The sequence below is a fragment of the Verrucomicrobiota bacterium genome, from assembly GCA_016871495.1.
Taxonomy (GTDB): Bacteria; Verrucomicrobiota; Verrucomicrobiia; order Limisphaerales; family VHDF01; genus VHDF01.
Genome location: VHDF01000022.1, coordinates 1 through 57,671, shown reverse-complemented (window position 1 = coordinate 57,671; position 57,671 = coordinate 1). Strand labels below are relative to the sequence as shown.

The 57,671-nt window shown below is 61.5% G+C and carries 40 protein-coding genes, 1 tRNA gene and 3 pseudogenes; 25 read left to right on the top strand and 19 right to left on the bottom strand.

The annotated features are described in order from the left end of the window. Positions 1 to 66 precede the first annotated feature (66 nt). Positions 67 to 150, top strand: a pseudogene (locus FJ404_07200) (type II toxin-antitoxin system HicB family antitoxin). A gap of 41 nt (positions 151 to 191) precedes the next feature. On the opposite strand, the gene FJ404_07195 reads toward FJ404_07200, so the two are convergent. The 5 genes from FJ404_07195 to FJ404_07175 are packed head-to-tail and all read right to left on the bottom strand — an operon-like array spanning position 192 to position 5,354. Next, positions 192 to 1,694: an efflux transporter outer membrane subunit gene (locus FJ404_07195; protein ID MBM3822654.1), complete on the bottom strand. Its 1,503-nt coding sequence runs from the start codon at positions 1,692 to 1,694 to the stop codon at positions 192 to 194. Continuing rightward, entirely contained in the window at positions 1,691 to 2,704 is a 1,014-nt protein-coding gene (locus tag FJ404_07190) for a biotin/lipoyl-binding protein (GenBank protein ID MBM3822653.1), read from the bottom strand. The genes FJ404_07195 and FJ404_07190 overlap by 4 nt, the downstream gene beginning before the upstream one ends. Next, on the bottom strand, positions 2,701 to 3,435 hold the full coding sequence (locus FJ404_07185; protein ID MBM3822652.1) for an ABC transporter ATP-binding protein: 735 nt from the start codon (positions 3,433 to 3,435) through the stop codon (positions 2,701 to 2,703). Before FJ404_07185 ends, FJ404_07190 begins: the two co-directional genes overlap by 4 nt. A gap of 13 nt (positions 3,436 to 3,448) precedes the next feature. Next, complete coding sequence (locus tag FJ404_07180) at positions 3,449 to 4,588, bottom strand: FtsX-like permease family protein (GenBank protein ID MBM3822651.1); 1,140 nt, start codon at positions 4,586 to 4,588, stop codon at positions 3,449 to 3,451. A 43-nt stretch (positions 4,589 to 4,631) separates the two neighbouring features. Then, positions 4,632 to 5,354 carry a TetR/AcrR family transcriptional regulator gene (locus FJ404_07175; protein MBM3822650.1) on the bottom strand — a complete coding sequence of 241 codons (723 nt, stop codon included), beginning with the start codon at positions 5,352 to 5,354 and terminating at the stop codon, positions 4,632 to 4,634. A gap of 132 nt (positions 5,355 to 5,486) precedes the next feature. On the opposite strand from FJ404_07175, the gene aspS reads away from it, so the two are divergent. The 4 genes from aspS (at position 5,487) to FJ404_07155 (ending at position 13,171) form a co-directional block, all read left to right on the top strand. After that, the gene (gene aspS / locus FJ404_07170; protein MBM3822649.1) at positions 5,487 to 7,286 is read left to right on the top strand and encodes an aspartate--tRNA ligase; all 1,800 of its coding nucleotides are present in this window, start codon (positions 5,487 to 5,489) and stop codon (positions 7,284 to 7,286) included. Between the two features lie 857 nt (positions 7,287 to 8,143). Next, entirely contained in the window at positions 8,144 to 8,353 is a 210-nt protein-coding gene (locus tag FJ404_07165) for a hypothetical protein (protein MBM3822648.1), read from the top strand. A gap of 165 nt (positions 8,354 to 8,518) precedes the next feature. Continuing rightward, positions 8,519 to 11,989 (top strand): PAS domain S-box protein, encoded by a 3,471-nt coding sequence (locus tag FJ404_07160; GenBank protein MBM3822647.1) that lies wholly within the window; start codon positions 8,519 to 8,521, stop codon positions 11,987 to 11,989. Between the two features lie 9 nt (positions 11,990 to 11,998). Then, positions 11,999 to 13,171 carry a ribonuclease D gene (locus tag FJ404_07155; protein MBM3822646.1) on the top strand — a complete coding sequence of 391 codons (1,173 nt, stop codon included), beginning with the start codon at positions 11,999 to 12,001 and terminating at the stop codon, positions 13,169 to 13,171. Here the strand turns inward: FJ404_07155 and FJ404_07150 are convergent. Beyond that, a complete protein-coding gene (locus tag FJ404_07150) occupies positions 13,083 to 14,315 on the bottom strand; it encodes a class I SAM-dependent rRNA methyltransferase (protein MBM3822645.1) in 1,233 nt (410 codons plus the stop codon). The two genes, FJ404_07155 and FJ404_07150, sit on opposite strands and share 89 nt — an antisense overlap. An 870-nt stretch (positions 14,316 to 15,185) precedes the next feature. Here FJ404_07150 and FJ404_07145 point away from each other — a divergent pair. From FJ404_07145 to FJ404_07135, 3 genes are all read left to right on the top strand, one after another. Then, the gene (locus tag FJ404_07145) at positions 15,186 to 17,087 is read left to right on the top strand and encodes an ABC transporter ATP-binding protein (protein ID MBM3822644.1); all 1,902 of its coding nucleotides are present in this window, start codon (positions 15,186 to 15,188) and stop codon (positions 17,085 to 17,087) included. Positions 17,088 to 17,325: 238 nt separating this feature from the next. Then, the gene (locus FJ404_07140) at positions 17,326 to 19,518 is read left to right on the top strand and encodes a hypothetical protein (GenBank protein MBM3822643.1); all 2,193 of its coding nucleotides are present in this window, start codon (positions 17,326 to 17,328) and stop codon (positions 19,516 to 19,518) included. A gap of 5 nt (positions 19,519 to 19,523) precedes the next feature. Then, on the top strand, positions 19,524 to 20,531 hold the full coding sequence (locus tag FJ404_07135; protein MBM3822642.1) for a hypothetical protein: 1,008 nt from the start codon (positions 19,524 to 19,526) through the stop codon (positions 20,529 to 20,531). Between the two features lie 398 nt (positions 20,532 to 20,929). Here the strand turns inward: FJ404_07135 and FJ404_07130 are convergent. After that, positions 20,930 to 24,388: pseudogene (locus FJ404_07130) on the bottom strand (hypothetical protein). Between FJ404_07130 and FJ404_07125 the strand changes: the two are divergent. The 7 genes and pseudogenes from FJ404_07125 to hypE all read left to right on the top strand — a co-directional run bounded on the left by FJ404_07125 (position 24,387) and on the right by hypE (position 30,952). After that, positions 24,387 to 25,082, top strand: a complete 696-nt coding sequence (locus tag FJ404_07125; protein MBM3822641.1) for a hypothetical protein — start codon at positions 24,387 to 24,389, stop codon at positions 25,080 to 25,082. The pseudogene FJ404_07130 and the gene FJ404_07125 sit on opposite strands and share 2 nt — an antisense overlap. Then, entirely contained in the window at positions 25,079 to 26,062 is a 984-nt protein-coding gene (locus tag FJ404_07120; protein MBM3822640.1) for a magnesium transporter, read from the top strand. Before FJ404_07125 ends, FJ404_07120 begins: the two co-directional genes overlap by 4 nt. Positions 26,063 to 26,336: 274 nt before the next feature. Next, positions 26,337 to 26,510, top strand: coding sequence for a hydrogenase maturation nickel metallochaperone HypA (locus FJ404_07115; protein MBM3822639.1), 174 nt, complete (start codon positions 26,337 to 26,339; stop codon positions 26,508 to 26,510). Next, positions 26,510 to 28,541, top strand: a pseudogene (gene hypF / locus FJ404_07110) (carbamoyltransferase HypF). The gene FJ404_07115 and the pseudogene hypF overlap by 1 nt, the downstream one beginning before the upstream one ends. Then, entirely contained in the window at positions 28,532 to 28,801 is a 270-nt protein-coding gene (locus tag FJ404_07105; GenBank protein MBM3822638.1) for a HypC/HybG/HupF family hydrogenase formation chaperone, read from the top strand. The pseudogene hypF and the gene FJ404_07105 overlap by 10 nt, the downstream one beginning before the upstream one ends. Continuing rightward, positions 28,798 to 29,898 (top strand): hydrogenase formation protein HypD, encoded by a 1,101-nt coding sequence (gene hypD, locus FJ404_07100; protein MBM3822637.1) that lies wholly within the window; start codon positions 28,798 to 28,800, stop codon positions 29,896 to 29,898. Before FJ404_07105 ends, hypD begins: the two co-directional genes overlap by 4 nt. Positions 29,899 to 29,902: 4 nt before the next feature. Next, positions 29,903 to 30,952: a hydrogenase expression/formation protein HypE gene (hypE, locus tag FJ404_07095; GenBank protein MBM3822636.1), complete on the top strand. Its 1,050-nt coding sequence runs from the start codon at positions 29,903 to 29,905 to the stop codon at positions 30,950 to 30,952. Between the two features lie 39 nt (positions 30,953 to 30,991). Here hypE and FJ404_07090 read toward each other — a convergent pair whose 3' ends face one another. From FJ404_07090 to phoU, 9 genes are all read right to left on the bottom strand, one after another. Continuing rightward, entirely contained in the window at positions 30,992 to 32,074 is a 1,083-nt protein-coding gene (locus FJ404_07090) for an alkaline phosphatase family protein (GenBank protein ID MBM3822635.1), read from the bottom strand. Positions 32,075 to 32,166: 92 nt separating this feature from the next. Beyond that, positions 32,167 to 33,471 carry an aminotransferase class V-fold PLP-dependent enzyme gene (locus FJ404_07085; protein MBM3822634.1) on the bottom strand — a complete coding sequence of 435 codons (1,305 nt, stop codon included), beginning with the start codon at positions 33,469 to 33,471 and terminating at the stop codon, positions 32,167 to 32,169. Beyond that, the gene (locus FJ404_07080; protein ID MBM3822633.1) at positions 33,468 to 33,902 is read right to left on the bottom strand and encodes a RidA family protein; all 435 of its coding nucleotides are present in this window, start codon (positions 33,900 to 33,902) and stop codon (positions 33,468 to 33,470) included. The genes FJ404_07085 and FJ404_07080 overlap by 4 nt, the downstream gene beginning before the upstream one ends. 428 nt (positions 33,903 to 34,330) lie before the next feature. Next, positions 34,331 to 35,104, bottom strand: coding sequence for a phosphate ABC transporter ATP-binding protein (locus FJ404_07075; protein MBM3822632.1), 774 nt, complete (start codon positions 35,102 to 35,104; stop codon positions 34,331 to 34,333). A 97-nt stretch (positions 35,105 to 35,201) separates the two neighbouring features. Further along, complete coding sequence (locus tag FJ404_07070) at positions 35,202 to 35,969, bottom strand: ATP-binding cassette domain-containing protein (GenBank protein MBM3822631.1); 768 nt, start codon at positions 35,967 to 35,969, stop codon at positions 35,202 to 35,204. Positions 35,970 to 35,974: 5 nt separating this feature from the next. Beyond that, a complete protein-coding gene (gene pstA / locus FJ404_07065) occupies positions 35,975 to 36,871 on the bottom strand; it encodes a phosphate ABC transporter permease PstA (GenBank protein ID MBM3822630.1) in 897 nt (298 codons plus the stop codon). Positions 36,872 to 36,997: 126 nt separating this feature from the next. Beyond that, positions 36,998 to 37,909 (bottom strand): phosphate ABC transporter permease subunit PstC, encoded by a 912-nt coding sequence (gene pstC / locus FJ404_07060; protein MBM3822629.1) that lies wholly within the window; start codon positions 37,907 to 37,909, stop codon positions 36,998 to 37,000. A gap of 103 nt (positions 37,910 to 38,012) precedes the next feature. Next, positions 38,013 to 38,942: a phosphate ABC transporter substrate-binding protein gene (locus tag FJ404_07055; protein MBM3822628.1), complete on the bottom strand. Its 930-nt coding sequence runs from the start codon at positions 38,940 to 38,942 to the stop codon at positions 38,013 to 38,015. Between the two features lie 12 nt (positions 38,943 to 38,954). Next, complete coding sequence (phoU, locus tag FJ404_07050; GenBank protein MBM3822627.1) at positions 38,955 to 40,130, bottom strand: phosphate signaling complex protein PhoU; 1,176 nt, start codon at positions 40,128 to 40,130, stop codon at positions 38,955 to 38,957. 953 nt (positions 40,131 to 41,083) lie between these two features. Between phoU and FJ404_07045 the strand changes: the two genes are divergently transcribed. Beyond that, positions 41,084 to 41,159: transfer RNA gene (locus FJ404_07045), tRNA-Arg, on the top strand. A 7-nt stretch (positions 41,160 to 41,166) separates the two neighbouring features. On the opposite strand, the gene FJ404_07040 is transcribed toward FJ404_07045, so the two are convergent. Then, positions 41,167 to 42,561 (bottom strand): RtcB family protein, encoded by a 1,395-nt coding sequence (locus FJ404_07040; GenBank protein MBM3822626.1) that lies wholly within the window; start codon positions 42,559 to 42,561, stop codon positions 41,167 to 41,169. 3 nt (positions 42,562 to 42,564) lie between these two features. Beyond that, complete coding sequence (locus tag FJ404_07035) at positions 42,565 to 43,410, bottom strand: type II secretion system protein (GenBank protein MBM3822625.1); 846 nt, start codon at positions 43,408 to 43,410, stop codon at positions 42,565 to 42,567. 434 nt (positions 43,411 to 43,844) lie between these two features. On the opposite strand from FJ404_07035, the gene efp reads away from it, so the two are divergent. Beyond that, positions 43,845 to 44,402: an elongation factor P gene (gene efp / locus FJ404_07030; protein ID MBM3822624.1), complete on the top strand. Its 558-nt coding sequence runs from the start codon at positions 43,845 to 43,847 to the stop codon at positions 44,400 to 44,402. 432 nt (positions 44,403 to 44,834) lie between these two features. Here the strand turns inward: efp and FJ404_07025 are convergent, their stop codons facing one another. Beyond that, a complete protein-coding gene (locus tag FJ404_07025; GenBank protein ID MBM3822623.1) occupies positions 44,835 to 45,218 on the bottom strand; it encodes a hypothetical protein in 384 nt (127 codons plus the stop codon). 128 nt (positions 45,219 to 45,346) lie between these two features. On the opposite strand from FJ404_07025, the gene FJ404_07020 reads away from it, so the two are divergent. From FJ404_07020 to FJ404_06985, 8 genes are all read left to right on the top strand, one after another. Continuing rightward, positions 45,347 to 47,206: a metallophosphoesterase family protein gene (locus FJ404_07020; GenBank protein ID MBM3822622.1), complete on the top strand. Its 1,860-nt coding sequence runs from the start codon at positions 45,347 to 45,349 to the stop codon at positions 47,204 to 47,206. Between the two features lie 32 nt (positions 47,207 to 47,238). Further along, complete coding sequence (locus FJ404_07015) at positions 47,239 to 50,385, top strand: DUF1553 domain-containing protein (protein ID MBM3822621.1); 3,147 nt, start codon at positions 47,239 to 47,241, stop codon at positions 50,383 to 50,385. 13 nt (positions 50,386 to 50,398) lie between these two features. After that, positions 50,399 to 51,847, top strand: coding sequence for a DUF1501 domain-containing protein (locus FJ404_07010; protein ID MBM3822620.1), 1,449 nt, complete (start codon positions 50,399 to 50,401; stop codon positions 51,845 to 51,847). A gap of 505 nt (positions 51,848 to 52,352) precedes the next feature. Next, positions 52,353 to 53,237, top strand: a complete 885-nt coding sequence (locus FJ404_07005) for a type II secretion system protein (protein MBM3822619.1) — start codon at positions 52,353 to 52,355, stop codon at positions 53,235 to 53,237. Positions 53,238 to 53,656: 419 nt separating this feature from the next. After that, positions 53,657 to 55,201 carry a sialate O-acetylesterase gene (locus tag FJ404_07000; GenBank protein MBM3822618.1) on the top strand — a complete coding sequence of 515 codons (1,545 nt, stop codon included), beginning with the start codon at positions 53,657 to 53,659 and terminating at the stop codon, positions 55,199 to 55,201. A gap of 11 nt (positions 55,202 to 55,212) precedes the next feature. Beyond that, on the top strand, positions 55,213 to 56,331 hold the full coding sequence (locus FJ404_06995; GenBank protein ID MBM3822617.1) for a sialidase: 1,119 nt from the start codon (positions 55,213 to 55,215) through the stop codon (positions 56,329 to 56,331). A gap of 7 nt (positions 56,332 to 56,338) precedes the next feature. Further along, positions 56,339 to 57,004 carry a glutathione S-transferase gene (locus FJ404_06990; protein MBM3822616.1) on the top strand — a complete coding sequence of 222 codons (666 nt, stop codon included), beginning with the start codon at positions 56,339 to 56,341 and terminating at the stop codon, positions 57,002 to 57,004. Further along, positions 57,001 to 57,671 (top strand): PhoH family protein (locus tag FJ404_06985; protein MBM3822615.1); only part of this gene is annotated, 671 nt, incomplete at its 3' end. The genes FJ404_06990 and FJ404_06985, both read left to right, overlap by 4 nt.

Here is a 57,671-nt window from a genome sequence, read left to right as displayed (position 1 = left end):
CGAGGAGACTGGAGCTGAAATCGCGTCACCCCGCATCCAGCGGACTTCTGACCTCCAATCCCGGCGCTGGCTTTACGGGTGATGGCAGATCGACTGGAGCATGGAGAGCCTATTCCAGAGTTGGTTGACGTGTTCTCAGTCGCCGCATGAGCCCGTGGGGTTCGAAGAAGGCGCGGTTGGTTTTGGCGGCTCTACTGGGGATCGGATGGCAAATCAAGCGGCAGTCCGTTGGATCCTTTGGCTCCATGCGATGCCGCGGTGGAAACAGGACTCCAGCCTCCGCCAAGCGCCTTGTATAATCGAATCAAGTGCTTGGCCAAAGTTTGATCGCTTTCCACTACTCCAGCCTGGGCTTCCAAGTCCACTCGCTGCGCTTCCAAGACGTCCTGAAAACCCGTGACACCGGCCTCGTAACGATCCGAAGCCAGCCGTGAGGCCAGGGCTGCCGCTTTCCCGGCTTCCCGCAGCATGTGGTTTCTTTCCTGCTCGCGACCGAATCCCACCAATGCCGTCTCCACGTCTTCCAAAGCCTTGGCGATCGCCTGTTCATAACGAATCCAGGCCTGGCCTCTCCGAGCGTCCTGGATTTCCACATGACGCCGGATCCTCCCTGCGTGGAGAATCGGCCAGCGAATCGAGGGTCCCAAAGACCAAAACCGGCTCCCTCCGTCCAAAAAATCCGAGGCTTCCACACTCTCGAGTCCGGCGGCACCGGTCAGGTAAAACCGTGGAAACCATTCCGTCCGCGCCAATCCCGCTCGGGCGGTGGCGGCGGCCAGCTCCCGCTCCGCCTTCCGCACGTCGGGCCTGCGCTGCAAAAGTTCGGAAGGCAATCCGATCGGAACCCTCAATTCAGTTTGAGCAAGAGTGGGGCTCAACGGTTCTGAGGGCTCCGTCGCTGAGGCCGGCCGGCCCTCCAGGACCGCCAAACGGTGCCAAGCTCGCCGGGCTTGCTCTTCGAGTTCAGGGATTCGGGCCTGGGTGGAATGCCATTGCGCTTGAGCCCGTGCCTCGTCCAACTCAGTTCCCACCCCGGCCCGGCGCCGATCCGAGGCGAGCGCGAGCGTCGATTCATGAACCCGGGCGTGATCCCGGGCCAGCTTCGACAAGCGAGTCGCGGCACCATAATCAACCCACGCCAGCCCCGTTTCCGCCAGCACCTGAATCTGGACGTCGCGTCGATGTTCCTCGGCCACCTCCCAATCCGCGCTCGCCGCTTCGGCACCCCAACGAACCGCTCCGAAGACATCAATCTCCCAACTCGCATCCACTCCCGCGTGAAACAGATTGTTCTCGAGCGGTTGCCCCGCCTGGCGGATTTGCCTGCCGTTGAGCGACTCCCCGCTCAATCGTGAGCGGCCGGTCTGCGCCGCGCCATCCAGTTTGGGATGAAGCGGAGTCCGCGCCAATCCCGCCGCCGCTCTCGCCTCCTCCCAACGCGCGCCCGCCAAACGCAGATCGTGGTTGGCCTCCAGCACCCGCGCCATTCGTGCGTCCAACTCGGCGTCGCGAAACACCTTCCACCACTCCAACCCTTGGTCCGGAGCCCGCGCCTCCTCCGCCAAGGCGCTCCCGCTCTCGATGAAACGAGCCGGCAAGTTTGATGCGGGCCTGACATCCATCTCGCCCACCCGGCAACCCGCCGCGAGCGCAAGCACGGAAACGATCATCACCCAAGTCGCGGGTTGCTTCATAAACTCGTTGCGGCGCGGGAAGAGTTCGCGGATCCCGGAATGGGATCGGCTTCGATGAAGACATCCATCTGTTGACCGACAATCAAAGAGGAAGTCGGCGCGTCCACCCGGTAAATCACCTGGAGCACCCGAGTGTCCACGCGCTCTGAACTGGATCCCGTGAGCGAGCGTTTCGGCACCACCAGCGGTTCGAATCGGATGAAGGCGGCTGGAAAACTCAAGGCCGCATTGCCGCGCACCTGCGCCACCGCCCGCGCGCCTGGCTTAACCCGCCAGGCCTCGTGCTCGTCCACGTCGGCGCGAACGTGCAGAACGGAGACATCACCCAAAACCAGCCACGGATCGGCGGCCGGGCCGGCGGGCGCAAACTCCCCCGCCCTGATGCGCAACTGAAGCACACGTCCAGCCCTGGGAGCGGTCACGGTACTTCGTTCCAATTCCACCCGAACCTTGTTCAGCGCCACCATCACCAAACCCTCCGCGGCCCGCGCCCAACCGACCTCCGCTTCCGCCGCTTCACGCTCGGCTTCCATCACCTCCATCGCACCCTTTCGCCTCGACAGCTCCTCCGCGCTGAGGCTCCGGGAATCCTTCAGGGCGTTCGCGAACTGCCAGTGCCGCTTGGCATCCTCATAGCCTGAGTCCGCCTTCCGGACCCGGGCCAGCGCTGAAAGCACCGCCGCCCGCTTCAACGCGAGATCACTCTCACGCTCGGCCAACTCGGCTTTCAGCGTGCGGGTGTCAAGTTTGACCAGCGCCTGGCCTTTCGCCACTTCATCCCCGGTTTGCACCAAGACCTCCTCCACCACCCCGGGCAAATGGGAGGCCAAGGAGATGTTTTCCGAGACAGGCTCGACGATCCCCACGGCGGCGACTCGGTGCGTAAACTCCGCTCGCGGCGGCGGAGAAGACGGTTCGGCAGCGAGCTTGGCGGGCTGGGTTCGGACCACAGAAAACGTGGCGAGAGCCAGGATGGCCGCGGCGAAGAGCGGCAGCAGGAAGTGCTTCATAGAGAGAAGGAGTTGGAAACAGAGGGCAGACCGCCTTCGACGCTGGTGATGCGACCGTCGTCCATATGCGCGATGGTGTGGGCGAAATGAAAGACGCGGTTGTCATGCGTCACCACGATAACGGCCCGGCCTGGAACGACGGCTGACCCGACGAGCAATTCCATGACCCTTTCTCCCGTGACATGATCCAAGGCAGCGGTGGGCTCGTCGCAAACGATCAGCCGGGGTTCATGCACAAGCGCCCGCGCCAGCGCGACACGCTGCTGCTGGCCTCCGGACAGTTTGGACGGCATGGATGACGCCCGATTCTCGAGTCCCAGGCGGGAAAGCATGGCCCGGGCGCGATCCACGGCCTCGCGGCGTGGCACTCCGGCAGCGAGCAGGGGGACGGCCGCATTTTCGGCGGCGGTCAACGCGGGAAGGAGGTTGTATTGCTGGAAGACAAAGCCCAGGGACTGGCGGCGAAAGACGATGCGTTCGTGCGCGGAACGATTCGCGATGTTCTCGCCGAACAACTCGACATGGCCGCCGCTCGCTTCGAGCAGGCCCGTGATGACGGAGATCAAGGTGGTCTTCCCGCATCCGCTCGGGCCCACCAGAAAGGTCAACTGCCCCGCTTGGGCCTCAAAGTTCACTCCGCGCAGAGCCTCGATGCGGGCGTCTCCGTCGCCAAAGAATTTCTTCAGATCGAAACAACGAACGGCGCGGGTGTTGGAATCCTGAAGGTGCATTCGGAAAGCGGTTTCAGCCTCGAAACACCACGGCAGGTTCGAGCACCCACACCCTTCTCAAACTCAAGAGGCTCGCCGCGAGGACGACCAGGAGCATCAACACGCCCACTCCCACCACGTTTTGCCACATGAGGATGATGCCTCGCGTCGGAAGTTGCCGGCTGAAGAACTCAAAGAACAACGCGGCCATTCCGGTGCCCAGCGCAAAGCCGATGAATCCCACCATGGCCGCCTGGAGCATGATCATGCCGGCCAAACGCCGGTCGGAAACGCCGATCGCTTTAAGGGCTCCAAACTGCCTCAAATGCTCCACCGTGAAGAGGTAGAAGGTCTGGCCGGACACCACCAGTCCAACAATGACCGCGATCGAAATGGTGATGCCGAAATTGACCGGGATTCCAGTGTGCTTCATGTAATAAAGGATGCAGTCCCAGCTGAATTCATGGGACGTGCGGGCGCGCAAACCCGTGCGCTCCTCAAGGCGGCGAGCCAGTGTTTCAGCCGAAAGTCCCGGCACCGGGCGTCCGACGACGAAGGACATCTGTTGGCGCTCCCGCCCCTGGAACTGCACCGCAACACTGTAGCGGGCGTGCAATACCGGAAAATTCACGAAAGGAGGCTTGGCCTCCGAAATCCCAACAATGCGGGCCTGGTGGTCGTTCATCTCCAACCTTCGGCCAAGCTCCAGCGGCTCGCCTGGAAACAGCAACGCGTAGCCCGCTCGATCGATCACCACCGCGTCGGGCTCGTTGAGACGCTCCCAGCTCCCGAGCACCATGGTCCGCGGCACCCCGATCAAGGTGGCATCGTCCAAACCCATGACCACGGTCTGGGAGAAACGTCCGGAGGCGGTGCGCGCCACCGGATTGCTCTTGAACAGGCGGACGGCAAACTCCACTCCCTCGACTCCGCGAACGCGCAAGAGATCCGTCTCTTTCAAGGGCTTGGTCTCCTCGAAATACTGCGTGGCCGGATCCATCACCCAGACACTCGCCTCGGGCACATCCTTGATCTGGCTGGCCGTCCGGCTCAGGATGCCGGCGAAGATGCTCGTCTGGTTCTCGAGCAGGAAGGTGCTGAAGGCGATGGCGAAAATCAGCCCCAGATACTTGGCGCGATCGCCCGTGAGCATGCGCAGGGCGACAAAATTCATACCCGCACGACCCCAACGAATTCTTGACCACAAGTCATATTTTTCACGCTCGAAACCATGATGCCTCCGGAAACACTTGAGCCTTGATGCGGCGGTCGGTGGAGGCGTAATCCCAATCCTTCAGCAGCGGTTTCCACCCCCAGCCGTCGCAGACCAAATCCTGGTTCCGCCGCACGGCAGCGATCGGATCCTTGATCGAGCAGATCATTTGAATGTCCGGCTCCATCGCCGCGATATGACTCCCCATGGTCACCGAGATCAGGCTGAAGGTCACCTCCTGCGGCGAGGCGCGGGGAGGCAAATCCTCCAGACGGACGGCTTCGTTGACGATGCTGCTGACGATTTGAAACAGGCGTCCCGCCTGGACGGCGTGCAATCGCTTCCGACCCTCCGAGGCCCGGCCCCAAAAACTGTTCGAGCGCAGCATCAGTTCGACGTGAAAAAAATCCCGGTGCGCCACCGCGAACTGGCAGCATGCGAAACCGATGGCCCGCATGCGCTCGCGTGTGCGGCCCGTGAACGTGGAGGCCTTCTCAAACAAATCCGCCCGCTCGCGCAAGGCCCGCGTCGCCACCGCCAGCACCAGGTCCTCCTTCGTTTCAAAATGGAGGTAAATCGTCCCTTTCGAATACTCGATCTGGCCCGCCAGCTCATCCAGGTTCAGATCCTGAAAACCATCCCGCGCCAGGAGCCGGCTGGCCTGCTCCACCATCAAGTCCTCCCGTTGCGCCCTCTCCCGGTCCTTGCGTTGCTTCGTGGCCGACACGCTGCAAATCCTCTCTTTGTGTGACTGTAAGTCAAATCATTTGTGTGAGTCAAATTGATGCTCTTGGTCCTGTTCGATTTCGATTTGAATTCACCTCCTCCCCGCCCCAAGATCTCCGCCCTTTAACTTGGCATGCAACGCACACATCATTGCAATGAGCTGCGGCCCGAGCATCTCGGCGCGGCCGTCGTCCTCGAAGGGTGGGTTCACTCCCGCCGTGACCTGGGCGGACTCCTCTTCATCGACGTTCGCGACCGCGAAGGCCGCACCCAAACCGTCTTCGACCCCTCCGTCCTCCCCGTCCCCGATTTCGAGCGCGCCGCCTCCCTCCGCAGCGAATCCGTCGTCCGCGTGCGCGGCACCGTGCGTCAGCGCCCCTCCGGCACCGACAACCTCAAAATCCCCACCGGCCAAATCGAGGTGAGCGTGTCCTCGTTCGAGTTGCTCAACCCCTCCGAAGTCCTCCCTTTTCCGGTCGATGACCCGGAGGTCTCCGCCAAAGTCAATGAGGAGCTCCGGCTGCAATACCGTTACCTGGACCTGCGCCGCCCCGAAATGGCCCGCCATCTCCGACTCCGCTCCAAAACCGCCATCGCCACGCGCCAGTTCCTCGACGAACAAGGGTTCCTCGAGGTTGAAACCCCCACCCTCTTCAAATCCACCCCCGAGGGCGCCCGGGAATTCCTGGTCCCCAGCCGCGTTCACCCAGGCGAATTCTATGCCCTGCCTCAGTCCCCCCAGCAGTTTAAGCAAATCCTGATGGTCGCGGGCGTGGAACGATATTTCCAACTGGCCCGCTGCTACCGCGACGAGGATCTGCGGGCTGACCGCCAGCCTGAATTCACCCAGGTCGATATCGAGATGAGCTTCATCGAGCGCGAGGACATCTACACGCTGATTGAGGGACTCCTGCGCCGCATTTGGAAAACCGCGCTGGGCATGGATCTTGCCACCCCGTTCCCCCGTCTCAGTTTTCGGGAGGCTCTCGACCGGTTCGGCATTGACAAGCCCGATACCCGGTTCGGCATGGAACTGGCCGATTTGAGCGAGGAATTCAAAGGCTCATCCTTCAAGGTGTTTAGCGGCGCCATCGCCGCCGGAGGCGTGGTCAAGGCGATCAATGCACGCGGCCTGGCCGGCGCGACCCAGGGGCAAATCGAAACCATGACCGAATACGCGAAAGGTTTTGGCGCCAAGGGCCTCGCCTTCATCAAGGTCGAAAACGGGGAATGGAAATCGCCGATCGTCAAATTCTTCTCCCCCGCAGAGCGCGCCGCCTTGCAGTCCAAGTTATCCATCGAGGAGGGTGACCTCATCCTCTTCGCCGCCGACCAATGGCTGACGGCATGCGAAATCCTGGGAAAAATCCGGCTCTATTGTGCCGACCTTCTCAAGAGCCAGGGCAAACTTATCCTGGACCCGAAGCAGTTCAGCTTCCTGTGGGTCGTGGATTTCCCGCTGCTCAGTTACGACAAGGAATGGGGGCGCTGGTATTCAAGCCATCACCCCTTCACCGCTCCGGTTGAGGCCGACATTCCCCTGTTGCAATCGGATCCGAAAGCGGTGCGGGGCCAGCACTACGACATCGTCGTCAACGGGGTCGAGCTGGGCGGCGGCTCCATCCGCATTCATCAGCCGTCCGTGCAGCAAACGGTGTTCGAGGAGATTTTGCGCATTCCGCCGGAAGAAACCGCGCTGCGTTTTGGCTACATGCTGGAGGCTTTCAAGTTTGGAGCGCCACCGCATGGAGGAATTGCCCTTGGATTCGACCGGCTGGTCGCCATGCTGTGCGGCACTTCAAGCATCCGGGACGTGATCGCTTTTCCCAAGACCGCGAAGGGCACCTGCCTGATGACCGCCTCGCCTTCCAACGTCACTCCGCGCCAGCTTCGGGATCTCCACCTCGAAGTGAAAGCAGCGCCTCTGCGATAATCGTCACTTGGGGTGCCTCCCAGCGCTCCTTGGCCTCTCTCCCAGGCTCCAAGTCCTGGGGGCCATGCCGGTCATGACTTTCCCGGCAGGATCGGGCTCTGGGAGCGTGCAGCTCCCAGATCCTCCAATCGGGACCTGCGACGGCTTGAAGGGTGCCAGGTCAGGATGCCTCCTGCAGAGAGACCTTCAATCTGAACGGTGCATCCCGATGTTGCCGGTGATGCAGGTAGGGCGCGTCCGTCCCGGCGCGCCGCCGGAGCATGATGTTTTGCATCCCGTGGGCGGCGGGCTGGGACAGGCCCGCCCTACCAACAACATCGGGATACACGGCAATCTGAAGGTTTGATCAGTAAGGACTTTTCCGAGTGCCCGGGATACGTTACGATGGAGCCCATGTTCAGAGTCAGGTGGATCCAGGGATGGTTTGCCTTGCTCCTCTTTGCGACTCCCTCACCCACGCGGGGCGCTCCATCGCCCGAGCCAATCGTCTCCATCCGCAAGGCCCTCGAACTCTCACGGGAGCAAGCCATAGCCGGTCCTCCTTTCCATATTCGCGGTGTCGTGACTTATTCCGATCCGTTTTCCAACACCCAGTTTCTGCAGGACGAGACCGGCGGCATTTCCTGGTCCATGGCCCGGGGAGCCGCTCCGTTCCAGGCCGAAGCCGGTGACTGGATTGAGCTTAAAGGCATCGTCACCGCTGGTGGGTTCGCCCCGGTTCTGATCCCCAATCATGCCGTAAAACTGGGGACGAAGGCTCGGCCGACCCCCAAACCAGCGAGCTTGGATCGCCTTCTCACTGGGAAAGAAGACTCCCAATTGATTTCCGCGGTGGGGTTCTGCAGGGTTTTCGCCGGGTGGACCACAACTATGAGCTGTATGTCCATACCCCGGCCGGGACGTTCACCGCCTACCTCTTCGCGGGCAAGGAGGACGCCACGCCGCGGGCATGGCTGGACAGCGAGATTCGCATGGTGGGTGTTTGCATTAGCAAGTTCACCCGGCGAAACCAGTTGATCGCTTTCGAACTCTTGGTGCAGGAATCCAAGGATGTCACCCTACTCTAGAATGCTCCTCCGGATCCTTTTCTCCTCCCGGAGACAACCATCGATCGCATTCTGACGTATTCGCCCACGTCCGCTTCAAGCCATCGCGTCCGGGTCAAAGGCATCACCACTTTTGCCGGAGAGGACGGACTCGCCTTCATCCAGAAGGGCGGCCAAGGGCTGAAGATGGAACTGGCCCCCGGGGAAACCCTGGCGCCAGGGGAGTCCGTCGAGGCGGTGGGATTCCCCGTGGCAGGATTCTACGGCCCCGTCCTCCGCCATGTCATTGTCCGCAGGGGTGCCCGGGTGGAAATGCCGTCGCCGCAGGTGCTGGATCAATCGAATTTCAACGGAAACATCGATGCCTTGCGGGTGCGGGCGAGGGGGGAATTGATCGAGGTTCAGCGGAGCCGCAACCTCCTGACTCTCCGACTGCGCGCCTACGGTTCAACCTTTGAGGCGCGCAGCAGAATCGCCTCGACTGGCAACACCCGGCCGAAATTCGAGGAGGGCGCGGAAATCGAGGTGGTCGGCGTGGCGGACGTGGCCGATGAAGGCTACATGGGAAGGCTCGAACTGCAATTGATGGTTCAAAGTCCCGGCGACATGAGCGTGATCGCGAGCGCCCCCTGGACGCGAAGCTTTTTCGCGCCACGAATCATGTTCGGATTGACCTTGGCTTGCGGCTTGGGCGCCCTTTGGGTGATCTCGCTCCGCAACACCGTCAAGAGGCAAACGGAGGCCCTCCAGCGGCGCAATGAAAGTGAAATGGCGATGGAACGCCGCTGGCGCGAGATGGCAGAGAACGCCTCGGATATCATTTTCACCCTCAACCTCGAGGGCCGGATCACCGGGATTAATCCGGCGGTTCAGAAGATTCTGGGCTATTCGGAATCAAGCATGATCGGAGTCCGACTGGACTCCCTCCTGGCTTCCGAGAGCCGGGACATTCTGAAGCTGTTGTTGACAGGTCGGACCGGGGAGTCCCCGGGCCAGGGGGTCTTTCAAGTCCAGGCCAGTACGAGAGAGGGGGCGGCCCGCATTCTGGAAATCAGTTCGCGGAATATCCACAAGGACGGGCATCCGTTCGAAATCCAATGCATCGCGAGGGATGTCACGGATCGCGAAAGAAATCGCAAGGATGCGGAAATTCGCCGGCAGGCGCTCCAACGAGCACGGGATGCGGTGACGGAACTGGTCCGGGACCGAGCCTTCCAGGACGGCAATCTCACCCAGCGCCTCGGAGCTGTCGCCGAAGCCGCCCTGCGGGGTGCGGACGCTGTTCGCGCCAGCGTCTGGATGCCGGACGAAAAGGAGTCGACTCTCTCCAGGAAGGAATGCCGCGATCTCGAACATCCCCTGCGCTCGCCGGAAAGGTCCATTCCCTTGGACCGAGCACGCGTGCTGATCGACATCCTGGAAAGCACGCGCTGCTTATCCACGGAGAATGCTGCTTCCAATCCGGGAGCGCGCTTGCTGCAGGACTTCGGCGCCGAGACAGGGCTTTCCCGCCCCATGATGGTGGCGGGGATCCACCTTCACGGAGAGTGGTGCGGATGTCTGGCGGTGGAAGCGTCCACCGCCCCTCGGACCTGGCTGAAGGAAGAGGAAATGTTCGTGGCGTCGGCGGCTGATTGCGCAAGCCTGGCCGTGGGCGAGGAGCACAACCGCCAGATGGCGGAGGCGCTGCGGCTCAGCGAACGGCGCTTGAGGGAAATCGTCAACAGCCTTTCGGAGGGTGTGCTCCTTCTGGACCATCAAGGCATGCTCCTGAATCGCAATCCGAGCGCGGAGCGCATCCTCGGATTAAGCATCGAGTGCGCCCAAGGCAACAGCTTCCTGGCCGAACGCGACTGGCACTTTTTGAGAGAAGACGGATCCCCGATGAGCCGGGAGGAAATACCCATGGCGCGCACGTTGAAGGAAGGCAAGACGACGCAGAACGAAGTGATCGGCATTCGCCCTCCCGGCGGAAAACTCCTGTGGTTGTCCATGAATTCCTCGCCTTTCGCCATGCCGGGATTAGGCGGTCCCACCGGTGCGGTGGTCTCGTTTTTCGACATCACCTCTTTGAAGCAGGTTGAAGCCGTGTTGAAAGCCAGTGAGGAACGCTACCGAAGTCTGGTCGAGAACTTGAATGACCTCGTGGCCGAAGTGGCTTCGGACGGACGCGTGGTCTATGCAAACCCAAGTTGGGCAGCCGTGCTGGGTTATCCGCCATCAGCGTTGCTCGGCAGGGATTTTCTGGCGCGAGTGCATCCGGAAGACCATGCGGCCGCGAGCAACAATTGGGCCCGCGAATTGCCGGTCGTGCTCCGTTTCCGACATCGCGAAGGGGGCTGGCGGCTGCTGGAATGTTCGGTCCGCACATTCTCGACGGCGGCAGGTGAAGAACGGGGCGTCATCATCGGAAGGGATATCACGAGCCGGGTCGAATCTGAGAACCAGCGCCGCCAGTTGCAAGAACAGGTCTATCAGGCCCACAAGATGGAATCCTTGGGAACGCTGGTCGGCGGCGTTGCCCACGACTTCAACAACCTTCTGGCCACCATCATCGGCAACGTGGACGTGTTGGTGATGGACACTCCCCCGCACCATCCCAACTATGAAGCCATCTGCGACATCGTCAAAGCCACCCACCGGGCCAGGGAGCTCGTGCATCAAATCCTCACGTTCAGCCGCAAACAGGAGCAACCGCGCGTCCCCGTTCAACTTGGGGATGTGCTGAAGGAAACCCTCCGGCTTCTGCGACCCAGCTTTCCGGCGGGTATTCAGCCGGAAATCGAGATCGAAGGACCTGATCCAGCCCTGACCGTCGTGGCCAGCCGGGTCCGCATGGAACACGTCATCCTCAATCTGGCTTCCAACGCAGTGGCGGCGATGAAGTCCTCCGGCGGACGTCTCTTTCTTTCCCTGAAACCCTGGCGCGCGAACGGCTCGAATCACGGCTTCCGGCCCGATCCGAAGCCCATTCCTTACGTCGCCCTCACCGTCGAAGACGAGGGAGAAGGCATCCCTCCGGAGATCCTGCCGAGAATCTTCGAACCCTTCTTCACAACCAAACCCCCTGGAGATGGAACCGGCCTTGGGCTCGCCGTCGTCCACGGGATCCTGCACGATCACGATGCGTGCGTTTCGGTCCAGAGCATTCCCGGCCAAGGGACTCGTTTTACCCTGCTTTTTCCCGCCGCCGCCCCGGATGGGATGCCCCAAGTCGAAGGAAGGTCTGGACGAATGCCGATCTTGGGACGGAACGAGCGGGTCGTCATTGTGGACGACGAGGAGAACCTTGCCCGGCGTCAAGCGGCGTTTCTCCATTCACTGGGATATCAAACGCAGGCGTTCGGTGATGCGTTCCAAGCCCGCGACGCCTTGTTGGGAGAGGGCGCCCCCATCGATCTGCTGATCACGGATTTCAACATGCCCGGTTTATCGGGAGTCGAGCTGGTTCAAGCCCTCCGGCCCCATCACCCGCGGCTGCAGGTCATCCTGTGCACAGGTTTGCTGGACGGCGGCCTTCCTCAAGCGGCTGATTCGGCGGGAATTCAAGTATTGCTGACGAAACCCGTGCCCAGCGACGCTTTGGCGAAAACGGTGGATGAAATTCTGCACCCCCAGGTCAATTCGAGTCTTGGGCCCTCGCTCGTCTTGGAGTAAACTCGCCTCGTGATATCGGACTCCCACAACTTGGAGCGGCTCTGCCAACGCATTGCTCGGAGTCCGTTCGTGGCGGTGGACACCGAAGCCGACAGCCTCCACGCCTACCCTGAAAAACTTTGCCTCATCCAGATCGCAGTCGACAGCGGCGAGGAACTGGTCGACCCGCTCTCCCCATTGAATCTCTCGCCACTGTGGGAAATCTTGAAGGATCGAACCCCGATTTTCCACGGCGGAGATTATGACCTTCGATTGCTGCATCGGACGGCAGGTTTCATTCCGAAGGCCATCTGGGACACCATGATCGCCGCGCGCCTTCTGGGCAGGCCTGAATTCGGGCTCGTCTCCCTTGCGGATCAAATCCTGGGGGTGCGGCTCGAAAAAAGTTCCCGCAAGGCGAACTGGGCCCTGCGCCCTCTCACCGAGCGCATGGTCGAATATGCCCTCAACGACGTCCGCCACCTGCGTGCCTTGAGCGAGCGGCTGCAGAGCGAACTTGAAGCCAAGGGCCGGTCCGCGTGGCTGGAAGAATCCTGCCAGCGTCTCATTTCAGCCTGCACCAGCCCCTCCGAAGAAAACCCCGATGAGGTTTGGCGAGTCAAAGGCTGCCACCGTCTGTCCCGGCGCGGCATGTCCGTGCTTCGCTCAGTCTGGCGTTGGCGGGAACATCAAGCGGTGACCACCAATCGCCCCCCCTTCTTCATTCTCGGTCACGAACAGATGGTGGCGGTCGCCGCGATCGCCACTCAACCCGGTTTCTCACCCGACAAGGCTCCCCTTCCCCACCGCTGGAGCTCCCTGAAAAGGAGCGGATGCCTCGCCGCCATCCAGGAGGGCCTGCGCTGCCCGGAGGAACACTGGCCTGACTACCCGCAGCGGGTCGCCACGCGCTGGACCGATGCCGAGCGCAGCCGCTTCGAAAAGATCCAAGCGCTGCGCGACCAAGCCGCGCACAACGCCGGCCTCGATCCCACCCTCATCGCCAGCCGGGCCACCCTCGTTCAATTGGCCGGGGATTGGCAGGCAGCGTCCCAATCCCTGATGCGGTGGCAACTCGAACTGCTCCGACCGGCCATGCTTCCTCCCCAAGAGATCAACGGCCCACGACATCGTAAGCGAAACCCTTCAAGTATTCCGTCTCCGGAACCGACGGCAGTATCGGATGGTCATCCGGCTGCGTAAACTGACGCACCCGCCGGAGCACCCGCCGCGCATCGTAGGCGGCCCCCAGGATGACTTCCTCGAAGAGCGACGCGTCCACATGATGCGAGCAGCAGAAGGTCGCCAGCACTCCTCCCGGCTTCAAGAGTTTGAGCGCGCGCAGGTGAATCTCCTTGTAACCGCGCAAAGCGTCTCCCACCGAAGCGCGGTTGCGCGTGAACGAAGGGGGGTCGAGAATGATGAGGTCGAAACATGGAGCCGTTTTCCCGCCGGCCGCCGACGTCGCGGATTTGAGCCAGTCGAAGACATTGGCGGTCTCGAATGAGACCTTGGACGCCAACCGGTTGACTTCCGCCAGTCGCCGCGCCACCCCAATCGCCTCCTCACTCTGGTCCAATCCCAACACACTCGAGGCTCCCAACTTTGCGGCATGTAACGCGAACCCTCCTTGAAAACAAAACGCGTCGAGGACCGCTCCTCCCCCCGCCAAGGTCGCGGCGAGTTGATAATTCAGCTGTTGATCCAGATAAATCCCCGTTTTGTGGCCTGTCGCGAGGTTCACCTCAAAGTTCAGATTGTTCATCCGCACACTCAAACGGGCCAATTCCGCCTCCTCTAAACTCCCCGCCAGCACACCGCCGGCGTCCTCCATCCCCTCGAATTTGCGCGACCCCATGTCGTTCCGCTCCACCACGGCCCGCGGTTTCGCCACCCGGTTCAAGGCCTCCACAATCTCCCGTTTCCGCAAGTCCATCCCCAGCGAAGAGGTCTGCATCACCGCCACCCCTTCATACCAATCGATGATCAAACCACTCAAACCGTCGCTCTCCGCGTTGACCAACCGGTACGAGGAGGCGCCGGACATCCAACGACGACGATGTTCGAGCGCGGACTTGATCCGGGTTTCAAAAAAGTGAGCGTCCACGCGCACTCGCTCCCGGGCGAGCAGCCGTACTCGAATGCGGGAGCGGCTATTGAAGAACCCCGTGCCCAGCAACCGCTGGCGATGATCCTTCACCTGCACCACCTCACCGTCCTTGACCTCCCGCGTCACCCTCAACACGGAACCCTCGTAAAGCCAGGGATGGCCGGCCAGGAGACGGTCGGCCTCGCCCGGTTTCACCAACACAGTGGGATAGGATTCAGACGGAATGGTCGGCGTCATCGGACAGCAAACTCAACCGCTCCCCTTTCAACATTCAAGCCGGAACCGCCAAACAATTCGATGAATTCCCCCATAAACTTCTGGCCCAGCCTTCTGATAAACCGGGTGGACCCAGCCAAGTCCTCGGTGGTCGCGGAGAACCGCCACAGCGGACCGCCAGCCGCCACAAGCATTTGGGTGCCATGGTCGCTCGGTCCTTGCCCGCCCGCAGCGGAGCAGGGAGCGCAGCCCGACGACCGTGGCCCCTTTTTGTCGTTCCAGATTCGCCCCCCCTGTCGTGCGCCAACCGGGACTGTCATCCGAGCGTGAGATGGGTTGTGCCAAACCGGGTGCTCCCCGCCGACTGTGAGGTCGCGGATTTCCGTGTGGGGTGCCGTCCATCCCGAAATTGTGTGTCGTGTGGCGCAGGCTGACCAGCCTGCCGTATCGCCGACGGCCCGTCGGCCCGGCGGGTGAAGAACGAGGCCCTTCCATGATCTCCACGCGCCGCGTTCCCTTCGTCGCCCCGCAGGCTGGGCCGCCTGCGCCACAGCAGATAGGGCTGTCTGCGTGACCAAGACAACCCGGTCACCGACAACCTCTGGATGCACCGTGTTGGGTGGGGCCGGTGCGAACAACCTTGCGCAGCGGCCCGCAGACGATCTGGATCGGCGTGGGGGTCAGCTTCGTCAAAACCTCGTTCCGCGTCGTCAGGCTCAGGCTGTGATCCATTCCTGACCCGCTAAAAGTCATTTCTGGCGCATCGTCTCCTCTTTTCCCACCTCCCCCCTCCTCCGGCACCCATCCCCTTGGCGCCATTCGGAAAGACAGGGCATCGAAATCCGCGGTTGACTCCCCGGACAAAGCCCGAAGGATGTCGGCCAGCTATTCATGGCGCATTTGCGGAACATTTTTCGTTTCGGCTGGCCCTATCTTCATCGTTACTGGCCGCGGTTCGCCTTGGGCATTTTGCTTGGAGTGGTTTTCGGCCTTTCCAATGCCAGTTTCATTTGGGCCACGAAAACGATGATCGGGCGGATGGCCCCACCGAAAGCCTCCCCGGCTGCCCTGCACACCCCAACCCCCATGGCTCCACCGGGCCCTCCCCAGACCTCCCGCATGGCCCGGCTTGAACAACGGCTCCACCAGTTCAACGAGGTGGAACTGGATCCCTGGCTCCCGAAATTCGGACGCCCGGTCGATGCCCGGCAGATGGTCGGCGGACTGCTCCTTTTTCCGCTCCTCATCGCGTTCAGAGGCTACATCGGTTACTTCAGCTCCTACTGCCTTGCCTGGGTGAGCGAACGAGTCGTGAGTGACCTGCGCATTGACGTGCTGCGCAAACTGACTGCGCTTTCCCTCGATTTTTTCAATCGTTCCACCATGGGCGATCTGCTCACGAGAGTGAACACCGACGCCGCCTCGCTGCAACGGTGCCTCAGCCTCGGACTCTCCGACTTGATCAAGGAACCCGTGACGATTGCCGGTGTGCTGCTGTTCCTCCTCTTTCTCGATTGGAAAATGACCCTCGCCGCCTCGGTCTTCTTCCCGCTGGTCGTCGTGCCCATCGTCATTCTCGGACGCAAGGTGCGCCGGGCCAGCAACCAATCACTCTCGGCCAACATCAATCAGTCCAGCCTGCTCGTGGAGATGCTCTCCGGAATCCGGGTCATCAAGGCGTTCGGACTCGAAAGCCGGCAAGTCGACCGCTTCACCCGACTCTCCCGCGAACTCGTCCATCACGTCATGAAATTCACTCAGGCCCGGGAACTCGTGAATCCCATGGTGGAAACCATCGCCATGCTCGGTTTCGGCGCCTTGATCGTCTATGTCGCTTCACAACAGCTCGCGGTCGATGATCTGGCGGGGTTCCTCACCGGCCTGGCCTTGCTCTTTCAACCCATCAAAAAACTCGGCAACCTTCACGTCCTCGTCCAGCAAACCAGTGTCGGAGTGGATCGCATCGTGCATCTGCTCCAGGAAAAACCTACCGTGGTCGAGCCCGAACGCCCCGCCCCGCTCCCTGCCTTCGAGCGAGACATCGTGTTCGACCAGGTCGATTTCGCCTACGGCAAGGAACCGGTTCTCCGCGGGGTTTCCCTGCGCATCCCGCGAGGACAGAAGCTCGGGATCGCGGGCGAGAGTGGATGCGGCAAGAGCACACTCGTCAACCTGTTGTTCCGTTTTTACGATCCGACCGCCGGGAGCATTCGAATCGACGGCCTCGACCTGAAACGAGTCCCCAGTTCGGACCTGCGGCAATTGATGGCCCTCGTCAGCCAGGAAATCGTTCTCTTCGATCAAACCGTCGCCGAAAACATCGCGTGCGGAAGCCGGCAGAGTTCTCCCGAAGCCATCGAGAAAGCCGCCCGATCCGCGTTCGCCGAAGGTTTCATACTCGAATTGCCTCAACAGTATCATACCCGCGTCGGTGAGCAGGGCTTGACCTTGTCCGGCGGACAACGCCAGCGCCTCGCCATTGCTCGCGCCTTCATCCGTGACGCCCCCATCCTGGTGCTCGATGAAGCGACCGCTTCGCTTGACTCCCGTTCCGAGGCCGAGGTGCAATCTGCGATTGACCGCCTCTCCGCCAATCGCACCGTCGTCTGCATCGCCCACAGACTCTCTACGCTGGCAGGAATGGACCAAATCATCGTCCTCGATAAAGGCCGCATCATCGAACGAGGCACCTTTGAAGAACTCCTCCAACAGAACGGCGCTTTCGCCGCCATGGCCGCCCGGCAAGGCATCGGCCTCGGACACTCCCTCGCATCTACTCCAATAACCCGTTGACATTCAACGTCATAACCCGTCCTGAATAGACGACAAGCTCATCCAGTCAATAAGGGTGATTCATATGAAAACCATGTCCAACCTCAGGGTTGTTCAAGCGACCACCTTCTCCGCGGCGCTGTTGATGGCCGGATGCCAAAAATCAGAAGTGCGGGTGCAAACGGCTCCCCCCGCTCTGACGAATTCAACCAGCGCGGTTGCGGTTGCAAGTTCTCCAACCATTCCCCCGGCTCCCGCCGTGGCATCCGCTCCAGCGGTTCCGACCGCGAGCGTCAACGCGGAGGTGGAAAAGGCTCCTGAACCGCCCAAGCCGCCCGTCCCCAACGTCAAACTTTCCCCGGCTTTGCTCGAGGTCGTGCGGTTGGCCCATGCCAACGTGGGTGAGGAAGTCCTCAAAGAGTTCATTGTGGGCCAAAACTTCACCTCCGATCTCACGGCGGACGAAATCGTATTTCTCAAGGACGTCGGTCTCTCCGATTCCGTCATCACCTCCATCATGCACCGGCGGCGCGAGATCCTCGCCCGTGGAACGGTCCCGGCCGATTCTCCCTCGTCCGCGATTGAAGTCGCAACCCAATCACCGCCGCCCGCCGCGGCCCCTCCCGCAAACTCCGCCACCCCGACCGCCGTGGCCACCACGAGCGTCGCGCCCCCCGAAGCCGCGCCTGCTCTAACAGCCCCGCCGCCTCAAGTCGTCAACAATTACTTCTACAGTTCACTAAGTCCCTACGGCACCTGGTATCATGAAGCCGACTATGGATGGTGCTGGCGCCCCACGGTCGCCACGCTCCGTGTCGGGTGGCGCCCCTATTGCGATGATGGACGCTGGCTTTGGACGAGCTCCGGATGGTATTGGCAATCGGACTACAGTTGGGGCTGGGCTCCGTTTCATTATGGCCGATGGCACCTTTCCGCGCATCACGGCTGGACCTGGGTGCCGGGACGGGTTTGGGGGCCTTCCTGGGTCACTTGGAGGTACAACTCGGGCTATTGCGGCTGGGCGCCGCTCCCTCCGGGCGCTGATTATTCCGTGGGCCTCGGGTTCTCGTATCATGGTTCGAAGGTTAGCGTCGGATTCGGATTCGGACTCGGGCACGGCCACTACACGTTCGTTCCGACCGGACGCCTCCACGGTCATCACCCTCGCCACCATCTCATTCCCTCCGACCGGAATGTCCAGGCCTACAACAACAGCACGGTCATCAACAATTACATCAACGGCAACAACAATACGATCGTCAACGGCGGCGTTTCCATCGACGAAGTCAAGAAGACGAGCCGGGAGGAGATCCGCCAAGTGGAAATCCGGGAAGTGGGAGCTGGCGAATCCGTCACGGCGAGAGCCGAGCGATTGGAACGCAACGGGGCCACGCTCGCCGTGTTTCGCCCGCAAGTTCCCGCCTTGCCCGCTTCCCCACCCCCTCCTGCTTCGGGTCAACTCTCTAGACCTTCCGAGCGGAATGGACGGAACGAAAGAGGATCCGGTTTCACCAGCGCCTCCGACACCGGACCAAACGCCGCCATCATTCCAAGTCTGGCGGGCATCCCACTCGCCGCTCCTGCGAATGCCCGGTCGCGAACGCTGAATCCCGCCAGCCCTTCGGCTGCCGCCGCTCCCGCCCCCTCCAACCGCTCCGAATCCACCGGCTCCACCGTCAGGCGCACGGAAGAACGCGGAGGGTCAGCGACCCCGGTCACCACCTTCGTGCCACAACGGAACACCTCCATTCCCGCTTCGATCCCGGCAAGAACAAGCCCTCGTCAATCCGACACGCCGTTGAACACCGCCACCTTCCCCGCCAAACGCGAGGAAGTGCGGGGTACCGCGCCGGTTGCCATCCCCGACGCTCCCTCCAATTCGCGAAGCTTCGAGCGACAAGGCCCCACCATCGTCCGCCCGGCCCCAATCCCCGCCACCCCAGCCCCGGCTTATCGACCCCCTGTTCGCTCGCCCGCGAATTCCGTCAGTTCCACTCCGCCGCCAGCCGCTTCGCCGTCTCCGATAACGCCTGCCGCTCCCACCCTCAACAGGGACATCCGCAATCCGGGTTCCTACAACAATCCGCGTCCAACGGTGGTTCCAAGCGCGCCCAGTTTCCCGCCGCAGAACCAAAACGCCGTACCGCGCCGTCCCGTGCCCGGTGTGGATTTCGGACGTCCCAATCCCTCCGTGTCAGCGCCGACACCAACGGCGCCCGCCCCCGCCCCGCAAGGGCGCCCCATCCCGGGGGTGCATTTCAACGCTCCCCCGCCGCGGCCGGCTCCCGCGCCCGCGGCCCCGTCTTATTCACCTCCCGCGGCCCCCAGCCGTCCCGCACCTTCTTTCAGTCCCGCCTCTTCCATTCCCGCCCGCCCCACGCCCGCTCCCGCTCCGGCACCGCCAAGTTCTTCCTCCTCAGGCAATGCAGGCGAGCGGGGTCGCAATAATTAATATTCATGGAAGGAACCCTTTCCATGTGGCGCTCCATCGCCCGCTTCACCGCGTCCATTCGAGGGGCGCTTCGTCACAGCCTGGCCGCGACCCTCACGCTCTGCCTTGTTTCCAACGCGCTCGGGGCCGGGCGCGTTCTCTATGAAACCGGGTTCGAAGCTTCGGAAGGGTTCAGCGGGAAGTTTACGCTGGCAGGACAGAATCTTTGGACTCGTTTCGGCTCGGGCGGAAACGGAATCGTGACGAACTATTTCCAGGGGCTGGGACAACAAGCTTACCTCGGGGCCGTGGCTCCTACGAGTCCGGACGACTCACTCAGCCTCTACGTTCCGCTCGATTACAAACCCAATCCTCAACGCCAGGAAATCGTCACCTTCAGCGTCTTGATGGCCATCCAGGATTCCACCACCACGAATCGGGATGATTTTCGATGGAGCGCGTATAACAGCAAAGGTCAGCGGCTGTTCTCCCTCGATTTCGCCAACCAGGAACTCCAGGTCTCCTACGGTTTGGACGATGGCAAGGGTTTCATCTCCACAGGAGTCCAGTTTACCAATGATTCGCTCTACGAACTCACCGTCCAGATGAATTTCGGGCGCAATCTCTGGAGCGCCAGCGCCAACGGACTGAACTTGGTCAACGGACGCCCGATCACAACCAAGTTCGACGGGGTCCTGGATTTGGCGGACATCGACGCCGTGTGGTTGCCGCGCGACCCCAAGAAACCGGGCGACAACTACATGCTCTTCGACAATTACCGTGTCGCGGTGGAATACCTGGACGTGATTCCGCCCATGCTTGAGGCCGTTGGCCGGCTCCCGGATGGCAAATTCCTCCTTCGCGTGCTCGGCGAACCTGGGGTTCAATATCAAATCCAAGCATCCACCGATTTGAAATCGTGGACCGTTTTGCAATCTGCCCTGGCCCCGAGCAGCGGTGCGGTGGACTTCCTCGACATGGACGCGCCTCGCTCCAACCAACGCTTCTATCGGGCCGTCGCCAGCAAGCCGTGATCCTCCCGACTAACTTGATGGTGAAGTTACGCAGCATTCCGCACCCCGACCCGGCGGAGTTTATTTGCTTAAAACGGCAGATGAACAGGGTGAAGACTTGCGAAGGCCTGGATGAGAAAGACACGGATGGAAGATTCCTCACGGTCCTGGAGTTCCATTCAGACGGTCGATAATCTTGATTCTCATCCATCCGACTGAATACCCGTTTTCATCCGTGTGATTCGTGGGCAAATCATCCCCTTGTCCATGGACTTGATCTTGGGCTTGCCCCAACCCAGCGATGCATCGCTGGGCTTCTGTCTTTCGCCCTCCGGGCTGGGCCGTCCTCCCATTCCACCGAAAACAGCGAGGAACCGATCGACGCGGATCCATGGCCCTTGTCAGGTTCACCTTCCCGCTCACCAGGATGAACCGGAATGAATCGAGGGCTCCGCGCCCAAAGTTCCCGTGAGCTGATCCAGGTAACTTCGGGACTTGGCGAGTTCCAGGTTCGCGCGCGCCACTCGAAGACGCCCGCGAATCCCCAATCTCGCCGCTTCTTCCGCATAATTGGGACGTGCCAGGAATTTCTCCAACGCCGCCACGTGCCGCTGGCCCAGTTGAATGTCCACTCGCTGCCTGGCCCTGAGGCGCTCGAGATACCATTCGCTGGCAAGCATGGATTCGCGGGAGAAAAGTGCTCGGAACTCGGGATCACGCAAGAGATCCCGATCCGCCGGTTCCTCGCGCATGATCTGCAGGAGGGCGCGCAGGGGCGGACACGCCAGCTCGACACTGCCATCGTTGAAATAGTGTGCGGCGACGCGCCGCTGGGTGGCGACAATGTTGTCCATCCCGTCGGCAAAGGCCTCCGGATCCTGCAACTCCGGCTTCAGCATCGAGGCCGTAAACACTTCGTGAGGATGATTGAAAACCCTTCCGCAAAACGTTTTCACGAAACGTCCCGTGATGCGGTAACCGAGCCGCGAGGCATGCACCCGGCGTCCCGCGTGCTCAAAATCCTCGCACCGCTCCAGGTAACCGCCCTCCATCAGAAACTTGGGGGCTCGTTCCGCGGGCGACATCCGGCACCAAACTTCCGGCGCCAGTAAACTGATGTCATGATCCACCCGGGTCTTGGGCCCCACACAACCCGCCGAGGTGAGAAATCCGTCGTGCCCCGTGGTCAAATAACCCACCAAAGCCGCGTTCAAATCATAAATCGGAAGCAGCGCATTGAAGGGACCTTTCGTGAGAGCGCCCTCCGATCCCGCCCCGGTCGTCGAGGGCGACTTGCCCGTCATGCTGCAGATGAACTCCATGAAGAGCTCGGGCAGTTCCATGTAGTGAATCGGATTGTAAACAGCCAGATTGCGGATCGAGGTGCCCGGCTCCCCCGCGTTGTTCCGGCGTCCGGCCAAAACGGCATCCACGGGCGTGGGAACCTCCTGAGCCGCGCGCAGCCCACGGCTCAATCGAATCCCCACGAGCGCCAAATGCGTGGTCCGGGGTGACTGAAGATCCGTCCGGACCTGCAAATAGCGCACATTCTTCGAAGGCTTGCCCCCGACCAGCCGCGGATGGGCGGAGGAGACAAACCATGACGGCCCTTCCCCTCGGGCCATCTCCCCAATGACGCCTCGCATGGGCTCGGTGAATTGATGAAAGCCAACCGCTTCCTCCTGCATTTCGACGGCGGCCTTCCGATCCAAGGGTTCATAGTTCGAGAAAAACCCCCGGGGCCGCGCGAAATCCCTCTCCGTCTGCTGGTCGTAGCCGCGATGGATGGCGTCGTCCGGGCGCTGGAAAAGCCGGAACTCGCAATGCTTCACAAATTTGACGGAAGCGCCCTTGCCGGAAGGATTCAATCCTTCCACGCGCTCTCGCGGTACCACCACGGATGCCGTGATATCGTCCTCGAACTGGATCTTCAACGCGGGATGGAAATCCTTTCGCAACCCAAAGGTTCTCCACGAACCGCCAGACTCGAAGCCCACCCGAAGATAGTTCGAAACGAGCTTGCGGGAATGGCAGCGCAGTTCGTTGGCCGGCGTCCCGTTGATCACATCGACGCTGAAGTGGTCCCGCCAGTGCCCATCCCATTCCGGCTTGTAAAACCGTTTCACCACATACACCAATTCCTTGATGTGCTGGGGAACGGACCGCAGCCAGGCGTTGAACACCTCTGCATAATCCTGCGAGAGCGTAAGCAGCTTGATGACCGAGCCCAGCGAACGCTGGGAGCTGAGGATCGCGCGGCGATCCACGCCGTTGCGGGACGGGTCCGCGAACCGATCCGAGTAATCCCGTTCCAACAAGGCCGCCACGGCGTCGAAATCCGCCTTGAAGTCGGCGACATACACCGACCCCTGGATGATCGCGTCGGCAATCGGCTTGGAAATCTCAGACTTGCCGCCACCGGAGACGGTGCAGGACTTGTGCAGAAGCGTGCCCTCCGCCACGGTCCCAATCAGCCGCCAGGCCCGGTTGCCCGGGGGCTTCTCCAAATGCACTTTGTAGCCCGAGGGCAGCACGTAGGTATGGTGCAATTTGAGCCGGATGCTGCGGGGCTGGCCTTCATGCTCCCATAAAACGGACTGGCTGCTCAAATCGAACCGAGCCGTCTCAGGCACATAAATGATGTCAGGGTATCGCTGGTCAACGGCGATGCCATCCGCCTGGACCTGGGCGATGCCATCCAGCAGTGCCAGCGCTTCCGGACGGGCGCGCCCCTGCGCGCCTAAATGCTCGGCGCCCGAAAAGGACTCGGCGAGATCGTAACTGGGGAAGGCCAGCGCGCCGCCCGCGTGCTCCTCTTCACAGAGGCCGAACAGATTCGCGGCGAAACTGATCTGGGTTTTGACCTCCTTTTTGCAGTAGCCGAAGTAATTGTCTGAGATCAAGGTGACGATCACGCCGCTGGTGTCACGGGCGGTGAGCTTGAAGGGCGAGCCCTCGTTGTAGCGCTCCTCGGGAGTCTTCCAGCACATGCCATCCCGCCTCTGACGCTCGGTGGCTTATTCCCACGGCGGGAGGCCGGCATCCTTCTTGGTCACTCCCGTGAGATGCGGCGCCAACACCACGCAACCGGTGTGGCCGCTCCAATGATCGGGGTCCAAACCGGCGTCATTCTCAGGGAGGAAGGGATCTCCCGCATTGCCGAAGATGCTTTCCACGAAATCAAGATTGCCCACCAGGTTGCCGGGCGCAAAAAATCGGATTTCCCTCGATTTTTCGGAGACGAAACCCGGAGCTTCAGGACAAATCACAGGCCGCAAAAGCAGCGACACAAAGCACTCCGCCTGATTAAGCTGAGTCGAAGTATAGGGCAGGCGCAGCAGGGCGTTCGGAGGCGAAAAAGCCCATCGCAGCAGATTGCCAAACACCACTTTAGGCACCGCCCTCTTGTCGTCCGGAATCGGCAACCCACCCTCCGTCACATGAAAAATACCTTCCGTCGTGCGCCGGTCACTCTTCGGATTATGCAGGACCCCCTGCCTCAGGCGGTAGGTTTCCACAATATCCGACTGGTACTCGTCGCGATCAGGCGGGAGGGAAAGCAGCCGCGCCAAGCCGTATCGGTCCAGCACCAAGGTGCGCCCCGGCAGCCGCGGCGGGACCATGACCTCCTGCAAGTAGTCGTAGAGAAACGTTTGCAGGCGGCTGTCCACCGGACACAGATAACTCGACGGCAAGCGGTCTTTCTCCCGGTTGAGCGAAAGCAGCCCCGCCATCAATTCCGAAAGAGGATCGTCGTCACGGTCCGGAGGCACGGGGCACCCCAAGTCACGCAACTTCAATCGCAAGTAATAGTGCAGCCGTTGTTCGGCTTCGGGTGAAGGAGGCCCTTCCAACCCGGCCTGTCGAAAAGGATTCATAATCGAAACCGGACGCTTAAGCACGCGGATCGCGGAGCGCGAACCACACGCAACCCTAGAATCAAGCCTGCGCGACGGCAAGGGCAGGCGAGCCCATCAAGCGAGAAAGATTGGAGGACGGCCTTGCCACCAGGGAAGACCTCTGCCGCTGGCCGCCGTGCAGATTCTGTGGATCAACATCGTCACCGAAGGAACGGTGACGGTGAACCTCATCATGGAACCGCCGGAAGGCGATGAAATGAAGCGTCCGCCCATCCAGCAAAGCGAGCCGCTGCTCAACCGCACGATGCTCAAACAGGTGTTGCTGATGACGCCCACGATGGCGCTGTCGGCCTTCGGCTACTATGTCTGGCGAACCTCGACCGGTGCGCCGTTCGAGCTGGTGCGGAGCGAGACCTTCACCGTTCTGGCCGTCTGCCAATGGTTCAACGTGCTCAACTGCCGGAGCGAACTGAAGTCGGCTCTGAACCTCAGCATCCTCAAGAACTACTGGCTGATTGGACGTCTGGCGCTGGGCAACGTGCTGCACTTCCTAGTCATCTACACCGAACCGATGAACCGCATCTTCCACACCGTGCCCATCCCGGTGACCCATTTCTTCCTGATTGGCGCGGTCGCCAGCCTCGTGCTTTGGGTGGAGGAGGTTCGCGAATTCCTCGCCCGCCGCCGGGCGCGCACCATGGCCATGGCATGAGAGAACACACACACCATCTGACCGAACCCGTCCTGAGCCATGCGCGGAAGGACTTCGCCGTGTTGGGGGTTGAGCTGACCGTCGCAGGGGCGTTGCATGAGATCCGCCAACGCGGCGTTGGAGAGAAGATTATCTATTTCTACGTCGTGGATGCAGAGCAGCGCCTGGTCGGCGTCGTGCCGACTCGCCGTTTACTCACGGCATCATTGGAGCAACGGCTGGCGGAGATCATGGCCCCGAGAGTGGTGGCGATTCCCCAGACGGCAACATTGTTTGAAGCATGTGAAATGTTCGAATTGCACCGTTTTCTGGCGTTTCCCGTTGTGGATGAGCAGCGCCGGGTCATCGGCGTGGTCGATCTGAGCTTGTTCACGGATGAAGTTTTCAATCTCACCGAGCAGGAGCGGATCGACGAAGTGTTTGAGGCGATCGGTTTTCACGTTTCCCAAGTGCGGGAGGCGTCGCCGTGGCGCGCGTTTCGATTTCGATTCCCCTGGTTGCTGGCCACGATCACCAGCGGAACAGTCTGCGCGTTCCTGGTCGGCGCGTTCGAGTTGACGCTGGCCAAAAGCCTGGTGCTCGCCTTTTTTCTGACCCTGGTCCTGGGATTGGGCGAGAGCGTCAGTATGCAATCCATGTCTGTCACAATTCACGCGCTGCGGTTCATGCGACCCACGTGGCGCTGGTATGCGCGGGCGTCTCGGCGGGAGGCCGGCACCGCATTGCTGTTGGGAGCGGTGTGCGGCGCGACGGTGACGGCGATTGCCTGGCTGTGGCGGGGCACGGCGATGCCGGCACTGGTGATCGGCGGCGGGATTGTGCTTTCGCTGGGCACCGCCTGTTTACTGGGTCTGAGCATCCCGACCCTCCTCCACGCGCTTAAACTCGACCCGAAGATTGCCGCCGGGCCGGTCACGCTGGCGTTGACGGACATGTTTACGGTTTTGTTCTACTTCACGCTGGCGGCGTGGCTGCTTTGAAATGACCTGGCAACTTTCATGGAACGCGCGCTTGAACCACACGCCAGCCCGCACTTCACGACGGAGCCGATGCTGCCGACGCCCTGGCGCGTCGAGCAGGTGCGCAAGGAGACGGCGGATACGTTCACCCTGGCGCTCGCGCCGGTCGGCGACGCCCAGCCCCTCGTCTTCGCCCCCGGTCAGTTCAACATGCTCTACGTCTTCGGGGTCGGCGAAGTGCCCATTTCCATCAGCGGCAATCCGGTGGATCCCTCGCCGCTCACGCACACCACGCGTGCGGCTCGGCGCACTCTGCCACATCTCGCCCGAGCATTTCCGCGAACACTTCAACGAAGCCGCCGTCGGCACGGTGGCCGACGGGGCGGAGCTCGAGATCCTATTCAATCCCAACCCAAACGACGCGAAAGCGCAGGACATCCTGCTCGACAGTGTGGATGTGGAGGAATGATGACCGGCGCGCCGCCCAGCCCGCTGACGACAAGAAGCGGAGCACCGATCCGTCTGCGCGTGACGATTCGCGGCGCGGTGCAGGGCGTGGGCTTCCGGCCATTCGTCCATCGTCTGGCTGCCGAACTGGGACTGACGGGCTGGGTCAATAACTCGCCGCAAGGCGTGGGCGTCGAAGTGGAGGGCGCTCGAGCGAACGTGGAAGAGTTTCTGTTGCGCCTCGAAGGGGAGAAGCCGCCGCACAGTTCGATCCAAAGTCTGGAGGCGGCGTGGCTCGACGCCGTGGGTTTCGGCTCGTTCGAGATTCGCACCAGCTGCGGCGATGGCGACAAGACGGCACTCCTGTTGCCCGACCTCGCGATTTGCGCGGACTGCGAGCGCGACATCTTCGACCCGGCGAACCGCCGCTTTCGCCATCCGTTCACCCACTGCACGCACTGCGGGCCGCGCTTCAGGATCATCGAGGCGCTGCCCTATGACCGCGCCAACACCGCGATGAAATCGTTCACGATGTGCGCGCAATGCCAGGCCGAATACGACGACCCGCGCGACCGCCGTTTCCACGCCCAACCCAACGCTTGCCCGGCCTGCGGCCCGCATCTCGAACTTTGGGACCCGGACGGCAGACGCCTGGAGACCCGCGACACCGCCCTGCGGGCCGCCGCCGCTGCGATCCGACAGGGAGTGATTGTCGCGGTGAAAGGCTTGGGGGGATTCCATCTGATGGTCGCCGCGCACGATGAACAAGCCGTACGCCGGCTGCGCGAACGAAAACATCGCGAGGAGAAACCGTTGGCGCTGATGTTTCCGTCGCTGGAGTCGGTGCGCGGGCCATGCGAGGTCTCGCCGCTCGAAGCACGCCTGCTTCGCTCGCCGGAAGCGCCCATCGTGCTGCTGCACCGCCACCGCGAATCCGAATTCTCAAATCCAAAGTCTCAAATCTCAACCGCCGTTGCGCCCGGCAATCCTTATCTCGGTGTGATGCTGGCCTCCACGCCGCTGCATCACTTGCTGCTGGCCGAACTGGGCTTCCCGATCGTGGCCACGAGCGGCAACCGCTGCGATGAGCCGATTTGCACGGACGAACGCGAAGCGTTGCAACGCCTCGCCGGAATCGCCGACTTCTTCCTCGTCCATAACCGGCCCATCACGCGGCCCGTCGATGACTCCATCGTGCGCGTGGTCGCCGGACGCGAACTCGTGCTGCGCCGGGCGCGCGGATTCGCGCCATGGCCCGTTTCGCTCAAATCCGAAACGATCCTGGCCGTGGGCGCGCACTTGAAGAATACCGTCGCGCTGTCCGTCGGTCAGCAGGCTTTCCTGAGCCAGCACATCGGCGATTTGGGAACCGCCCCGGCGCTGGCTGCCTTCCGCCGCGTCGCCGCCGACTTGCCTCAACTCTACGACGTTCAACCGGACGTCTTCGTTGCCGACCAACACCCGGATTATCTCTCGACACAGTTCGCCCGAGAGCGCGCGGCGCAATCGCCCGGCGCACGCTTCATGGCCGTGCAACACCACTACGCGCACGTCCTGTCCTGCATGGCCGAGAACGAACTCGAACCGCCCGTGCTCGGCGTGTGCTGGGACGGCACGGGCTACGGAAGCGATGGCACGATCTGGGGCGGCGAGTTCCTGTGCGTGACGGACAATGACTTCGAGCGCGTCGCGCATTTGCGCCCGTTCCGCTTGCCGGGGGGTGAGCAGGCGACGCGCGAGCCGCGCCGAGCCGCGCTGGGTTTGCTTTACGAATTCCTCGGCGAGGAGGCCTTCACGCGGACGCGCCTGCCGACGCTCGCCGCGTTTTCCGGGGACGAATTGCGGACACTGCGCCCGATGCTGGCGCGTGGCGCTCACGGGCGGCTGCTTCCAGAATAGGCCACTCACCGAACGCGCGGTGAGACGTCTGACCGAGGAGGGCTTCCAACCCTGCTGGCATCAACGCGTGCCGCCCAACGAAGGCGGCCTCGCCTTGGGTCAAGTGTCAGCCGCCCGAAGGTTCCTGGCGCGGGAGCGAACACCATGTGCCTAGCCATTCCAGGAAGAGTGCTGAGCATCGCCGCTGGCGATCCATTGCAGCGTGCCGGGCGCGTGAGCTTTGGCGGCATCGTCAAGGAAGTGAACCTCGCCTTCGTCCCGGAGGCGCAGGTCGGCGATTACGTCATCGTGCATGTCGGCGTGGCCCTCAGCCGCGTGGACGAAGCCGAGGCGCAACGCGTCTTCCATTACCTGCGCGAGATGGACGAACTGGCCGAACTGCAGCCCGATGCGACCGGCAAGCCCGCGCCGTGAAATTCATGGACGAATATCGCGACGCCGCGCTGACCCGCCGGCTCGCCGAGACCCTGGCCCGAGCGACCACGCGCCCGTGGACGATCATGGAAGTGTGCGGCGGGCAAACCCACGCCATCGTCAAATTTGGCCTGGATCAACTGCTGCCGCCGGGACTCGAACTCGTGCACGGGCCGGGCTGCCCCGTGTGCGTCACGCCGATTGAGTTGATGGATAAGGCACTCGAAATCGCGGCGCGGCCCGAAGCCATCTTCTGCTCGTTCGGCGACATGCTGCGAGTGCCGGGCACGGAGCAGGATTTGCTCACCGTGAAAGCGCGCGGCGGCGACGTGCGGATCGTCTATTCGCCGCTCGATGCGGTGAAGTTGGCGCGGGAAAACCCAATGCGCGAGGTCGTGTTCTTTGCCGTCGGTTTTGAAACCACCGCACCCGCGAACGCGATGGCCGTGGCGCAGGCGCGCACGTTCGGTTTGAAACACTTCTCGCTGCTCGTTTCGCATGCGCTGGTGCCGCCCGCGATGGAGTCCATCCTCGCGTCCCCGGCCAACCGCGTGCAGGGTTTTCTCGCAGCCGGGCACGTTTGCACGGTCATGGGCTTTACCGAATACGAACCCCTGGCGCGCCGGTATCGTGTGCCCATCGTGGTCACGGGCTTCGAGCCCCTGGACATCCTGCAAGGCGTGCTGCTGTGCGTGCAACAACTCGAAGCGGGCCGGGCTGAAGTCGAGAATCCATACGCCCGCGCGGTGCGCCGTGAGGGCAACACGCCGGCGCAGCAACTCATCCGCGAAGTGTTCCGCGTCGTGCCCCGCAAGTGGCGCGGCGTCGGCGAGATTCCGCGGAGCGGCCTGGGCTTGAGCGAGACCTACGCGGAGTTCGACGCCGAGCAGCGATTCGGCGTGGCCGGCGTGCGCGCGGAGGAATCGTCCGAATGCATCAGCGGCCTGATACTGCAAGGGATCAGGAAACCCCACGAGTGTCCGGCCTTTGGCACGCGCTGCACGCCGGAACATCCGCTCGGCGCGACGATGGTGTCGAGCGAAGGAGCGTGCGCCGCTTACCACCGCTACCGGCGCGCGCAGGCCACTCATCCATGACGCCATGAAACCCGAATTCACCGCCCATTGTCCGATTCCATTGCCGGATTATCCCAACGTGCTGCTCGCCCACGGCGGCGGCGGACGGCTCATGCAACAGCTCATCGAGAAGTTGTTCCTGCCCGCGTTTGGCAACCCGAACCTCGACCCGCGTCACGACGGCGCGGTGATTGAAGTGGGCGGTCAGCGTCTCGCCTTCACGACGGATTCCTATGTGGTGCGTCCACTCTTCTTCCCCGGCGGCGACATTGGCACGCTGGCAGTGAACGGCACGGTCAACGACCTCGCCATGTGCGGCGCGCGTCCGCGGTGGTTGAGCGCCGGGTTCATCATCGAGGAAGGATTGCCGACGGAGACGCTGCATCGCGTGGCACTGTCCATGCGACAAGCCGCCGACGCTGTCGGCGTCGAACTCGTCACGGGCGACACCAAAGTGGTGGACAAGGGCAAGGGCGACGGACTGTTCATCAACACGGCAGGCCTGGGCGTGGTCGAACACAACGTCGTGATTGCACCCACGTGCGTGACGCCCGGTGATGCGGTACTGCTGAGCGGCGACGTGGGCCGGCACGGCCTGGCCATCATGTCCGTGCGCGAAGGTCTCCAGTTCGAGAGCACGATTGAGAGCGACTGCGCGCCGCTGACCGCGCCCGTGTTGGCGCTGCTTGACGCCGGCGTTGAAATCCACTGCCTGCGCGACCCTACCCGCGGCGGTCTCGCCAGTGCGCTGAATGAAATTGCGATGGCCGCCCGCGTGCAGGTGGACATCGACGAAAGCGCCGTTCCCGTTCGGGAGGAGGTGCGCGGCGCCTGCGAAATACTTGGCCTCGACCCGCTCTACGTGGCCAACGAAGGCCGCTTCGCAGCCTTCATCGCTCCGCGCGACCTCCCGCGCGCGCTCGACCTCCTGCACGCCCACCCTCTCGGAGCCGGCGCCGGTTTCATCGGAACCGTCAGCGCCGGCACACCCGGCCTGGTCACACTCAAAAATCGCCTTGGCGTCGCCCGCGTGCTCGACCTGCTCAGTGGCGAACAGTTGCCGAGGATTTGTTGAACCTCCCGACTCACTTGACACTGAAGCTAGTCGGGAGGATCACCGAGGCACAGGTCGTACGTCCTCCACAGTGGCGCCCAGCCGGATCCGTTGCTGCAGAACCACCGTGTCCTTCTCATCGCGAACCTGCAGTCGAACCACCGGGGGTGTCTGCGTCCAGTCGATGAGTATCATGCCGTAGTTGGTATCAAAATAGGTCAATCCCTGACGATAGGAGTTGATCTCGTTGGCAAACCGGACCCCGGCCCGCGTCAGGTTTCCGCTCGGGACATTCAAACTGCTCGAAGTCACCTCGTACAGCGGGTAACTTACCCCGGACTTCTCCGGTGGAAGCCTCATGATTTCGGCGAGATGCCGGTCGCCACTGAGAAACACCACCCCGTTCGCGCGAGTCCGGGCGATCACTTCAAACAGCCGGCGGCGCTCCAGCGGAAAGTTGCCCCACATCTCCGATCCATGTTCGTCAGGAATCACCTGCACCCCGGAACAGATCAACCGCAATTCCGCCGGCTCGCGTAACCGGGCCTCCAGCCATCGCCATTGGGTTTCGCCCAACACCGTGGCCGACGGAGATGTCTCCGGTGCGTACGGACCCCGGTAACCTTCACCGGGTTCTCCCGGCTTGAATCCCGTTTTCAGCGGACTTCTGAAAAATCGCGCATCCAGCAGTAGGATTTGTACCCGCCGCCCGGCAGGACCAACCACGACGGAATGATAAACCCCGTCCCGCGTGCGTCTCGGATCCCCAGCCGGAACTTCAAAAAAGTCCAGAAAAGCCGCTTGGGATTCCCTCCTCAGGACAAAATCAGCACCCGCATCGTTCGCCCCGTAATCGTGGTCATCCCAGGTGGCCAGCAACGGGCAGGTGCGTTTGAGTTTTTGAAAACCAGGCTGGGCTCCGAGCAAACCCCACTTCTGGCGAAGAATCGTGAGGTTGGTCGTGTCGCCATAAATGTTGTCCCCCAGAAAAAGGAACAGTTGCGGCCGGTTGGTGACGACAACCTCCCAGATCGGTTGCGGTCGATCCTCCTTTGCACACGATCCAAACCCAATCCGCTCCAACACCGCCTCCGGAGCGAGCACCATTCCCGCCCCCATCGCACCGCTCTGAAGGACCAACATCAGGACAACCGTCCAGCACCTGATTCCTTTCGAATTCATTCGTGTTGCCTCCTCGTCATCCTTCCCTTTCAACCAGCGCCCCATCCCAACGTTCAGGCCAGGATGCCGTCGCAGACTTGGAAGAAGGTATCGATGTCCGAACGCCGCGTATACACGTGAAAGGACAACCTCAATCGCTGTCCTCCGAGCACATAGACTCGCTTTGCCCTGAGTGCAGCCCAGACCGGGTCGAGTTTCTCCTGTTTGAACCTGATCGAAAGAATCGAACCGTAAAAGCGCGAATCATCCGGTGTCACGACCTCAAGGTAAGGACGCCGGGCGGCTTCGCTGCGCGCATATTTCGCGAGATGGTGAATCCTCGCATAGATCTCCTCCTCACCCAGGCTCTTGAAAAATCGCAACCCCGCCATCATCCCATCGATCGTCGAACGACTGTTCGTGCCAACCATCATGAATCGCGCCCCACGCAGACCTTCCTTGTTATCCCAGCCCGAGGAGACAATGCTCGGCCACAAGTGGTCCAGCATCTCCCCGCGCCCGTAGAGCAACCCGCAACCCGGCGGTGCAAACAGCCATTTGTGCGGACTCCCGGCAAAGTAATCGCACTCCAGTTCATGGAGGTTGACCGGGATCTGTCCATCCATGTGGGCTCCATCCACCACTGAAATCACGCCCCGCTCCCGGGCGGCCCGGCAGATCTCCCGCACCGGCATGATCAATCCGGTCGTTGTGGTCAGGCCGCTGAAACTGATCACCCGCGTCTTCGGTCCCATGGCGGCCACCAGCGGCGCCATCAATTCATCCGGTCTCCTCGGGGTCACCGGGATGGCGATCTCACGAAGAACGACCCCCGCTCGTGCGGCCTTCAACCTCCAGCAGGCCGTTCCCCCCCCATGCTCCTGGTTGGTGGTCAAAACCTCATCCCCGGCCTTCAGTTCGAGGCCGGCGGCAATGTAACTCATCGCTTCGGTGCAATTATGAGTGAAGGCCAGCTCCTCCTTGCGGCACTTCAAGAACGCCGCCATCTCCACCCTCTCCTCATCCAGGGTCTCATATCCCCATCGCACGGTCTGATCGCTCGCGAACTCAGCGACCCGGGTCAATGAATCAAAGACCGCCTTCAGAACGGGCCGCGGCATCGGACCAAGGCTGCCCGGATTCAAAAACACCCTCCATTCCGGCAACAGAAACTGCTGGGAACGTATCCGGGTCCAATAGCGATCCGGATCCCGGTTCAGCATTTCCCTGGAGGGCAGTGATCGGGCCTGGAGACTCTCCTGAGGAAACGACATTCCCGCAAACATCGCGGCAGCACCCAGCCGGGAGAGGAGACTTCGACGGTTCAACACCGATGGCCGCCTGTCCTCCGCGCTTGTTCCTGAGGCGATGGATTTCATTTGGATTCCTTGTAGGCGATGCAGCTGATTTCAACCCGGAAACCAAACACGATTTCAACACCACCCACAGTCGCCCGTGCCGGGAACCCATTCTTGAAATAGGAGGCGTAAACCTTGTTCATCTCCTGATAGTCGTTGATGTCCTTCAGGTAAACCGTGGAGTTCACCACGTCATCCCAGGTATAGCCCTGCTGTTTCAGGATGCGTCCGATGTTCTCCATCACTTGTCGGGTTTCCGCCTCCACCGACTGGCGAACATCCTGTCCCTCCGCGGTGCGCGGAACCTGCCCGCTGACATAGAGGGTGGGGCCTGCCTTCCGCGCCGGACTGAAAGGCAGGGTGCTGAGAGGAACGGATTTTTGCGCCCAGAGAAAAGCCCCGGTCAGCAGGGAGACGAAAAGGAGGAGGAGAGTAAGATTTCTGGTTTTCATGCAGGTTCAGATTGATTGGTGACTTCTCATGAATCTCACGCCTCCGTCCACACAGCAAGACTCGATCCCGGCAGATCTCATTTTGCGGTGGATCCGCAAGTTCTCGGGGCGCGCCGTTCGCGGCGGTTCCGCGCGCGGTCAGACGCCGTCCCAAGCCTGATCCCTCTCCTCACGGCGCACCAGCAGGTCGACCAGGAAATCCCACCCTCGCGGCTTGTCCATGGTTGCCTTGTGAGCGTTGACCACCAACGAAGTGTTTCGGCGGGCGGTTCTGCACCTTTCGGTCCATTCACTGAGTCCTCGCCCGTTGTATGGTCGTGAGCCGGATCGCGCGCATTCAGCGCCCAGGTGGGTGTGCGAAACGAGATTGGCGGTGGCGCTGGCGCAGGCCGCGTGCAGCAGCTTAAGAATCGCAGCGATCCCGTGGTTCAGCCGTACCGGCCCTCGATGTATTCGGCGGTCCGGGGGTTCTTGGGGGCGAGGAAGAGTTCGGTGGTGAGGCTGTGCTCGATGAGTTCGCCCATGAGCATGAAAATGCATTCATCGCTGGAGCGCCGGGCCTGCGCCATGTTGTGAGTGACGATGACGATGGTGTAGCGGCCCTTGAGAGCGAACATCAGTTCCTCGATGGCTTGGGTGCCGTTCACGTCGAGGGCGCTGCACGGCTCGTCCATGAGGATGATCTCAGGCTTGAGCGGCAGGAGGCGGGCAATGCAGAGCTTTTGCTGCTGTTCGAGTTGAAGGCTGGTGGCCTTCATGTCGAGACGGTCCTGGAGGTCCTTCCACAAGCCGACTTCGGTCAGCGCCTTCTCCACGGCGTTGTCATAATCGGACTTTTTCAGCCCCTGGTCATCGTGGATACGGAGGCCGAATACGACGTTCTCATAGACCGAGAGAGGGAGTGGATTAGGCCGCTGGAAGACCATGCCGACGCTTTTGCGCAGCTCGATGAGCGAGACGTCCGGGTCGTAGATGTTTTTGTTGTGAAGTTTGATCTCGCCGGTGGTGGTGACGTAGCCATAGCGCTCGTTGACGCGGTTGAAGCAGCGCAGCAGCGTGGTTTTGCCGCAGCCGGACGGGCCGATGAGCGACGTGATCTGCCCCTTTTTGATGTTGACCGTGATGCCGAGCAGCGCCTGGAACTTGGCGTACCAAAGCTTCAGGTCTCGCGTGGTGATGGCGTAGTCAACGGGCTGAGTCATGCAAATCAGATTTCGCGCCAGGACACCAGGATGCCGCCGAATAGCGGAGTGCCCCTCACTCCGCCAATCTCCCCTTGCGCCCTTGCGTGAAACGTCGTCATCCGAAAATGCCGTTCACGTATTCGTAGGTGCGCCGGTCCTTCGGCGTTTCGCTGAACATGACTTCGTTCGTGTCCAGTTCAATGATGTCCCCATTCCAAAGGAACATCGTGCGCGAGGCGAGGCGGCGGGCTTGTTGCACCAGGTTTGTGACGAGGATGATCGTCATGTGCGCCTTGAGCTCCTTGAGCACGTCCTCGATGCGCATCGTGGTGACGGGGTCGATGGCGATGCTGAATTCGTCCAGGCAAAGAATCTCCGGCCGGTGGCTGAGGGCGCGGGCGATGGTCAGACGTTGCTGTTGTCCGCCCGAAAGCTTCGTGCCCAGGGAGTCCAGGCGGTCTTTCACCTCATCCCACAGGGCGGCCTGGCGCAGGCATTGCTCGACGTGTGCATCGAGGAACCTCCGGTCGCGGATGCCGGCGGAGCGAGGGGCAAAGGCGACGTTGTCGTAGATCGTCAACGGCAGGCCGACCGGCAGCGGGGCGACCATGCCGATCTTGCGCCGCAGGCCATAGACGTCGCGCATCTTCTTCACGTCCTCGCCGTCCACCTTGATGGTCCCGGTCATGCGGGAGTCGGCGGTGAATTCCAGCGTGCGATTGATGGCGCGGAGGAGCGTGGTCTTGCCGGATTGCGCGGGTCCGATGATGGCAAAGATTTCGTTCGGCTCGATGTGGAAGGAGAGGCCGTGATGAACCTCCTTGGCCCCGTAGAAGGTGCGGAGGTTTTCGACTTCGATTTTTCTGGTCACGGCAGCAGGCATGGCGTTTACCACTTCTTGCGGGAACGAAGATAGACGCGAAAGGCGATGGCGGCGGCGTTCACGATCAACACCACGCCAATCAGCACCGTGGCGATGGCGAAGGGTGTGGCGGGGGGCACGTTGTTCGCCTGCGTGGCGATGTAGTAAAGGTGCATGGAGAGCGCCATGCACTGGTCCTTGACCGGGTGGTAGAGAAACAGGCCGGTGCTTTCGAGCAATTTGTAGGTGGCGACCCCGGTCAGCATGACGGGCGCGGTCTCCCCGGCGGTGCGGCTGACCTGAAGGATGACGCCGGTGAGGATGCCGCTGATCGAGTTCGGCAGGACGATGCTCCAGATGGTCTGCCAGCGGGTCGCGCCGACGTTCCAGCAAGCTTCACGGAACTGGCGCGGCACAGCGGCGAGCGCCTCTTTGGTCGAAGCGATGATGACCGGCAGCGTCATCACGGCCAGCGTGAGCGCGGCGGCGATGATGGATTTCTTTCCTTGATTGAAGTTGGCGAAATAGACGAAAGCGCCGACGCCGAACAGGCCATGCACGATGGAGGGGACGCCGGCGAGGTTGACGACGGCCAGGTTCACCATGCGGCTGAACCAGTTTTCCTTCGCGTATTCGTTCAGATGGACGGCGGCCAGCACGCCGATCGGCGCGGAGATCACCAGCGAGAAGAAGACGATGTAGAAGGTGCCAACGATCGCGGCCCAGATGCCTCCTCTGGCACCGCCTCCGCGCGGATTCTCGGTCAGGAATTCCCACGAGATGGCAGGCGCGCCTTTCACCACGATGTAGCCGATGATGAGGAAAAGCGGAATGACCATGGCCGCGGCCATCGCGCCGAAGAAGCACTTCGCCATGAGTTCGAGGCGCCTTTTTTTACGGATGAATGGAGTCTCGGTGAACATGCTTAATCCTTCCCGCAAGTCCCCCGCAGGAACGCAAAAGCGCAAAGCCTTGGGCGCGCGGTCGGGCCGGACCGGAACGGCCGGGCGGCTTGGTGATGGGGCGCGCAGTGACCAGGGACGCTCATGCTATTGCTTCTTGACGCCTTTCACCGCCAGGTCGGCCAGGAAATTGACGACGAACGTGATTGAGAAGAGCACGACACCGATGAGGAACAGCACCTGATAGTGGTTCGATCCTTGCGAGGTTTCGCCCAGTTCGGCGGCGATGGTGGCGGTGAGCGTGCGGACGGGATCGAAAATCGATTGCGGAATATTGATCGAGTGTCCCGTGGCCATCAGCACCGCCATGGTTTCTCCGATGGCGCGTCCGACGCCGAGCAGCACCGCCGCCAGGAGCCCGTTCTTGGCTGCGGGCAGCAGGACGCGATAGACCAGTTGCCATCTTGTCGCACCGAGGGCGATGCCGGCCTCGCGGTAGCTGTCGGGGACAGCCTTGAGGGCATCCTCGCCGATGCTGACCATGATGGGCACACTCATGAGCGCGAGGAGGAGAGCGGCGTTGAGAAGGTTCACGCCCACGGGGACATCGAACAAGCCGATGATGACCCGGTTCATGACGCTGAGGCCGATGAAGCCCCAAACCACGCTCGGGATCGCCGCGAGCAGTTCAATGACGATCTTCAGCGTCTCCTTCACTTTGCCGGAGCAGAACTCGGAGACAAACACCGCCGCGCCGAGGCCGAACGGCACCGCGATGAACATCGCCAGGAAGGTCACGCTCAAGGTGCCGACGATCAGCGCGCCGATGCCGTACTTGGGCTGGACAGAGGAGGTGGGGATCCATTCCTTGCTGAGGAAGAACTCCGCAAAATTGAGTTTGCCCAACATGGGCGCGCCCTCCTTGAAAACGAAAAAGAAGATGCCGAACACGAACACGATGGCACTGATGCCGCAAAGGTAAACCAGCGATTCGACGACACGCTCCCCGACGAGAGCGAAGGCGCTGCGAGCGGGGCGCGGGGCGGTGGGTGGGGCCATGCGAGCGGTCAGTCGGGGTTGCGACGGGCTTGCCAGGATCGTCGGGAGCGATGCGAGAGCCGTCAGGGTCCAGGTGGCCGCGGCGTCGCGGCCCGTGCTGAAATCACTTCTTGGGGACTGGCACGTAGCCCGTGCTCAGGAGCAGCTTCTGGCCTTCCTCGGACAACGTCCAGTCGATGTATTTCTTCAGGTGCGGCGCAGGTTCACCCGCGGTGTAGACAAACATGGGGCGGGCGATGGGATAAGACTTGTCCTGAGTGGTGGCGATGCTCGGCGCGACATACGGATCCCCCTTCTTCTTCGCGACCTTGATCGTTTTCACGGAGGGATTCGCGTAGCCCATGCCGGAGTAGCCGATGGCATTGGGGGTCTTGCCGACGAGTTCCACCACGTCCTTCGAGCCGTTCATATCGAGCGAGCCGAGCTTGAATTCGTTCCTTTTCCCAACCACCACTTCCTTGAAATACTCGTAGGTGCCGGAGTTGTTCTGGCGGCTGACGCGAATAATCTCATCGCCCTTGCCGCCCGGGATGCTCGAAACGCCGAGTTCTGTCCACTTCGTGATCTTGCCGTCGGATCGATAGATCTCGCCGAGTTGCTCCATGGTGATCTCGTTGAGGGGATTGTCCTTGTGGACGTAGATGGAGAGCGCGTCGATGCCGACGATGAATTCCTTGGCGTCCAGTTGGCGTTTCTCCTTCAACTCGGCCCTCTCCTTGTCCTCGATGTGGCGACTGGAATTGGCGATTTCGGCGGTGCCATTGATCAGGCCCTTGATGCCGACGCCGGAGCCGCCGCCATTGACTTCGATGAGGACGGTCTTGTCCACCGCGCCGTAGGCTTCGGCCCAGGCGGCCGCGATGTTGACCATGGTGTCGGAGCCGATGTTGGCCACCGTGGTTTTCTTTTCGGAGCCTCCGCCGGAGGAGGATTGCGTGCCGGATTTTCCGCAACCGGACAGAAAAACGACGCAGGCGAGGGCCAGGGTGGCACTATCGCAGATGCCCCGAAGGAGTGAGTTTGGCTTGGTCATAATCGCGGTTCACTAATCGATTTTGTCGCCCAGGATCCCTTCGACGAGATCCTCGATTTGCAGGCAGAGCGCCTGGTAGGCGTTTTCGTAGGCCTTCTGGATTTCCTCGGCGGAGCCAGTGGCCTTCGACGGGTCGGGAATGCTCCAATCCAGACAGATGGATTTCGTTTTCACAGGGAACGCGCGCTTGGCCTCGCGGGCCAGCGCGACCATGATCTGGTAACGCTCCAGGTTCGGAACACTTTCAATCGCTCGCGGCTGAGAGCGGGAAACGGGGATGCCCTTACCTTCGAGAAAAGGGACCGTCCGTGTGTCCAACGGCGCGGCATTCAGTCCTGCACTGGCGAACATGAACTGGGGCTGGCCGAGGGAATTGGCGATGGCCTCAGCCATCTGGCTGCGGCAGGCATTGTGTTCGTCGATGAAGAGCACCCGCCAGGTGTCTCCACCCACGTGCTTCTGATACTCGCCGGTGACGAAGTAGAGCGCTTCCTCGCAAATGTTTTTCGCCTGGTCGGAGACGCGCTCGAAGCGCCGCGCGATGGTCATCAAGGGCGTCAGCGCCTCCAGCGGGATTTGGTTGGACTGGCGCAACTGGAACAGCTCCGCGTTGATCACGCTCTTGAGGGCGTCAACCTCCTCCTCGATCTGGCTGGCGCGCCGGGCCAGGTCGGCATCCTCGGTCAGATAGGCGCGCACGGCGTCGCGAAACATGGGCACCGCCAGGCCGGCGATTTCCCGGTAACGTTCCAGCAGCGGGGCGGCATCCATACCCGACAGTTTCAGGATCTGCCGCGCGATGCTTTCGGCGTAATCACCGACCCGCTCGATCTCCTGGTTGAGCTTGATGGTGACGTAGGCGAAGCGGAGGTGTTTCGCCACCGGTTGTTGTCGGACGAGGAACTCAAGGCAAAGGTGGTCGATCTCGCGCTCCAGCGTGTCGATCCGCCGGTCCCGGAGGATGACGGAATAGGCGAGCCGTCGATCGCGGGCCTCAAGCGCTCGCAAGCAGGCGTCGAGGGCATCAGCCGCAAGGCGCGCCATTTCCGTGACAGCCGCGCGAATCCGGTCGATATCGCGCTGCAAGGTAGCCTCGTAATAAGTGCTCATCCTGGATTGCCTGGATCGGCGTGAGAATGCACGAGCACCAGACTCGCTGCAACGGGGAATTCCCGCGCCGCGCATCAAAAACACTCGACGAGCTCGCCCACTTGTCCAAATCGCAACCTCGGGTCACTCAACCCGCATCCGGGTCGTTGCTCCCGTTGGCGCAACAATGCTCGCAAGCCTCGTTTCAACCCGCCGTCCGGGCCACTGATTCCTGTGCGGTGGCTGTTCCCGAAGGATACCCACCATCCCCTCAAGGTCAGATCGATCCGGGCCATCAGGATGCCCTGGGTAATCGTCCCCCCAAAGCAAATTGATCCTGCGCGGGCTGCTGCGACTGGCTTTCAGCACCGTCGCGCTCCGAACACGCCGGAGCGCGGCTGTGTCGCAGACCAGCCGCAGCAATGCCCGAACGTCGAGACGATCTCGGTTTTTCAACGCGTCCCGGGCTGGCGACGCGGCTGCGACTGGCTTTTCAGCACAGTCGCGCTCCCAAGACGAAGCACTCACCAGATCCATCAAGGATCGGCCTCGTTCTTCGTTGTGTTTTCTCAATGGGTCACGGAATGGGTGATGCCCATGGCGACGGGATCCCGCCTTCAATCCCAAAGGGATTGTGTCCTCCAGCCCACGGTTGCGAGGAACGAGCTACCTTGGGCTTCGGGACGGAATCCCGTTGGGATTCCTGGCTTTTGCGCATCTCGACGCAGCTGAATTGCCGTTTCTAGCAAAAGAACTCCGCCGGGTCGGGGTGCGGAATGATGAGTAACTTGAGCATCAAGTTAGTCGGGAGGTTCAACTTCTGTTTTAAGAGGCAACGCTTGCCGGCAGTCCTGAAGAAGGGCGAAACTACTTGCCGCCCCATGGGGCAAAACAATAATAACGCCCACGGATGACCTTCACCTGACGGTCCGCAGTCACCCGCGGTCCGGCAACCTCCGAGCGTTGCGCCGTGCAGGGTTGCAGGAATGGGTGACAAGGCGCCATGCTCGGGCCTCACTTTTCAGGCGCCCGTGGCTTGGCTGAAGTGGGTCGCCCCCATAGCTCAAATGGATAGAGCAGCGGTTTCCTAAACCGTTGATCCAGGTTCAATTCCTGGTGGGGGTACCAACCCGGTTCAATCCTCCGGTCTCTCGCCCTGCGGGGCCATTTTGACAATCCTCGGATCGAACTGGCCCAACACGTCCACCAAATCGGTTTGCGCCGCCATCACTTGATGGATGTCCTTATAGACCATGGGCACTTCGTCCAATCCCGCCGAAATCAAGTGCACATGCCGTTCTTTCAAGGTCCGGTTGACCTTGCTCCATTCAAAGCATTCCACGGCCTTCGAGCGGCTCATGATGCGGCCGGCGCCGTGCGAAGCGGAGTGCAAGGATTCCGGATTTCCCTTGCCGCGCACGAGGAACCCCGGCGTGGCCATGGAACCCGGAATGATGCCCATGACCCCCTCGCCTGCGGGCGTCGCGCCTTTGCGATGCACCACCACCTCGCGCTCCTTCCCTCCGATGACGTGGCGTTCCTTCCAGGCAAAGTTGTGGTGATTCTCCACCTGCAACAAAACTTCGACGCGCAAATGTTCGACGATGTGGCGGTGAATCAATGCGTGATTCGCGGACGCATACTCCCCCATCAGCTCCATGGCCGCCCAATATTCTTGTCCATCCGCGCTGGCGAGCTCGAGCCAGGCCAAGTGTTTGTACTCCTTGGGAAGATCCCCGCGGAGATCCATGGCGCGTTGACTGTAACGATCGCACACCGCCGCGCCGGTGCCACGGCTCCCGCTATGACTGAGCAAGGCGACATACTCACCCGGGGGCAATCCTTCCACCGCGTTCTCGAGGCTGAAGAGACCGAACTCGACGAAATGATTGCCGCTCCCGCTTGTCCCCAGCTGTTTCCAGGCGCGATCCTTGTTTTCGCGGGTGACCGGGCTCACGTTCCAATCGCAATCCATGACGGCGTGTTCGCGACGGTCTTGAAAGGAAGCGCCCACGCCGAAGCGCGTTTCCTCCTCGATGGCACGGATCAGACGGTCTCGTTTGCGGTCCAAATCGCGGACCGGGAAGTCGGTGACGGTCAATCGCATGCGGCAGGCGATATCCACGCCCACCGCGTAGGGAATCACCGCATTCTCCACCGCCAAAACGCCCCCGATGGGTAATCCGTAGCCCAGGTGGGCGTCCGGCATCAAAGCTCCGGCGGCAGCCACGGGAAGCTGGCAGGCGCGCGCCAGTTGCTGGATGGCTTGAGGTTCGAGATCCCGGCCCCAGGATTTCCAGGGGGCGCTTTCAGATCGAAGCGCGGGCCTTGCCCGCACCAAAGCGCTGGCCAATGCACCTCGCAGGGGATCGTCCACAAACGAGGCCGGATCGCGCACGACCCGCTCGATGTCCTGGGAAAGCTGGGTTCGATCGAGCCCTTTGAGGATGTATCGGGTGACGAAATCCAAGGCCCGGCGAGTCGCCTCGCCCGAGGGCACTCCAAGCCGGATCAGATCATGCTGATTCAAGCGCTAATCCGCCGACCTCGGATCGAACCGGCCGGCCGTGAGCCGCTGATTCGTGCCCGCCACGATGGGGCGAAGCACCTTGTCCTTCATGAACTCCACGTGACCGTCGACAAAGCCATTGTTCAATCCGCCGTTATGAAGGGTAAGCGGCCAGTCGTCCACCGACCCCCCCGGGCTGACGCTGGCATTCACCATGGCCTTGGGATCCTCCTGCATGAGCATAAACTTCTTGGAAGGATTGATGACCGAGGTGGCCCGCACGCCTTTCGGCGGCTGACCTTTCCCGTCCCGTCCATCAATCATGCCGTTCATGGAAAAGTTCACGCGCAAAGCCTGCCCGATCGTGCCCGTGCTCGGGCATTGGTAAACTTTGAAGGAGTTGGTGTAATTATCGACATTGTTCCCCGTGGAGGGGCGCACCAGCCCCTGGCCCATGACGAAGGGAAAAATGGATCCGGCCTCCGCGTGAAACCCAAAGCTCCGGGGGGTGCGGATGTAGTTGTTGCGGTTGTCGAGGGCGGCTCGATCCTGCCCGCCCCAAACCCAATCGGCCGTGAGATTCTCATCGACGCCACCGGTGGCCCACGGGAGCACATCCGCATTGTCGTCGGAATACATGATCATGCCGAGCGTGATCTGCTTCATGTTGCTCTTGCAGACGGCGCCCTGGCCGGCCTTTTTGGCTTTGCCGAGTGCGGGGAGCAGCATCCCGGCGAGGATGGCGATGATGGCGATCACCACGAGGAGTTCAATCAAAGTGAAGCCGGAGCAGGGCTTGAACCGGCCAGGACAAAGGCGGGTTTGACGATTCAGACCGGGGATCGAGACGGTGACATTCAAGATTTTCATGGTGGCTCAGGTGACGCCTTAAAGCTCCCCATTGCGAAAACAAAAGTCAACCGGACAACCCGAGGCACAGGGGGGAGGCAGGACGGGAAGAACGGAGCATCCAGAGGTTGTCGGTGACCGGGTTGTCCTGGTAACGCAGACAGCCCTGTCTGCTGTTTCGCAGGCTGCCCAGCCTGCGGGGCGACGCCGAGAAACCGGCGCGTGGAGAGCATGGAAGGGCCTCCTTCTTCACCCGCCGGGCCGACGAGCCGTCGGCGATACAGCAGGCTGGGCAGCCTGCGCCACACGACGGACCACCTCGGGATGCGCGGCGGCAAGAAGTTGACAAAACTCAGGGCTTGCAATCGAGAAGTGCTTGGGTAGCTTCGCGGGCTCCGCTTCCACTCAGAGCGGGAAGCACGCGGTCAGAAACACGATTTTCGAAGAGATTCATTATGCCGTCAGCCAACGATCTTCGCCGGGGCATGGCCATCATTTACAATGGCGACATTGCCGTTGTCCTCGACACCCAGCATCGCACCCCGGGCAATTTGCGCGCGTTCGTCCAAGCCAGCATTCGGAGCATCAAGACCGGCAAGTCCGCCGACGTGCGTTTCAGTTCCACCGAGAAGGTCGAAGTGGTGCCGATGATGACGCGGAAGATGGAGTTCAGTTACATGGACGGCGACGACTACGTTTTCAGCGATCCCGAAACGTTTGAATCAACCACCCTCCCTCCCGAACTGGTGGGGGATGCCAAGAATTATCTGATCGAAAACGCTCCGGTCACCATGACCTATGTCGAGGACAAGGCGGTCTCGATCGAATTGCCCGCCAGTGTGGTCCTGACCGTGACGGACGCCCCTGAAGGCATCCGCGGCGACTCCGCCAACAACGTGCAAAAGCCCGTCACCCTGGAAACCGGCATCACCCTGCAGGTGCCCTTGTTCATCAAGACCGGCGAAAAGATCAAGATCGACACGCGCACCGGGAAATACATGGAGCGCGCCTAAGCGCCTTTCCGTTTCCCTAACCGTTTTTGAAGGCGGCGCTCCCAGGAGCGCCGCGTTTGCTTTCCAGGTCAGGCGGTGCATCCAGAGGTTGTCGGTGACCGGGTTGTCGTGGTCACGCAGACAGCCCTGTCTGCTGTTTCGCAGGCTGCCCAGCCTGCGGGGCGACGAAGGAAACCAGGCCGCCTATTTCATGCACGGGACGCCCGGTGATGACACCGGGCCTCCAAACACAGAGGCAGGCGCGATGGTAGGCCGCGTGCCCTCACGCGGCACACGGTCGCGGATTCAAGCTCAGGATGAATGATCCGGGCCAGGCGCGTGGAGAACATGGAAGGGCGTCGTTCTTCACCCGCCGGGCCGACGGGCCGTCGGCGATACGGCAGGCTGGGCAGCCTGCGCCACACGACAGACCGCTTCGGGTTGCACGGCAGGTCAGGAGGAGGCGGACTTGCTTCTTCCACCCGTCTTGGCGGACTCGATCAATTCCCAGAACTTCGGATTCGTCTGCAATGCCTCGTCCTCGCCCACGGGCAAACTGGACCGGTAAAGAAAATCCTTGAGGGAGTTCTTGCTCAAGATGCGATGAACCACGACCCCCAGGGGATGACGTTCGAAATAGAGGCGGTAATCGCCGATTCGGAACCGATGCAGCACCCGGTTTTGACGCTCCAACTTCCCGAAGCTTTCTCCATCCTTCGCGACGACTTCCTGGGGGAAGCCCCGAAATTCACCCAGAATGGAGAGCTGCAAATCCTTCGGCATGCGCGCCAATTCCGCCGCGCTGGTCGGATTGAAAATGATTTGGAACGGTCCCATGGCCCCAGAATCCAGCCCGCCTCCGCTTCACGCGAGAAAAAACTGCCGTGTTCCCGCGTCCTGTTTGTCGCTCGAAATTCGCCAAAACTTCATAGCCTTCAGCCCTCGCCGGGAGCTAGCCTCCGTTGATGTTTGCACCGCAACTTTCGAAGCCGCATGTTCGCGGTTCCATTCCGGGCGTCCGTGTCGTTCGCGCTTGGCTGGCTTGGGCTGGAATGCTCCTCTCCGCGGCCGGACCTGCCTGGGCGCATGATGCGATCCATCTTTCCATCCATGACACCAGCGCCGGCATCGTGGCTCGATTCAAGAAGACCTGGACCGTGGCACAAGTCCGCACGCAAAGCGTGTCTCAGGTTCTCGCCGCGCTGACTCCGGAAGAACGCCGCATTCTCGCCTCCAAGCACCTTCGATTTCGGATCCAGGTTCCGTCTGAAATCATCGTGGTCCGGGATGCCGGCCTGGGCAAACAACCCTTCTGGCTTGAAGAAAGGGGGTTCACGAAGTTCGGGAAGAAATTCAAGGCCGGTGGAGACTATGAATGGGACCTGTGGAAACGCTCCTTTCCCGCCGGGGAAGTAGAACTGGGAGTCAACTCCATCGACGGATCGGGACGCCACTACGCCGTCTTCGTGAAACCAGAATCCGACGGCGCCGCGCTCGAAATCTCCGACCTTTATCCCGGCCAACTCCGCGTCCAACCTGCGATCCCCGGCCTCAAACCTTACGTCGATCGCGACGAGAAGTTCGAGAAACTGCCTGAGGCACTCGCCGGCAGCACCCTGATTCAAACGGTGTATGCCTCGCGCTCGAACTGCAAACTGGTGAACGTTCTCACCACCACGGATCACCCGAGTTCAGACCGTCCCGATCTGGCGGTATTGACTTGGGCCGGCGATCCGAGAACGACCCAAAGCATTCAGTGGCGGACCGGACCCCGCATCAAGAAGGGCCGGGTTCGATTTCAGAAGAAGTCCGACTACCATCGATTCCATGCTTCGCCCCTTCGCGAGGTTGGAGCGGCCACGGAACGCATTGAAACACCCTTCGTCATCAATGATCCTTCGGTGCACTGGCACACGGCGCGTCTGGTGGGATTGGAACCCGGCACACGCTATGTCTATTCCATCGGCACCGGGCGCCGGGACGATTGGACCGAGCTGGCGGAATTTACGACCGCGCCGGCGGGAGACGCGCCTTTCTCCTTCGTTTACATGGGCGACGCCCAAAATGGACTCGACCGCTGGGGCACGCTGGTGAAGAACGCCTACCGCGAAAGACCTGACGTGGCGTTTTATCTGATGGCCGGGGATCTCGTGAACCGCGGCGCCGAGCGCGACGATTGGGACAGCCTGCTTTTCAACGCGCGCGGTGTGTACGAAAACCGTCCGCTGGTCCCAGTCCTCGGCAACCACGAATGCCAGGGAGGGCAGCCCGAGCTTTATTTGAAACTGTTCGACTTGCCGCGGAACGGTCCGGCGGGCGTCCGGCCCGAGCGCGCCTATGCTCTCCATTACGGCAACGCCTTGTTTTTGATCCTCGATTCGAACCTTCCCCCGGAATCCCAAACCGAATGGCTCGAAATGCAGTTGAGCCGCAGCAAAGCCACCTGGAAATTCGTGTCGTACCATCACCCCGCCTATGCCTCGGCGCCCAAGCGGGACAACAAGGCGTTGCGCAACGCATGGACCCCGATCTTCGACAAACATCACGTCGACCTCGCGCTGCAAGGGCATGATCACGCCTACCTTCGCACCTATCCCTTGAAAAACAGCAAGCGGGTCAACGACCCCAAGAAGGGCACCATTTACATTGTGTCGGTGTCGGGGACCAAGCACTACGACCAGGACCCGCGCGATTACACGGAACAAGGATTCACCAAGATCGCCACCTATCAAGTGATCGACCTGCAAGTCTCCGGTCCGAGGCTGGTTTATCGCGCCTACGACATCGACGGAACGATCCGGGACCATTTTGTGATCGAGAAGTAGTCCGCGATCCGGGTTGGCATTCTCAGCCGACGATGTTAGAGAAGGAGCATCGCATGTTTCAGATCCTCGACATCATGTTTCCCCGCGCGGGGTTTCGGGTCTTGCTCGGAGTTTTTCTGGTTGGACTGGCGTTCTTGCCGGCGGCGGCCAAGGAGGTTCCTGCGGATCATCCGGAGCGGCTGGCCAAGGGAACCGAGCTCTTTGCCAAGACGATTCGTTCCAGGCTCGTCGAGCAATGCCTTCCCTGCCATGGAGGCGAGAAGACCAAAGGGGAATTCGACCTCGCCACACGGGAAGGGCTGTTGCGCGGCGGTTCGGAGGGTATCGCGGTGGTGCCTTTCCAACCCTCCCAGAGCCGGATGCTCAAACTTCTCCGCCACGAGGAAGAACCTCACATGCCCGAGAAAAAGCCCAAGCTGGGCCCGGAAGATCTGGCCCTCATCGAACAGTGGATCTCCCTGGGCGCCCCCTACGATCGTCCGCTGGTCGAGGGGAAACTTCCGCCGCGCCTGGCCTCCGTGGTTTCCGAGTCTGACAAACAGTGGTGGGCCTTTCGTCCTCTGAAGAAAGAACTCTCTCCGCCCGCGTGGCGAGGGGCGCCGCCCCACCCCATCGATCGTTTTCTCCTCCACGCAGCCCGAGACTCGCGGCTTCCGCTGGCTCCGGTCGCGGATCCCCGGTCGTTGGTGCGCCGAGGCAGCCTGGATCTCACGGGCCTCCCGCCCTCGGAATCCCTGATCGCTAAGTTTCAGCAAAGGCCTTCCCCCAGCCATTGGGAAAAGCTGATCGAACGATGGCTGGAGGGCCCGGAGTACGGGGAACGTTGGGCCCGGCACTGGCTCGATGTGGCCCGGTTCGCCGAAAGCTCCGGCTTCGAGCACGATTACGACCGAAAAGGCGCGTTCCACTACCGGGACTTCGTCATTAAAGCGCTGAATGCGGACATGCCTTACGACCGCTTTCTCCAATGGCAATTGGCCGGCGATGAATTGGCGCCGCAAGACCCGCTCGCCCTCACCGCGACCGGTTTTCTCGGGGCCGGAGTCTTTCCCACCCAAATCACGGCCAATGAAGTCGAGCGAACGCGCTACGACGCCATGGATGACATGCTCTCCACCGCCAGCCTCGCCTTCCTGGGGCTTTCCGTGGGCTGCGCGCGCTGTCACGATCATAAATATGACCCCATTCCGACCGCCGATTACTATCGCATGCTTTCCACCTTCACGACCACGGTCCGCAGCGTCATTCCCCTGGACCTCGACCCCGAATCGACCCGCCGCCGAATGGTGCTTTGGGAAGCTGCGCTCAAGCCGCTGGACCGCCAACTGGCCCGGGTGGAGAAACAGCTTTCGACTCCCTTCCATCGCTGGCTCGCCGATTACTCCTCAAGCGCGCCCAAACCCGAGTGGCGCCTGATCGAATGGACGAACGCCGTCTCGAAGGGCGGAGCGACGCTGCGCAAACTCGAGGACGGTTCTTATCTCGCCGAAGGCAAGAACGCGGACGCGGACGAGTATACTTTCATCGCCCCGCTCCCAGCGGGAAGCATCACCGGACTTCGCCTCGATGCGATGGCCGATCCCAGCCTCAAGGCCAATGGACCCGGCCGGGCGGACAACGGCAATTTCGGCCTGAGCCGCGTTTCCCTCGCCGTGAGATCCCCGGGAGAAGCCAAGCCACGCGAGGTGCCCGTGACCAAAGCCGCGGCCACGTTCGAACAGAACCGTTCGAACTTGAGCGTGCAGGGGAGCCTCGACGACAACGACAAGACGGGCTGGGCGGTGGATCCACAGTTGGGCCGGGATCAATCGGCGGTCTTCACCCTCGGGACTCCGATCCTGGCTGAAGCGGGAACGGCCCTCACCGTTCGCCTCGTTTTCAAAGTCAACACCCGCCATCACATCGGGCGCCCGCGTCTCTCCGTCACCGACGCCGCAGTTCCATCCTTGGACGGCCCGGTCATGCCGCCCGCGGTGGGGGCGATTCTGGCTCGATCTGGCTCTCCGGATTTCCGAAAGCATCTGACAGCCGCGGACCGAAAAGTACTGTTTGATTGGTGGAAGCTCTCCAACCCCGCATGGCGTGCTCAAGCGGCGGTGACGGACGCGCACCGGAAGAAAAAACCGGACGGACGCGTCGACGCCCTGATCTGCGGCGAAGGCTTTCCGGCGTTGCGCATGCACTCCCAAGGCGCCGATTTCTTCAAGGAAACCTACATTCTCAAACGAGGAAACACCGACCTGAAAAATGGCGTCGCGGAACAACAATTCCTTCAAGTCCTCTCCCCGGGGACGAATCTCTGGGTGAGCCCGCCGCCCACCAACGCCCCATTCTCCGGCCGCCGCAGCGCCCTGGCCCGTTGGATGACCGACACGGAAAACGGAGCCGGCGCCCTGGCCGCGCGGGTCATCGTCAACCGGCTTTGGCAGCATCATTTCGGTGAGGGCCTGGTCCGATCTCCCAACGATTTCGGCAAGACCGGCGAAGCCCCCACGCATCCCGACCTGCTCGACTGGCTGGCCTCCGAACTGATCCGGCACGGCTGGCGCTTGAAACCCGTGCATCAATTGATCATGACCAGCGCGGCCTACCTCCAAAGCGCGGCCCCCGACCCGCGCAAGGAATCCGCGGACCCCGAAAATCGGACGTGGACCCGCCGAACTCCGCGGCGATTGGAAGGCGAGGCCATCCGGGACTCGATGCTCGCGGTCAGCGGTGTCCTGGATCGCACTCCCTTCGGACCGGGCACGTTCGACGAAACGAGTCGGCGGCGCAGCATCTACTTCACCGTCAAACGAAGCCGCTTGGTCGGATCGATGGTGGCCTTCGATCTGCCTGAACCGCTCGTCAGCCAAGCCGCCCGTCCCACCACCACGGTCGCACCGCAAGCCCTGTTCCTCATGAACGGCCCGCAAGTCCGTGATTGGGCCAAAGCGTTCGCCCGCTCCCTGGCGCTCGAACATCCATCGGGATCCAGTATCGCCAACCCGATTTCGATCGGATTCCGACGCGCGCTCGGACGGAGTCCAACCTCCGACGAACTGCGTGAGAGTTCTGATTTTGTGCTCGCTCAATGGAAGAGTCATGAAGGCCAGGGCAAGGCCGAGGCTCGCGTGCTGGCCCTCGCCGATTTTTGCCAGGTACTCTTCGGCCTGAACGAGTTTGCCTACATCCCCTAACCCTCGATCCAAGATGAACCACCGTTTCCCCTCCCAGCCCGAATTCCTGAACCGGCGCGCCTGGTTGCAACGAGCAGGTGGCGGCTTGGGCTGGGTCGCCCTGGCGAGCATGCTCGACCGCTCCGATGCCCTCGCCAGTATCGCCAACCCGCTTTCGCCCAAGAAACCTCATTTCCCCGGAAAGGCAAAATCCGTGATTTGGATTTTCGCCAACGGGGGCCCCAGTCAGGTGGACACCTGGGACTATAAACCCGAACTGGTGAAGAAAGACGGGGTGAAGCTCGACGGTTTCGACAACAAGACCGGCTTTTTTCAGGACGCCGTGGGACCGCTCATGAAATCCCCATTCGCTTGGCAGCAGCACGGGCAGTCCGGCACCTGGATCAGCGAATTGTTTCCCCACTTGTCCAGGCATGCCGACAAAATGACGTTCCTTCATTCCTGCTGGACACAGTCGAACAATCATTCCCCGGCCCTGTTCATGATGAACACCGGCACGACGCGCATGGGGTTTCCGTCTGTGGGTTCCTGGATCACATACGGGCTCGGTTCGGAGAGCGATTGCCTGCCCAGTTTCGTGGTCATGAGCGATCCCATGAATCGGGGTCTTCCCAAAGGGAACGCCAACAACTGGACCGCGGGATTCCTCCCCAGCGTTTATCAAGGAACCTGGCTGCGCCCACAAGGGGAGCCCATGGATAATTTAAGACCGCCGTCCGACCTGACGGAAGACCAGCAGCGTGCTCAACTTTCCCTGCTCGGAAAACTCAATCAGCGCTCGCTGCCCAAGGGCGCCCTGGAACATCAACTCGCGGCGCGCATCGAGAGTTTTGAGCTCGCCTACCGCATGCAGACGGCCGCCCCGGAGACCTTCGACGTGACGCGAGAACCCGAACACATCCGGAAACTCTACGGGCTCGATCTCAAACATTGCTCGCATTTCGCCGCCCAATGCCTCACCGCGCGGCGCATGGTCGAACGTGGCGTTCGCTTCGTTCAGATCTATTCCGGCGGCATGGACAATCAACTGAGCTGGGATTGCCACGCCGATCTCGTGGGCAACCACAAGGGATTCGCCGGCGAAACCGACCAACCCGTGGCGGCGCTGCTGGAAGACCTCGCGCAACGCGGCCTTCTCGACCAGACACTGGTGGTCTGGGGCGGCGAATTCGGACGCCTCCCCGTCTCCCAAAAGGGCGACAAGCCGGGTCGCGACCACAACCCGCACGCGTTCACCGTGTGGATGGCCGGAGGAGGATTGCGGGGCGGATTCCATTACGGCCAGACGGACGAGATCGGCCTTCGCGCCGCTGTGGACAAGGTTCACGTTCGGGATCTGCATGCCACCTTGCTGGCCGCAGCGGGGCTTGATCACGAAAAATTGACCTACCGCTTTCAAGGACTGGACCAACGACTTACGGGATTCGAGGGCGCGCGCGTCATCCAAGACGTGTTTGCCTGACCAATCGGTCAGCCTGGAAAAGGGAATTGATCAGCATCGATCTCTCGCAAAATCTGGGCGGCAAAGGACTTGGCGCACCTGGACGCTGCTGAATTGCCGTTTCCAGCAAAAGAACTCCGCCGGGCCGGGGTGCGGAAAGGTGATTCAGTTCACCATCAAGTTAGTCGGGAGGTTGAAGAATCGTCACCTCCCATCTTGGACTCGCCTTGGGACGAGGAACCACGCCGGGAGGGCTGCGTTCCACCGCAGCCCATCTTGATCACCCTCTGAAAACGTGGGACGGCGGTGGAACGCCGCGCCCCAGGCTAAAATGAGAACTACTGAACGACCGGCGCATCCGCAGGTTATCGGTGACCGGGCCGTCGAGGTAACGCAGACAACTCTGTCTGCTGTGGCGCAGGCTGCCCAGCCTGCGCCACACGACAGACCACTTCGGGAGGCACCGGCTCCTTCGCCACGTTCGTTTTCGTGATTGATCTTCGACGGGAGAAGGAAGAACACTTGGATGCTCACTCAGACTCCAGGATCCATGAAAACCATGAGAACCGCCCTCTTCCCTTCGGAGGCTCCCTGCAATTCCCGGCGGGGCTTCACTTTGATCGAGTTGCTCGTCGTTATCGCCATTATCGCGATCCTCGCAGGCATGCTGTTGCCGGCGCTGTCGAAGTCGAAAACCAAGGCGCAAGGCATCGGCTGCCTGAACAACCTGCGCCAAATGATGCTGGGATGGAGGCTTTATGCGGATGATTCGGACGACCATCTGACGCTGTCGCGCGACATTCCGGTTCCCAGGCGCACGGTGTGGGTGAAGGGGTGGGTGGACTATTCGAGCGCGCCCGCGAACTGGGATCCGAACGTGGATATCGTCAAGAGCCCACTCATGCCCTACATCGGTCAGAGCCTGTCGATCTGGAAATGTCCGGCGGACAAGGTCACGGTCCGAAACAGCTCGGGCCAGAAAGTTCCGAGGGTGCGCAGCAACTCCATGAGCCAGGTCTTCGACGATGGAACCTGGCTGCCAGGGTCGACTTGGCGCGTGTATGGCAAAGCGAGCTCGATCGTGAATCCGGTCAAGACCTGGGTGCTGGTGGATGAACATCCCGACAGTGTCAACGACCCTGCGTTCGCGGTTCAGATGGCGCTTCCCGGTGCCAAGAACGCGCAGATTATCGATGTGCCGGCTTCCTATCACAATGGCGCGTGCGGTTTTTCTTTTGCCGATGGCCATTCGGAGATTCACAAGTGGCGCGGTTCCCGCATCAAGGTGCCGGTTCGGAATGGAAACCCCGTGCTCGCGCTGCCGCTCGGCCCGGCGGGTGACTCGTTGCCCGACGTGTTGTGGATGTCCGAGAACACGACCGTCTCCATCAAGGAAGGCACCTATCCTTAATCGGCAACGCTTCTCAAAGCGAAGGCTTCCACCCAGGGCGGGCGCTGGAGCGGGAGGAGATCGCCGCGGCCGATGGGCGCGAGCGTAAAAGCGCCGTGAACGGCGCGCTCCCAAAACTTGCGGATGCACCGACCTCCCGGCCGTGCATCCCGAAGTGGTCTGTAGTGTGGCGCAGGCTGCCCAGCCTGCCGTATCGCCGACTGCCAGTCGGCCCGGCGGGTGAAGAACGAGGCCCTCCATGCACTTCACGCGCCTGGTCCCTTCGTCGCCCCGCAGGCTGGGCAGCCTGCGCCACAGCAGACAGGGCTGTCTGCGTTACCACGACGACCCGGTCACCGACAACCTCTGGATGCACCGACCTCCCGGCCCACCGCGGTTTCAAGGTTGACGCAGGAGCGGCCTTTGGTTGCAGTGAGGCCATGATTTCCGAGCGCCACCTCTTCTTTCCATGGTTTTCCCTTCGGGCCGCCGGGGTGGCCCTGCTTGGGCTCGCCGGCCAAGCCTCCGCCGACGTCCGGCTTTCCTCCTTGTTCACCGATCACATGGTCATGCAGCGAGGACGCCCCGTGCCGGTGTGGGGATGGGCCGACGAAGGCGAGAAGGTCACCGTGGAATTTCGGGGGGTCAAACTGAGCGCGACCACCAAGGACGGCAAGTGGATGGTGAAATTGCCGCCCCAGAAGGCGAGCGGGCCGGAAACGCTCAAGGTCGCGGGTCACAATCGATTGGAAGTCCGTGATGTGCTGGTGGGCGAGGTTTGGTTTTGTTCGGGCCAGTCCAACATGGAATGGCCGATGACCCGATCGTTCCAGCCCGATCAGGACATCGCGAATTCGGCAAATCCGAATCTCCGGCTTTACACGGTGCCCAAGCGGAAATCAGCCAGTCCGGCTGCGAACGTGCCCAGCAAGTGGGTGGAATCGGGGCCGGAGACGGTGAAGAGTTTTTCAGCGGTGGCCTATTATTTCGGGCGGGATTTGCAAAAGGCACTCGGCGTGCCGGTGGGATTGATCCACACCTCCTGGGGCGGCTCTCCCGCCGAGGCCTGGATACGGCATGATCTTCTGAGCGCGAAGGACGATTACCGGACGAGCATCATCGAGAATTACAACAACGCCTACTCGAAGTTCGTCGAGGATCGGGAAAAGTTTTTAGCCGCGAAGCAGGCGGGGACGGCGGGTGACGCCAAGCCACCTCAGCCTCCGTTTTGGACGCCGGGCGAGCTTTACAACGGCATGATTGCCCCCTTGATTCCGTACGCGGTGCAAGGCGCCATTTGGTATCAGGGAGAGTCGAATGCAGGAAGGGCTCATCAGTACCGTTCGTTGTTCGCCGACATGATTCAAAATTGGCGGGACGATTGGGGTCAGGGACCGTTCCCCTTCCTGTTGGTGCAACTGGCGCCTTGGGACAAGAATCGCAAGCGCAGCCTGGAGGAGATCACGAAGGAACCGGTGGAGAGTGATTGGGCCGAGTTACGCGAGGCGCAGGCCCTGGCCACCACAACCTTGCCGCGAGTTGGCATGGCCGTGATCACCGATGCCGGGGACAAGGACGACATCCATCCCGCGAAGAAAGCTCCCGCCGGCGAGCGGCTCGCCTTGGCGGCTCGACGCATTGCCTATGGCGAGAAGATTCTTCACAGCGGACCCATTTACCGTTCGATGGCCAGGAAAGGGAGCCGGATTGAAATCGACTTTTCGCATGTCGGGAATGGGCTGGAAGCGCGCGGAGGAGAGCTGACGGGTTTCTCGATCGCGGGCGCGGACAAGAAATTCGTCTGGGCCAAAGCGGCGATCCAGGGCCAAAAAGTGGTGGTGGAGAGTCCGGACGTGCCGCTTCCTGTGGCGGTTCGGTTCGGATGGCACGAGTTCCCGGTGGTGAACCTTTACAACAGCGCTGGGCTGCCGGCTTCGCCGTTCCGAACGGATGACTTCCCGATGGTGACGAAGCCGAAGCGGTAATGTTCTTCAAAATGGCTGTCACCCATCGAGCCGGGTTGAAGGCGCGAGCGACTCCCAGGAGGAGTTTGGCTCTGGCCGGCACTTGGCTCAGGCAAGGGGGGGCGGTTTTCGCGGTCTTCGTGTGGTTGGGCGCCACTGGTTGCGCCGGGCGCGGGACAGGGAGCCAGTCCTCAGGAGCTTCACCCGTGCTGTCGAGCCGGTTCATTTACGAGACCGCTCCCTTCCCTTCCTGCCATGCTTCCACTCTCGTGGAGACGCGTGAGGGAATCCTGGCTTCGTGGTTCGGCGGCACCGCCGAGGGCAACCCGGACGTGGGCATTTGGGTTGCCCGGCTCCAGGGTGGTACCTGGACCAAACCGGTAGAGGTGGCCGATGGCAAACAGTCCGACGGCAGGCGTTTCCCGTGCTGGAACCCCGTCCTGACGCAGACGTCGTCAGGGAAGACCTGGTTGTTTTACAAAGTGGGGCCCAATCCACGGCAGTGGTGGGGCATGATGATAGAATCTTCGAATCAAGGGCGCACCTGGTCTGAGCCGCGCCGTTTGCCCGAGGGCATTTTGGGGCCCATCAAGAACAAGGCGGTTTGGTTGAAGGACGGGACGTTGCTTTGTCCTTCCAGCACCGAGCACGAGGGGTGGCGCGTCCACATGGAAAGCACGCGCGACGCGCGGCAATGGAAGAAGACCGAGGTTCTGAACGATGGCAAGGAATTCGGAGCCATTCAACCGGCCGTGTTGTTCCACCCGGAGGGGCGCTTGCAAATCCTGTGTCGCAGCCGGCAGCAAGCGGTCACGCAGAGCTGGTCGGAGGATGGAGGGCGCACCTGGGGTCCAATGACCCGGACCGCTTTGCCCAATCCGAACAGTGGTTTGGACGCGGTGACCCTGAAGGACGGGCGGCAATTGGTGATTTACAATCATACCCCGCGCGGGCGCAGTCCGCTGAACCTCGCCTTGTCCCGGGACGGCGTGGCGTGGGAGAGTTCTTGGGTTTTGGAATCCGAGCCGGGAGAGTTCTCGTATCCGGCAATTCTGCAAACGCGGGATGGAAAAGTCCACCTGACCTACACTTGGAAGCGGCAAAAGATCCGGCACGTGGTGGTCGATCCGCGGAAGCTGGCAATGCGTTGAACCCGGCATGCTGGAGTTGATTCAATTTCCGTGGAGCCCGTTTTGTCTGGTCCAGCGCCGGATCATGGAGGCGGCGCGCATTCCTTTTCGAGTGCGAAACATCCCGAATGGCGACCGGGACTTGGTTTGGAAGCTCACCAAGGAACGTTATTACCAGGTCCCGGTGTTGAAGGATGGGAGCCAGGTCATCTTCGAGACGGACGCGGATTCCCAGGTGATCGCGAAGTATTTGGAATCCAAGTTTCAGCTTGGGTTGTTTCCGCCGGATTGGGAGGGCGTGCAGCAGGTGTTGTGGCGGCATTGCGAGGGGCCGGTGGAGGATGCGGGATTCCGGCTCAATGACATTTACTGGGAGGAGATGGTGGAACCCTCGGACCGGTGCCGGTTTGTGAGGCACAAGGAGCGCAAATTCGGGCGCGGATGCTTGGAGCAATGGCGGTCCGAGCAGAAGCTCTGGCTGGGACGGCTGGAGGCGGCCTTGGGGCCTTGCGAGCGGATGTTGGAGCAGCGCACGTTTCTGCTGACGGAGCGTCCGCTCTTCGTCGATTTCGATCTTTACGGCATGCTCGCCAATTTTCTTTATTCAGGCCATTACACGATGCCGAGGCGGCTGCCCCGGGTGGCGAACTGGCATCAACGCATGCATCAGATTCAAATTCAGCGTCGCACGTGAAGAATTACCTCCTGGACACCAATGTTCTCCTCCACGATCCCAACTCGCTTCTGCGGTTCAAACAGAACCATGTGTTGATTCCCATCGAAGTGATCGAGGAGATCGATCGCTTCAAGCGTGAGCGCAGCGAGTTGGGCCAGAATGCGCGGTCCGTGTCCAGGATGCTGGACAGTTTGCGCGGCCAGGGCCGGTTAAGCGAGGGGGTGCCGTTACAGAACGGGGGGGTGCTCAAGATTGTCTTTCAAGACAAAGACGGGATGCCGGGCAACGGCGGGCAAAGCGACAAAAGCGTGGACAGCAGAATCATCGCGCAAGCGCTGGCGCTGCAGAGAGCGCATGCGGACGTGCCAACCATCCTGGTGACCAAGGATATCAATCTGCGGATCAAGGCGGATACCCTGGGATTGGCGGCGGAGGACTACGAAAACGACCGGGTGGAACTGCAAGATCTCTACACGGGGTTGAGCGAGCGGGTGGTGACGGCGGATTTGATCGCGCAATTCAAGGTCCGCGAGGAACTCGATCTGCCGGAAGGAGAAATCCATCACCCCAACGAGTATTGCAGCCTGGTGGATGCCGCGTCGCCGAAGAAGGCGGTCTTGTGCAAGGTGGACGCGGCGGGCAAGAAACTGGTTCCCATTCATGATTCGCGGGATGGAGTTTGGGG

What these genes read in the sequence shown, in the direction of transcription:
- FJ404_07195 (MBM3822654.1), bottom strand. Translation starts at nt 1,694, where the DNA reads ATGAAGCAACCCGCGACTTGGGTGATGATCGTTTCCGTGCTTGCGCTC.
- FJ404_07190 (MBM3822653.1), bottom strand. Translation starts at nt 2,704, where the DNA reads ATGAAGCACTTCCTGCTGCCGCTCTTCGCCGCGGCCATCCTGGCTCTC.
- FJ404_07185 (MBM3822652.1), bottom strand. Translation starts at nt 3,435, where the DNA reads ATGCACCTTCAGGATTCCAACACCCGCGCCGTTCGTTGTTTCGATCTG.
- FJ404_07180 (MBM3822651.1), bottom strand. Translation starts at nt 4,588, where the DNA reads ATGAATTTTGTCGCCCTGCGCATGCTCACGGGCGATCGCGCCAAGTAT.
- aspS (MBM3822649.1), top strand. Translation starts at nt 5,487, where the DNA reads ATGCAACGCACACATCATTGCAATGAGCTGCGGCCCGAGCATCTCGGC.
- FJ404_07160 (MBM3822647.1), top strand. Translation starts at nt 8,519, where the DNA reads ATGGAACTGGCCCCCGGGGAAACCCTGGCGCCAGGGGAGTCCGTCGAG.
- FJ404_07150 (MBM3822645.1), bottom strand. Translation starts at nt 14,315, where the DNA reads ATGACGCCGACCATTCCGTCTGAATCCTATCCCACTGTGTTGGTGAAA.
- FJ404_07145 (MBM3822644.1), top strand. Translation starts at nt 15,186, where the DNA reads ATGGCGCATTTGCGGAACATTTTTCGTTTCGGCTGGCCCTATCTTCAT.
- FJ404_07135 (MBM3822642.1), top strand. Translation starts at nt 19,524, where the DNA reads ATGGAAGGAACCCTTTCCATGTGGCGCTCCATCGCCCGCTTCACCGCG.
- FJ404_07120 (MBM3822640.1), top strand. Translation starts at nt 25,079, where the DNA reads ATGAGAGAACACACACACCATCTGACCGAACCCGTCCTGAGCCATGCG.
- FJ404_07105 (MBM3822638.1), top strand. Translation starts at nt 28,532, where the DNA reads ATGTGCCTAGCCATTCCAGGAAGAGTGCTGAGCATCGCCGCTGGCGAT.
- hypE (MBM3822636.1), top strand. Translation starts at nt 29,903, where the DNA reads ATGAAACCCGAATTCACCGCCCATTGTCCGATTCCATTGCCGGATTAT.
- FJ404_07090 (MBM3822635.1), bottom strand. Translation starts at nt 32,074, where the DNA reads ATGTTGGTCCTTCAGAGCGGTGCGATGGGGGCGGGAATGGTGCTCGCT.
- FJ404_07085 (MBM3822634.1), bottom strand. Translation starts at nt 33,471, where the DNA reads ATGAAATCCATCGCCTCAGGAACAAGCGCGGAGGACAGGCGGCCATCG.
- FJ404_07080 (MBM3822633.1), bottom strand. Translation starts at nt 33,902, where the DNA reads ATGAAAACCAGAAATCTTACTCTCCTCCTCCTTTTCGTCTCCCTGCTG.
- FJ404_07075 (MBM3822632.1), bottom strand. Translation starts at nt 35,104, where the DNA reads ATGACTCAGCCCGTTGACTACGCCATCACCACGCGAGACCTGAAGCTT.
- FJ404_07070 (MBM3822631.1), bottom strand. Translation starts at nt 35,969, where the DNA reads ATGCCTGCTGCCGTGACCAGAAAAATCGAAGTCGAAAACCTCCGCACC.
- pstA (MBM3822630.1), bottom strand. Translation starts at nt 36,871, where the DNA reads ATGTTCACCGAGACTCCATTCATCCGTAAAAAAAGGCGCCTCGAACTC.
- pstC (MBM3822629.1), bottom strand. Translation starts at nt 37,909, where the DNA reads ATGGCCCCACCCACCGCCCCGCGCCCCGCTCGCAGCGCCTTCGCTCTC.
- FJ404_07055 (MBM3822628.1), bottom strand. Translation starts at nt 38,942, where the DNA reads ATGACCAAGCCAAACTCACTCCTTCGGGGCATCTGCGATAGTGCCACC.
- FJ404_07035 (MBM3822625.1), bottom strand. Translation starts at nt 43,410, where the DNA reads ATGAAAATCTTGAATGTCACCGTCTCGATCCCCGGTCTGAATCGTCAA.
- efp (MBM3822624.1), top strand. Translation starts at nt 43,845, where the DNA reads ATGCCGTCAGCCAACGATCTTCGCCGGGGCATGGCCATCATTTACAAT.
- FJ404_07025 (MBM3822623.1), bottom strand. Translation starts at nt 45,218, where the DNA reads ATGGGACCGTTCCAAATCATTTTCAATCCGACCAGCGCGGCGGAATTG.
- FJ404_07020 (MBM3822622.1), top strand. Translation starts at nt 45,347, where the DNA reads ATGTTTGCACCGCAACTTTCGAAGCCGCATGTTCGCGGTTCCATTCCG.
- FJ404_07015 (MBM3822621.1), top strand. Translation starts at nt 47,239, where the DNA reads ATGTTAGAGAAGGAGCATCGCATGTTTCAGATCCTCGACATCATGTTT.
- FJ404_07010 (MBM3822620.1), top strand. Translation starts at nt 50,399, where the DNA reads ATGAACCACCGTTTCCCCTCCCAGCCCGAATTCCTGAACCGGCGCGCC.
- FJ404_07005 (MBM3822619.1), top strand. Translation starts at nt 52,353, where the DNA reads ATGCTCACTCAGACTCCAGGATCCATGAAAACCATGAGAACCGCCCTC.
- FJ404_07000 (MBM3822618.1), top strand. Translation starts at nt 53,657, where the DNA reads ATGATTTCCGAGCGCCACCTCTTCTTTCCATGGTTTTCCCTTCGGGCC.
- FJ404_06995 (MBM3822617.1), top strand. Translation starts at nt 55,213, where the DNA reads ATGGCTGTCACCCATCGAGCCGGGTTGAAGGCGCGAGCGACTCCCAGG.
- FJ404_06990 (MBM3822616.1), top strand. Translation starts at nt 56,339, where the DNA reads ATGCTGGAGTTGATTCAATTTCCGTGGAGCCCGTTTTGTCTGGTCCAG.